General features: G+C 31.8%; 58 protein-coding genes (2 of these 58 cut by a window edge). 4 read left to right on the top strand and 54 right to left on the bottom strand.

Annotated elements, in window-relative coordinates; all coding sequences use genetic code 11:
- The 9 genes in view from alaS to sufC are tightly spaced (at most 47 nt apart) and all read right to left on the bottom strand, a layout consistent with a single transcriptional unit that may run on beyond the window.
- A protein-coding gene (alaS, locus tag B8869_RS02600; RefSeq protein ID WP_084230185.1) for an alanine--tRNA ligase crosses the window boundary here: on the bottom strand, positions 1-1,633 show its 5' portion. 989 nt of this gene lie to the left of the window's left edge; 1,633 of the gene's 2,622 nt are visible here — the first part of the coding sequence; the start codon lies at positions 1,631-1,633; the stop codon falls past the left edge of the window.
- A gap of 47 nt (positions 1,634-1,680) precedes the next feature.
- Positions 1,681-2,919 carry an AI-2E family transporter gene (locus tag B8869_RS02595; RefSeq protein ID WP_084231043.1) on the bottom strand — a complete coding sequence of 413 codons (1,239 nt, stop codon included), beginning with the start codon at positions 2,917-2,919 and terminating at the stop codon, positions 1,681-1,683.
- Between the two features lie 20 nt (positions 2,920-2,939).
- Positions 2,940-4,058 (bottom strand): cysteine desulfurase family protein, encoded by a 1,119-nt coding sequence (locus tag B8869_RS02590; protein ID WP_084230184.1) that lies wholly within the window; start codon positions 4,056-4,058, stop codon positions 2,940-2,942.
- 2 nt (positions 4,059-4,060) lie between these two features.
- Entirely contained in the window at positions 4,061-4,471 is a 411-nt protein-coding gene (locus B8869_RS02585) for an RrF2 family transcriptional regulator (RefSeq protein WP_084230183.1), read from the bottom strand.
- An 8-nt stretch (positions 4,472-4,479) separates the two neighbouring features.
- Complete coding sequence (sufU, locus tag B8869_RS02580) at positions 4,480-4,932, bottom strand: Fe-S cluster assembly sulfur transfer protein SufU (RefSeq protein WP_084230182.1); 453 nt, start codon at positions 4,930-4,932, stop codon at positions 4,480-4,482.
- Complete coding sequence (locus B8869_RS02575; RefSeq protein WP_084230181.1) at positions 4,922-6,154, bottom strand: aminotransferase class V-fold PLP-dependent enzyme; 1,233 nt, start codon at positions 6,152-6,154, stop codon at positions 4,922-4,924. The genes sufU and B8869_RS02575 overlap by 11 nt, the downstream gene beginning before the upstream one ends.
- Before the next feature lies 1 nt (position 6,155).
- Positions 6,156-7,163, bottom strand: coding sequence for a SufB/SufD family protein (locus B8869_RS02570; protein ID WP_084230180.1), 1,008 nt, complete (start codon positions 7,161-7,163; stop codon positions 6,156-6,158).
- 9 nt (positions 7,164-7,172) lie between these two features.
- On the bottom strand, positions 7,173-8,552 hold the full coding sequence (gene sufB, locus B8869_RS02565; protein ID WP_084231042.1) for a Fe-S cluster assembly protein SufB: 1,380 nt from the start codon (positions 8,550-8,552) through the stop codon (positions 7,173-7,175).
- A 30-nt stretch (positions 8,553-8,582) separates the two neighbouring features.
- Positions 8,583-9,332 (bottom strand): Fe-S cluster assembly ATPase SufC, encoded by a 750-nt coding sequence (gene sufC, locus B8869_RS02560; RefSeq protein ID WP_084230179.1) that lies wholly within the window; start codon positions 9,330-9,332, stop codon positions 8,583-8,585.
- A gap of 184 nt (positions 9,333-9,516) precedes the next feature.
- Between sufC and B8869_RS02555 the strand changes: the two genes are divergently transcribed.
- A complete protein-coding gene (locus tag B8869_RS02555; protein ID WP_084230178.1) occupies positions 9,517-10,755 on the top strand; it encodes a hemolysin family protein in 1,239 nt (412 codons plus the stop codon).
- Positions 10,756-10,804: 49 nt separating this feature from the next.
- Here the strand turns inward: B8869_RS02555 and dprA are convergent, their stop codons facing one another.
- The 13 genes from dprA to B8869_RS02490 all read right to left on the bottom strand — a co-directional run bounded on the left by dprA (position 10,805) and on the right by B8869_RS02490 (position 25,525).
- The gene (gene dprA / locus B8869_RS02550) at positions 10,805-11,869 is read right to left on the bottom strand and encodes a DNA-processing protein DprA (RefSeq protein WP_234989726.1); all 1,065 of its coding nucleotides are present in this window, start codon (positions 11,867-11,869) and stop codon (positions 10,805-10,807) included.
- A 1-nt stretch (position 11,870) separates the two neighbouring features.
- Complete coding sequence (locus B8869_RS02545) at positions 11,871-13,388, bottom strand: YifB family Mg chelatase-like AAA ATPase (protein ID WP_084230176.1); 1,518 nt, start codon at positions 13,386-13,388, stop codon at positions 11,871-11,873.
- 9 nt (positions 13,389-13,397) lie between these two features.
- Positions 13,398-13,748, bottom strand: coding sequence for a YraN family protein (locus B8869_RS02540; protein WP_144017962.1), 351 nt, complete (start codon positions 13,746-13,748; stop codon positions 13,398-13,400).
- A gap of 2 nt (positions 13,749-13,750) precedes the next feature.
- Positions 13,751-14,356: a ribonuclease HII gene (locus B8869_RS02535; RefSeq protein ID WP_084230174.1), complete on the bottom strand. Its 606-nt coding sequence runs from the start codon at positions 14,354-14,356 to the stop codon at positions 13,751-13,753.
- A complete protein-coding gene (ylqF, locus tag B8869_RS02530; RefSeq protein ID WP_084231041.1) occupies positions 14,343-15,191 on the bottom strand; it encodes a ribosome biogenesis GTPase YlqF in 849 nt (282 codons plus the stop codon). Before ylqF ends, B8869_RS02535 begins: the two co-directional genes overlap by 14 nt.
- Before the next feature lie 99 nt (positions 15,192-15,290).
- Entirely contained in the window at positions 15,291-16,241 is a 951-nt protein-coding gene (locus B8869_RS02525) for an ABC transporter permease (RefSeq protein WP_084230173.1), read from the bottom strand.
- Positions 16,241-17,338: an ABC transporter permease gene (locus B8869_RS02520; RefSeq protein WP_084230172.1), complete on the bottom strand. Its 1,098-nt coding sequence runs from the start codon at positions 17,336-17,338 to the stop codon at positions 16,241-16,243. Before B8869_RS02520 ends, B8869_RS02525 begins: the two co-directional genes overlap by 1 nt.
- Positions 17,328-18,827 (bottom strand): ABC transporter ATP-binding protein, encoded by a 1,500-nt coding sequence (locus tag B8869_RS02515; RefSeq protein WP_084231040.1) that lies wholly within the window; start codon positions 18,825-18,827, stop codon positions 17,328-17,330. Before B8869_RS02515 ends, B8869_RS02520 begins: the two co-directional genes overlap by 11 nt.
- A 131-nt stretch (positions 18,828-18,958) precedes the next feature.
- On the bottom strand, positions 18,959-20,020 hold the full coding sequence (locus B8869_RS02510) for a BMP family lipoprotein (RefSeq protein WP_084230171.1): 1,062 nt from the start codon (positions 20,018-20,020) through the stop codon (positions 18,959-18,961).
- A 189-nt stretch (positions 20,021-20,209) separates the two neighbouring features.
- The gene (locus B8869_RS02505; protein WP_084230170.1) at positions 20,210-21,556 is read right to left on the bottom strand and encodes an oxaloacetate decarboxylase subunit alpha; all 1,347 of its coding nucleotides are present in this window, start codon (positions 21,554-21,556) and stop codon (positions 20,210-20,212) included.
- A 206-nt stretch (positions 21,557-21,762) separates the two neighbouring features.
- Positions 21,763-23,148, bottom strand: coding sequence for an argininosuccinate lyase (argH, locus tag B8869_RS02500; protein WP_084230169.1), 1,386 nt, complete (start codon positions 23,146-23,148; stop codon positions 21,763-21,765).
- Complete coding sequence (locus B8869_RS02495) at positions 23,148-24,383, bottom strand: argininosuccinate synthase (RefSeq protein WP_234989725.1); 1,236 nt, start codon at positions 24,381-24,383, stop codon at positions 23,148-23,150. The genes argH and B8869_RS02495 overlap by 1 nt, the downstream gene beginning before the upstream one ends.
- A 374-nt stretch (positions 24,384-24,757) precedes the next feature.
- Positions 24,758-25,525 (bottom strand): hypothetical protein, encoded by a 768-nt coding sequence (locus B8869_RS02490; protein ID WP_084230168.1) that lies wholly within the window; start codon positions 25,523-25,525, stop codon positions 24,758-24,760.
- A gap of 268 nt (positions 25,526-25,793) precedes the next feature.
- Between B8869_RS02490 and B8869_RS02485 the strand changes: the two genes are divergently transcribed.
- From B8869_RS02485 to B8869_RS02475, 3 genes are all read left to right on the top strand, one after another.
- Entirely contained in the window at positions 25,794-25,976 is a 183-nt protein-coding gene (locus tag B8869_RS02485) for a branched-chain amino acid transport system II carrier protein (RefSeq protein ID WP_084230167.1), read from the top strand.
- A 97-nt stretch (positions 25,977-26,073) separates the two neighbouring features.
- Positions 26,074-27,060 (top strand): IS30 family transposase, encoded by a 987-nt coding sequence (locus tag B8869_RS02480; RefSeq protein ID WP_084229742.1) that lies wholly within the window; start codon positions 26,074-26,076, stop codon positions 27,058-27,060.
- A 30-nt stretch (positions 27,061-27,090) separates the two neighbouring features.
- A complete protein-coding gene (locus tag B8869_RS02475) occupies positions 27,091-28,179 on the top strand; it encodes a branched-chain amino acid transport system II carrier protein (protein WP_084230166.1) in 1,089 nt (362 codons plus the stop codon).
- Positions 28,180-28,291: 112 nt separating this feature from the next.
- Here the strand turns inward: B8869_RS02475 and B8869_RS02470 are convergent, their stop codons facing one another.
- From B8869_RS02470 to B8869_RS02315, 32 genes are all read right to left on the bottom strand, one after another.
- Positions 28,292-28,693 carry a hypothetical protein gene (locus tag B8869_RS02470; RefSeq protein ID WP_084230165.1) on the bottom strand — a complete coding sequence of 134 codons (402 nt, stop codon included), beginning with the start codon at positions 28,691-28,693 and terminating at the stop codon, positions 28,292-28,294.
- Positions 28,690-30,108, bottom strand: a complete 1,419-nt coding sequence (gene gatB / locus B8869_RS02465) for an Asp-tRNA(Asn)/Glu-tRNA(Gln) amidotransferase subunit GatB (RefSeq protein WP_084230164.1) — start codon at positions 30,106-30,108, stop codon at positions 28,690-28,692. Before gatB ends, B8869_RS02470 begins: the two co-directional genes overlap by 4 nt.
- A complete protein-coding gene (gene gatA, locus B8869_RS02460; RefSeq protein WP_084230163.1) occupies positions 30,108-31,541 on the bottom strand; it encodes an Asp-tRNA(Asn)/Glu-tRNA(Gln) amidotransferase subunit GatA in 1,434 nt (477 codons plus the stop codon). Before gatA ends, gatB begins: the two co-directional genes overlap by 1 nt.
- Positions 31,542-31,549: 8 nt before the next feature.
- On the bottom strand, positions 31,550-31,831 hold the full coding sequence (gene gatC, locus B8869_RS02455) for an Asp-tRNA(Asn)/Glu-tRNA(Gln) amidotransferase subunit GatC (protein WP_084230162.1): 282 nt from the start codon (positions 31,829-31,831) through the stop codon (positions 31,550-31,552).
- A complete protein-coding gene (gene ligA / locus B8869_RS02450) occupies positions 31,821-33,788 on the bottom strand; it encodes an NAD-dependent DNA ligase LigA (protein WP_084230161.1) in 1,968 nt (655 codons plus the stop codon). The genes gatC and ligA overlap by 11 nt, the downstream gene beginning before the upstream one ends.
- On the bottom strand, positions 33,789-35,969 hold the full coding sequence (locus B8869_RS02445) for an ATP-dependent helicase (protein WP_084230160.1): 2,181 nt from the start codon (positions 35,967-35,969) through the stop codon (positions 33,789-33,791). It abuts the gene before it with no gap.
- Position 35,970: 1 nt separating this feature from the next.
- Positions 35,971-36,642 carry a tRNA threonylcarbamoyladenosine dehydratase gene (locus B8869_RS02440; RefSeq protein ID WP_234989724.1) on the bottom strand — a complete coding sequence of 224 codons (672 nt, stop codon included), beginning with the start codon at positions 36,640-36,642 and terminating at the stop codon, positions 35,971-35,973.
- A gap of 49 nt (positions 36,643-36,691) precedes the next feature.
- Positions 36,692-37,864 carry an S-layer homology domain-containing protein gene (locus tag B8869_RS02435; protein WP_234989800.1) on the bottom strand — a complete coding sequence of 391 codons (1,173 nt, stop codon included), beginning with the start codon at positions 37,862-37,864 and terminating at the stop codon, positions 36,692-36,694.
- Positions 37,865-37,990: 126 nt separating this feature from the next.
- Complete coding sequence (locus tag B8869_RS02430) at positions 37,991-40,081, bottom strand: bifunctional 4-hydroxy-3-methylbut-2-enyl diphosphate reductase/30S ribosomal protein S1 (protein ID WP_084230157.1); 2,091 nt, start codon at positions 40,079-40,081, stop codon at positions 37,991-37,993.
- The gene (locus tag B8869_RS02425; protein ID WP_084230156.1) at positions 40,044-40,640 is read right to left on the bottom strand and encodes a lysophospholipid acyltransferase family protein; all 597 of its coding nucleotides are present in this window, start codon (positions 40,638-40,640) and stop codon (positions 40,044-40,046) included. Before B8869_RS02425 ends, B8869_RS02430 begins: the two co-directional genes overlap by 38 nt.
- A gap of 1 nt (position 40,641) precedes the next feature.
- On the bottom strand, positions 40,642-41,268 hold the full coding sequence (gene cmk, locus B8869_RS02420) for a (d)CMP kinase (RefSeq protein ID WP_084230155.1): 627 nt from the start codon (positions 41,266-41,268) through the stop codon (positions 40,642-40,644).
- Between the two features lie 37 nt (positions 41,269-41,305).
- Positions 41,306-42,292: an IS30 family transposase gene (locus B8869_RS02415; RefSeq protein ID WP_084229742.1), complete on the bottom strand. Its 987-nt coding sequence runs from the start codon at positions 42,290-42,292 to the stop codon at positions 41,306-41,308.
- Between the two features lie 230 nt (positions 42,293-42,522).
- Entirely contained in the window at positions 42,523-43,725 is a 1,203-nt protein-coding gene (locus B8869_RS02410; protein WP_084230154.1) for a BaiN/RdsA family NAD(P)/FAD-dependent oxidoreductase, read from the bottom strand.
- Entirely contained in the window at positions 43,725-44,285 is a 561-nt protein-coding gene (locus B8869_RS02405; RefSeq protein WP_084230153.1) for a tRNA (mnm(5)s(2)U34)-methyltransferase, read from the bottom strand. Before B8869_RS02405 ends, B8869_RS02410 begins: the two co-directional genes overlap by 1 nt.
- On the bottom strand, positions 44,279-44,992 hold the full coding sequence (locus B8869_RS02400; RefSeq protein WP_084230152.1) for a pseudouridine synthase: 714 nt from the start codon (positions 44,990-44,992) through the stop codon (positions 44,279-44,281). The genes B8869_RS02405 and B8869_RS02400 overlap by 7 nt, the downstream gene beginning before the upstream one ends.
- Positions 44,992-45,534, bottom strand: coding sequence for an SMC-Scp complex subunit ScpB (gene scpB / locus B8869_RS02395; RefSeq protein WP_084230151.1), 543 nt, complete (start codon positions 45,532-45,534; stop codon positions 44,992-44,994). The genes B8869_RS02400 and scpB overlap by 1 nt, the downstream gene beginning before the upstream one ends.
- A complete protein-coding gene (locus tag B8869_RS02390; protein ID WP_084230150.1) occupies positions 45,524-46,264 on the bottom strand; it encodes a segregation and condensation protein A in 741 nt (246 codons plus the stop codon). Before B8869_RS02390 ends, scpB begins: the two co-directional genes overlap by 11 nt.
- A complete protein-coding gene (locus B8869_RS02385) occupies positions 46,261-46,872 on the bottom strand; it encodes a site-2 protease family protein (protein WP_084230149.1) in 612 nt (203 codons plus the stop codon). The genes B8869_RS02390 and B8869_RS02385 overlap by 4 nt, the downstream gene beginning before the upstream one ends.
- Positions 46,862-48,169: a pyrimidine-nucleoside phosphorylase gene (locus B8869_RS02380; protein WP_084230148.1), complete on the bottom strand. Its 1,308-nt coding sequence runs from the start codon at positions 48,167-48,169 to the stop codon at positions 46,862-46,864. Before B8869_RS02380 ends, B8869_RS02385 begins: the two co-directional genes overlap by 11 nt.
- Complete coding sequence (locus B8869_RS02375) at positions 48,169-48,966, bottom strand: purine-nucleoside phosphorylase (protein ID WP_084230147.1); 798 nt, start codon at positions 48,964-48,966, stop codon at positions 48,169-48,171. Before B8869_RS02375 ends, B8869_RS02380 begins: the two co-directional genes overlap by 1 nt.
- Positions 48,959-49,504, bottom strand: a complete 546-nt coding sequence (locus tag B8869_RS02370) for an NUDIX hydrolase (protein WP_084230146.1) — start codon at positions 49,502-49,504, stop codon at positions 48,959-48,961. The genes B8869_RS02375 and B8869_RS02370 overlap by 8 nt, the downstream gene beginning before the upstream one ends.
- Positions 49,497-51,164 carry a DNA repair protein RecN gene (recN, locus tag B8869_RS02365; protein WP_084230145.1) on the bottom strand — a complete coding sequence of 556 codons (1,668 nt, stop codon included), beginning with the start codon at positions 51,162-51,164 and terminating at the stop codon, positions 49,497-49,499. The genes B8869_RS02370 and recN overlap by 8 nt, the downstream gene beginning before the upstream one ends.
- A gap of 3 nt (positions 51,165-51,167) precedes the next feature.
- Positions 51,168-51,947, bottom strand: a complete 780-nt coding sequence (locus B8869_RS02360; protein WP_084230144.1) for a TlyA family RNA methyltransferase — start codon at positions 51,945-51,947, stop codon at positions 51,168-51,170.
- Positions 51,947-52,807 (bottom strand): polyprenyl synthetase family protein, encoded by an 861-nt coding sequence (locus B8869_RS02355; RefSeq protein ID WP_084230143.1) that lies wholly within the window; start codon positions 52,805-52,807, stop codon positions 51,947-51,949. The genes B8869_RS02360 and B8869_RS02355 overlap by 1 nt, the downstream gene beginning before the upstream one ends.
- The gene (gene xseB / locus B8869_RS02350; RefSeq protein WP_084230142.1) at positions 52,807-53,025 is read right to left on the bottom strand and encodes an exodeoxyribonuclease VII small subunit; all 219 of its coding nucleotides are present in this window, start codon (positions 53,023-53,025) and stop codon (positions 52,807-52,809) included. Before xseB ends, B8869_RS02355 begins: the two co-directional genes overlap by 1 nt.
- A gap of 1 nt (position 53,026) precedes the next feature.
- Complete coding sequence (gene xseA, locus B8869_RS02345) at positions 53,027-54,589, bottom strand: exodeoxyribonuclease VII large subunit (protein ID WP_159445226.1); 1,563 nt, start codon at positions 54,587-54,589, stop codon at positions 53,027-53,029.
- A gap of 73 nt (positions 54,590-54,662) precedes the next feature.
- Positions 54,663-55,064, bottom strand: a complete 402-nt coding sequence (gene nusB, locus B8869_RS02340) for a transcription antitermination factor NusB (RefSeq protein ID WP_084230140.1) — start codon at positions 55,062-55,064, stop codon at positions 54,663-54,665.
- Positions 55,064-55,444 (bottom strand): Asp23/Gls24 family envelope stress response protein, encoded by a 381-nt coding sequence (locus B8869_RS02335; RefSeq protein ID WP_084230139.1) that lies wholly within the window; start codon positions 55,442-55,444, stop codon positions 55,064-55,066. Before B8869_RS02335 ends, nusB begins: the two co-directional genes overlap by 1 nt.
- Before the next feature lie 129 nt (positions 55,445-55,573).
- The gene (locus tag B8869_RS02330) at positions 55,574-55,897 is read right to left on the bottom strand and encodes a CD1247 N-terminal domain-containing protein (protein ID WP_084230138.1); all 324 of its coding nucleotides are present in this window, start codon (positions 55,895-55,897) and stop codon (positions 55,574-55,576) included.
- A 22-nt stretch (positions 55,898-55,919) separates the two neighbouring features.
- Positions 55,920-56,477 carry an elongation factor P gene (gene efp / locus B8869_RS02325; protein WP_084230137.1) on the bottom strand — a complete coding sequence of 186 codons (558 nt, stop codon included), beginning with the start codon at positions 56,475-56,477 and terminating at the stop codon, positions 55,920-55,922.
- 66 nt (positions 56,478-56,543) lie between these two features.
- A complete protein-coding gene (locus B8869_RS02320; protein WP_084230136.1) occupies positions 56,544-57,452 on the bottom strand; it encodes a hypothetical protein in 909 nt (302 codons plus the stop codon).
- A 4-nt stretch (positions 57,453-57,456) separates the two neighbouring features.
- Positions 57,457-57,671: the final stretch of a type II secretion system protein gene (locus B8869_RS02315; protein ID WP_084230135.1), read on the bottom strand. 253 nt of this gene lie beyond the right edge of the window; 215 of the gene's 468 nt are visible here — the last part of the coding sequence; its start codon lies beyond the right edge, outside the window — the gene reads right to left on this strand; it ends in the stop codon at positions 57,457-57,459.

Here is a 57,671-nt window from a genome sequence, read left to right as displayed (position 1 = left end):
GGCAAAGTCCTTCTTCAACTTCTACAAGGTGGATGTGAACTCCATTTTTAGCTTTTTTAGTATCTATAACTTTAAGGATGAATTTATCTGAAACTATTGAACCAGTATCACCTATTTGTCCACCAGATTGTGCGTAGAATGGTGTCTTAGATAAGATTACAGCACCTTTTTCTCCTTCTTGTAATTCAGAAACTTCTTTTCCAGCAAGTAATATATGAGTTATTTCTGTGTCTACTTCATTCAATTCGTATCCTACAAATTCGTTTTCAAATCCATCATAAACACCTTCAGATTCATTACTTGACCAACCCATTTCATCTGAGTCATCTCTTGCGGCTCTAGCTCTGTTTCTTTGTTCTTCCATTAGCGCAAAGAATCCATCTCTATCAAGTTTCAATCCGTTGTCATTGATAATTTCTTCAGTTAAATCTATAGGGAATCCATAAGTATCATATAGTTTGAATGCTGTTTCTCCACTTAAAACATCAGAACCTTTTTCTTTTAGTGATTTTATTTCATCATCTAACATTAAAGTTCCCTTATCTATTGTTTGAGCAAACTTTTCTTCTTCAAGTTTAATTACTTGTTTTATCTTATCTTTATTAGTTTCAAGGTCTGTATAGTGCTTGCCCCATGATGAAATAACTTCATCTGTCAATTGATATAAGAAACTTCCATCTATTCCAAGGTTTTTACCGTGTTTTGCAGCTCTTCTTATAAGTCTTCTAAGAACATATCCTCTTCCTTCGTTTGAAGGTCTTATAGAGTCTGAAATCATAAAAGTCATAGCTCTTATATGGTCTGTAATAACTCTCATAGACTCATCTTTTTTAGCATCTTCTCCGTAAGTGATTCCAGATATTTTTGATATAGCCTTTATAATATTTTGTAGAGCGTCTATTTCAAATATATTATTTGTTCCTTGAAGTACAGTTGAGATTCTTTCTAATCCCATACCTGTATCTATGTTTGGATGAGATAGTGGATGGTATACCCCTTGTTCATCTTTATCAAATTGAGTGAACACAAGATTCCAAACTTCTATAAATCTATCACAGTCACATCCCGGTTTACAGTTTGGATCATCACAACCATATTTCTCTCCTCTATCTACATAGATTTCAGAGCAAGGACCTGATGGACCAACTTCAAGTTCCCAGAAGTTATCTTCTTTACCTAATCTTACGATTTTTTCTTCTGGTATACCTATTTGATCTCTCCAAATGGCAAAAGCTTCATCGTCATCTTGATAAACTGTAACCCAAAGCTTTTCTTTTTCAATTTCAAGTCTTTCAGTTAAAAATTCCCATGCCCAATTGATTGCTTCAGTCTTGAAGTAATCTCCAAAAGAAAAATTACCAAGCATTTCAAAGAAAGTGGCATGTCTATCAGTTTTTCCTACATTATCTATGTCGCCTGTTCTTATACATTTTTGACAAGTAGTTACTCTACTATGTGGTGGGGTCAATTCTTTAGTAAAATATTTTTTCATTGGCGCCATACCCGCCCCAATTAATAAAAGTGACTTATCTCCCTTTGGTATCAAAGAAAAGCTGTCCAACACAAGATGTTCTTTTCCCTTAAAAAATTCTAAATATTCACTTCTAATTTCTTGGAGTTTTAAATTCTTCATCCTCTTTTACACCTCAATTATAAAAATCCTCCCTAATAGGGAGGTTATTAAACTATGTCTCTATTTATTTCATTGTACTTTATTTTGAAGTAGTCAACAAGTATTAAGATTATAGAAAATACTGGAACTGATAAAATCATACCTAATACTCCGAAAACACCTCCACCTATTAATATTGATATCAAAACCAAAATTGGATTTAGCCCTGTTTTATCACCTATTAACTTAGGTGCTAAAATATTATTTTCAGCCCATTGCAACAGTACAAACAATATCGCAACCCAAAGAGCTTTAAATGGAGATACTATAAACGCAAATAGCACCGCTGGTACAAACCCCATAAAAGGTCCTACAAAAGGAATTATATCCGCTATCATGGTTATTATTCCTATTACAATTGCAAAGTCAACTCTCAATATCAATAGATATATCATTGTGAAGAAACCAACAAAAAATGCTAATAATAATCTTCCCTTAACAAAGTTTAAAAGCGCTTGGTTAATTCTCATTGATAAATATAGTATGTCTTCCTTATATTTTCTTGGCAAATTCTTTACGATACTATTCTTAAATTTATCTTTATCCACAGTAAAGTAAAAAGCAAAAATAAACATTAAGACTATTCTAAGTAGTTTTGAAAATACAACTCCAACACCACTACCTACATTCTTTAGATTGTCTACAACAGAATTTTGTAAATTGTTTAGTAATTTCATTACAGAATCTCTAAATCCATCTGCTATTTTCATTAAATCAAAAGATTGGTAAATTGTAGAAGAATTATCTTTGCTTAGGTTTTCTAATATTTTCCCAAAGTCAGTTCCCAACTTTTCAAATACCACAGGTATCCTCAACAAAAGATTCGTAATTTCTTGAACAGTCTTAGGAATTACAATAACCATCAATATCCCGAATATAAGAATTATACTTACATATACAATTAATACGCCGAATTTTCTCTTTATATTTTTAGTTTCTAAAAAAGTTACAATCGGATTTATAACAAATGCTATTACAGCACCAAAGAATATAGCCCATAAGGTATCTGCTACAACTCCAAATTTCCGCAAAATAATTCTAAATATATAAAGAACTATTATTCCAAGCAAAACATTTATAATAACTTTTAAATCTACTCTGATTCTCTTATCAGATTCAATATATACATTGCCTATGTTTATCAAGTAGTATATAGTCAAAAATAAGAGCAAAAGAATTAAAGTAGCCGTGCCTATTACTAAAAATTCAGGAGTTAAATTTACAACTCCCATATCTTGTAATTTCATAGTTTGCATATTCCACCTCTCTATCTTAGAGAATTTATACTCTCTATTATTATAGCAGAAGCTTGGCTTATTTGCTCTTGCGAATTTTCCTCGTTTAATGTAAGTCTTAAACTATTTTTAGATAGGGTATCATCTCTACCTATTACCTTTAATACATAAGATGGATTTATAGAGCCAGAATTACAAGCACTCCCTATTGATGCCATAACACCCTCCATATCCAAATTCATAAGTAAAATGTTTGAGTCAATCCCATCTATAGATACATTTATATTCCCAGGTAGCCTCTTCTCAATACTTCCGTTTAAATACACGCCATCTATTTTTAAAAGTTCTCTTAATAGATTGTCTCTTAAGTTTCTGATTTCTTTGTTTCTTTCAGCTACATTTTCTTGAGCTATTTCAACTGCCTTTGCAAACCCAACTATTCCAGCAACATTTTCAGTACCGGCTCTTTTATTTCGCTCTTGTGAACCACCATTTATAAGAGAATTTATCTTTGTGCCATCTTTGATGTAAAGAGCCCCAACTCCCTTAGGCCCATGTATCTTATGAGCTGAAAAACTCATCATATCAACATTTAATTTCTTTAAATCTATCTTTATAGCTCCTAGAGCTTGTACTGCATCTACATGGAATAAAGTATCCGTATTCTTAAGAATTTCTCCAATTTCTTCAATGGGTTGTATAGTTCCTATTTCATTGTTGGCATACATTACAGATACTAATGCTGTATCATCTCTTAGTTTTTCTTTTAAAGAGCCTATTTTTACTATTCCATCTTTATCTACGTCTAAAAATTCAATTTCGTAACCTTGACTTTTCATATAATCTAAGGTTTCTAAAACTGCTTCATGTTCAATCGGCGTCGAAATTATGTGTTTTGACTTTAATTTGCTGCCTTTTATAGCCCAATTATCAGCTTCAGAACCTCCAGATGTGAAAAATATTTCCTTACTTTTACAATTTAATTTTTTTGCAATTAAATCTCTCGATAAGGTTATGGCTTCTTTCGATTTTTTACCAATTGAATAAACGCTTGAAGCGTTGCCATAAAATTCTTTCAAATATGGCAACATCTCTTCAAGCACTTCATCACTAATTTTTGTAGTTGCAGCATTGTCTAAATAAATTTCCATAACTACTCCATATCCGCTAAAGTAAGCGAGTCTAAAACATTATCAAGTTTTTCTTGTAAAGTATCTAGTATGTTTTTAGTTGCACAAGAGTTTCCCTCGCAAGCTTTAATACCTCTACAATCTGAACTGCTCAAATTTTTACAAGAGATAGCTATATTCCCCTCAAGTGCATTCAAAATTTCACCAATCTTAGTTTCTTCAGGAGCCTTTTTTAGCTGATAGCCTCCTTTAGCACCTCTTGAACTCTTTACAAGATCATTTTTCTTTAATAATGTAAAAAGCTGTTCTAAATAAGCTTCTGACAAATTTTCTTCTCTGGCTATTTCACTTATAGATATAGGCCCCTTCCCATAGTTTATAGAAAGTCTGTGCATTGCCATAAGTCCATATCTACCCTTTGTAGAAAGCTTCATTTTATCACCTAGACCCTAAAACTCTTCTTTTCGATGTCTTTTTCAATCATTTCTTTTAAAGTATACCAAGGCAAAACAGCACACTTAACACGTGCAGGTAAATTTTGAATGCTTTCAAATGCTATTGCATCTTCCAAATCCTCCAAATCAGCTTCATCGGAAATTTCACCTTTTACCATAGCTATAAACTTATTGCTAAGCTCTAAAGCTTTTGGAGTGTCTAATCCCTTGATAGTATCTATCATTATTGAAGTAGATGCTTGAGATATAGCGCATCCGATTCCTGTGTAAGATGCATCTTCTATATTTTCATCTTTAACTCTAAGTTCAAGTGTTATTTCATCTCCACATGAAGGATTATGTCCTAATTCCACATGTGTAGGATTTTCAAGATGTCTTCTATTTCTTTTATTTCTGCTCTGTTCTAAAATAAGTTCGGTATATATATCATTAAGATTCAATTTGCAACATCCTCCTAACATCTTCTAAATGTTCAATAAAGTAGTCAATTTCTTCAAAAGTATTATAAAAAGCAAAAGATGCTCTACAAGAAAAATTATTCCCCAATTTTCTGTGTAATGGTTGAGCACAGTGGTGTCCACTTCTTATTGCTATTCCATAATTGTCTAATATAGATGCCACATCGTGTGGATGCGCTCCTATAAAATTGAAACTTATCAATGGACTTCTATCTTTTACAGGAGTTGTATAAACTTCTATAAAAGGTAGTGCTTTCATCTTTTCATAGCAATATGTTGTGAGTTCAGATTCGTACTCATAAATATTTTCTATGCCTATGTTCTCTATATACTCTATTGCAGTTTTTAGAGATTTAGCCCCGTCAACATTTACTGTGCCAGCTTCAAACCTTTGAGGCGATGGCATGTATGAACTTTTATCTTCATATACGTACTCTATCATCTCTCCACCATACATATATGGTGTCATAGAGTTTAGAAGTTCTTTTCTTCCGTATAAAACGCCTATTCCCATAGCCGAAACCATCTTATGCCCTGAAAATACTAAGAAATCACATCCAAGTTCTTGAACATCAACTTTATGGTGTGGTGCATATTGAGCCGCATCAACTACACAAGTGGCATTTGACTTAGCTTTGGCTTTTTTTATGAATTCTTTAACGCTGGGCATAGTTCCAACCACATTAGAAGCAGCAGTTATACTCAATAATTTAGTGTTTTCATTTAATTTACTTTCAAATTCCTCGTCTGTTATTTGCATTTCTTCATCAAGGTATAAATAGACAAGTTTAGCGCCTGTTTTCTTGGCTACATATTGCCAAGTTACTAAATTTGAATGGTGCTCCATAATTGAAATTAAAATTTCATCGCCGGCTTTTAAATTTTCCAAAGCCCAGCTATATGCTATTAAGTTAAGTCCTTCTGTAGCATTTCTAACAAACACTATCTCATTAGAAGACTTGGCATTTATGAACTCTCTTACCTTATCTCTAGCACCTTCATACACATCTGTAGATGCCATAGCAAAATGGTGTGCTCCTCTGTGTGGATTACCATTTTCATAATTATAATATTCTCCTAGAGAATCTATAACTTGTATTGGTTTTTGAGTTGTAGCTCCATTGTCAAAGTATACATACTTCTTATCCATCTTTAGATAGCCGAAGTCTTCTCTAATTTTTTCAACCTGTTCTCTAGTAAGCATATTATCTCCTAACTATTTCTTGAACTCTATCATTTATTAGATTTCTCAATTCATAATCTTCAATAGAGTCTATAGCTTTTGCAAATCTTGATAATACTATAAGAGACTCTGCTTGTTGTTGGTCAAGTCCTCTTGACATTAGATAAAATAATAAGTCAGTGTCTATTTTTCCAGCACTTGCTGCATGGTTTCCTTGAACATCATCTTCATGAGCCAATAGAACCGGTACAGACAAAGCTACAACATCATCAGATAATAAAGTTGCATATTCTTCTTCTGAACCTATAGCTCCGCTAGAACCTTCTTTGAAATCTAATGTTGATTTAAAGTTCTTATAACTTTCATCTCTAAGAGCCCCATTTACCATAATATCTGAATTTGATTTTTTAGCATGGTGATAGATATCATAGAATAGGTTCAATTCATTTTTATCATATCCAAAATAAATACTGTTTATATTTATATTTGAATCCTCACCAATTAAATTACTCTTTAAATTAGTGTATAGTTCAACGCTTCCTATTTCATATTGGAACAAGTTTAAAGTTGCGCTTTCATCAATATCTGTGATTATTGACTCGATAACTTTTTTATTTTCTTCTATTTGAACTATAAATAAATTCACCACTGAATTTTTTTCAAGCTTTAATCTTATAAGTGAACTTCTAAAATCAGATTTTGTCTTTTCATCATATCTTAAAACTAAGTTAAGCTTTGCTCCAGATTCAGCATAAATGTCTGTCAACTCAACTAGAGTTTCATTTGAATCGTAAGCGATGGTTTCATTTAAACTTTCACCACTTCCAACTCTTATTTCTTTATAGTAATTATAGTTATTTATATTTAGTTCTTTTATTTCTTTAGAAAAACCATAGTCAGATTTGAATTCTCTTTCCTTTGGTTCTCTCTTATCAGTTAAATTAACTGGTAATTCTAACTCAACTTGATTTACATTTGAAGAGTCAAATGTTCTAAAAGACAAGTTATTACCATATATCTTATTTCCCATTTTCTCCTCCTAGCCTATAGAGCCTTCAAGTTCTAAGTTTATCAAGTTATTCATTTCCACAGCATATTCCATAGGAAGTTCCTTTGCTATAGGTTCAGCAAATCCTCTTACTACCATAGCTTTAGCTTCAGATTCTGGAATACCTCTACTCATCAAATAGAATATAACTTGATCTGATATTCTTCCTATCTTTGCTTCGTGTCCTAAATCTACATGCTTATTTTTAATATCTATTACAGGTATTGTATCTGATCTAGACTCGCTATCAAGCATCAATGATTCACAAGATACAGAACTTTTAACATCATGAGCCTTTGGAGAAACACTTACCAATCCTCTATATACTGCAACTCCTCCAGACTTAGAAATTGATTTTGAGTTTACAGTTGATTTTGTGTGAGAAGCTGTATGGATTGCCTTAGCTCCTGTGTCTATATTTTGTCCCGCTCCCGCAAATGAGATACCTGTGTATTCACTGCTTGCATATTCTCCTCTTAAAACAGAAGTTGGGTACAACATAGATACTTTAGAACCGAAAGAACCTGAAACCCATTCAATTTTTCCATGAGCTTCTACCACAGCTCTCTTTGTGTTCAAGTTATACATATTTCTTGACCAGTTCTCTATTGTAGAATATCTAAGAGTTGCGTTTTTGCCGACAAACAACTCTACTCCACCGGCATGTAAGTTCAATACATTGTACTTAGGAGCTGAACATCCTTCTATAAAATGACAATATGCGTTGTCTTCGATAATTATAAGAGTGTGTTCAAATTGTCCCGCCCCTGGAGCATTAAGTCTGAAATAAGACTGTAATGGCACATCTACCTTTACACCTTCTGGCACGTAAACAAAACTACCACCAGACCATACAGCATAGTGAAGAGCTGCATACTTATGCAAAGTTGGAGTTATACATTTTTGGAAGTATTTTTTTACTATTTCAGGATATTCTCTAAGACCAGTTTCAAAATCAGTGTAGACTACACCTTGATCTAAAAGATATTTTTGAATGTTGTGATAAACAACCTCACTGTCATATTGTGCACCTACACCTGAAAGCAGAGCTTCTTTTTCAGCTTCAGGAATACCTAATTTGTCAAATGTATCTCTGATTTCATCCGGTACATTTTTCCAATCGTCAGTTAAATCAGCGTCCGGTCTGATGTAAGTTGTTACCTTTTGTATATCAACTTCGGATAAGTCAGGTCCCCAAGTAGGATTTTCTTGTGAGTTGAATATTTCCAAAGCCTTTAATCTATACTCAAGCATCCATTCTGGTTCATTTTTTTCGCTTGATATTTGTCTTATAATTTCTTCAGATAAACCTTGTTCAGTTTTTGATCTATATGAAAAAGAGTTTTTGATGTCATAGATTCCTCTATCCATTTCATCAATTTGAGTTTTCTTAGTAACCACTTACTTCACCTCTTCTCTTATCCAATTAAATCCTTTTTCTTCTATCTCATCTATTAAGCTTGCATCTGATTCCTTAACAATTTCACCATTTATAATTACATGCACATAATCAGGAACTACACTCTTAATAAGTTCTCTATGGTGAGTTATTATAATTACAGCATTATCTTCAGAAGCAAATCTTGCTATTCCTTCAGACACAACTCTTGTAGCATCTACGTCAAGTCCTGAGTCAGTTTCGTCCAAAATAGCTAGTTTAGGATTCAATATTAACATTTGAAGAATTTCATTCTTCTTCATCTCTCCGCCTGAGAATCCTTGGTTTAGATATCTTGAAGCATAAGACTCATCAAAGTCCAATTTGTCCATTTCATTTTTTAGTTCTTTTTTAAATTTTAAAATAGATATGTTTTCATCTTGAATAGTTGATTTAGCAGTTCTTATAAAGTTTTCAACAGTTATCCCGCTCACTTCCATTGGTGTTTGGAATGACATGAACATACCTTTTTTTGCTCTCTTATCAGTTGTTTGTTCAGTAACATCTTCACCATCTAAAAATATTTTTCCAGATGTAACTTGGTATTGAGGATTATTCATCAATACATTTGCAAGTGTTGACTTACCGGAACCATTTGGCCCCATAATTACATGGACTTCGCCATAGTTAACAGTTAAATTTATATTTTTAAGGATTTCCTTATCCTCTACGCCTGCGCTTAAATTTTCAATTCTTAAGAGTTCACGACTCATAATTTCCTCCTACAATATTTATTACAAACCCAATTCATAGTAAAACACTACGATTAATACTTTAAGATTATAACACATTTTTAAAAAAACTCATATAGAATTACTAGGATTTTAATATAAAACTGTATTTCTTCTGCTTTTGACAAAATAATAAGCTAAACGTATAATTAATTTGAGGTGTTATATGACTCGGTATTATTTCGAAGCAATGTCTGTAATTTTTTTATTTTTATCATTTGAATATACATTAATAGAAAATGCATACCTTAGCTTATCAAGTTTAAAACTAAAGCGATTGGAAGAAGATACTTCTGCAGATTTTGAACTTATAAAAAAATTGTATAATCATCCAAAACTATATTCTTCAATAATGTTTTGTGATTATTTTTCAAACATAATTGCAGCAGTATGTTTTGCAGTATTCTTATATGATTTTTACGGTTACATAGGTATTGTAATTTCTATTGTGATATCTCCAATATTGATAATAGTCATTGGAGAAACATGGCCTAAATCCATGGGTATACAAAAATATGATTTAGTTATAATTAAGAAATCTTCTTTTTTAAATATTTCTATCTCAATAGCAAAACCATTTCTATTTATAATAGAAAAGCTTTCAAATATCTTTATTAAAATAACTGGTGGCGATAAAGATTATAAAGAACCTTTAATAACTGAAGATGAACTTTTCGATGCAGTATCTTTGGGATATGAAGAAGGTATTTTAGATAAGAGTGAATCTTTAATTATAGAAAATGTTATGGATTTTAGAGGTAGTATTGCAAAAGATACTATGACTCCAAGAACTGACATAGTTGGAATTAGCATAAATTCCACTTACGATGAAATAGTCAATATAGTACAAAAAGAATCATTTTCTAGAATGCCTGTTTTTGGGGATGACTTAGACGATATATACGGCATACTTCATGTAAAGGACTTGCTAAAATTTGATTCCAGTTTTGTTTTGAAAGATAACTTAGATATATTAAAGCAACCATTCTATACATTTGAGTACAAACCTATCGGCCCTCTATTCAATGAAATGAGAGCAAAGAGAATTTCCGTTGCGATAGTAACTGATGAATATGGTGGTACAGAAGGTATGCTAACTATCGAAGACTTAATAGAAAAAATAGTCGGTTCTATTTCAGATGAGTTCGATGAAGACGAAGATGAAGAGCTAATTAAAATCGCTCCTAAGGAATATCTAATAGATGGCTCTATGAACTTAGAAGAATTAGATAGACTTTTAGATCTTACATTAAAAAGCGATGAAAATGATTCTATTGCCGGATTTTTAATTGAAAAGTTGGATAGATTCCCAACTAAAGGCGAAGTAATCTCCATTGACAATTTAAAATTTATAATCCATGAATGTTCTAAAAACAGAATAGAAAAATTGATACTCAAGATATAGACAAATCCCCTAAGCCAAATTGGTAGGGGATTTTTTAATTTATCTAATTTTATATATTTAATTGAATTCGTCTTCCATTTACGACTATTATTTCCTTTAATTCTAATATAGTCAAAAATCCATTAAGACTCGCAACGTCCATGCCCAAGTGTCTAACCAACTCATCTATTTCATTAGCACCTTGTTGTATACAATTCACAACTTCAAGTTCTTCTTTAGATAAATCAATTTCAATTTCTTTTTTCTTTTCTTTCTTAGGAAGCACAGCCAACAATTCATCTATGGAGCTAAAAATATTTGCACCATCTCTTATCAAAGCATTAGTTCCTTCTGAATAAATGCTGTTTATATTGCCCGGAACAGAAAATACTTCTTTTCCTTGTTCTGCTGCAACCCTTGCTGTTATAAGGCTTCCACTTTTAAGTCTAGCCTCAACCACCACTATAGCTAAACTCAGTCCTGAAATTATTCTATTTCTAAGTGGAAATCTATATGGTTTTGGAGGTGTACCTGGTGGATATTCAGAACACACCACACCATTTCCCATTATCTCAAAATATAAATTTGAATTAGCTTTTGGATATATTATGTCGATTCCACAACCAAGCACCGCTATTGTCCGCATATTATTTTTCAGAGCTCTTTTATGAGATAACGCATCTATTCCATAAGCCATTCCCGATACTATACTTGCTCCAACAGGCTTTAAATTATCTACCACATAGTCAACTACTACTTTCCCATAATCAGAATGGTTTCTTGAACCAACTATCCCAACACTTAAAAAGTCTTCCTCACAAAAATTGCCCTTTGTATAAAGTACTCTAGGGAAATTTTCTATATATCTAAGCCTATCAGGATAATCATCGTCTAAATAAGTTGAGATATTAATTTTTTCTTTTATGCAATATTCATTTAAAACTTTCAATCTGTCTCCATCAAAATTTGAAAGTTTATTTCTAACTGATTTAGGCAAATTTTTTTGAATACTTTTAGATGAAAATATTTCTGAAATATGTACATCATTTAAAGACAAATATTCTTCTATTTTTTCTATCTCAATATTTTCGATTCCAACTGAATTTAAATACAATATATAGTCTCTATATTCCATATTAACTCCAATATTTAACATCCATAGTTCTGTACCTTATAGCTTCTAAAATATCTGTGTCCTCTATATCTTTATGCCCTTCTAAATCCGCTATAGTCCTTGAAACTTTTAGTATCTTATTATATGTCCTAGCTGAAAAAACATATTTTTTAAAAGCCAAGTCCATAATTGCTTTAGACTTTTCATTTAAATGGCAAAATTTAGAAATCATGTTTTCTTTAATTTCTGAATTGCATTGAAAATCTAGTTTCCTATATCTCTCTTTTTGAATTTCTCTTGCTCGTTCAACTCTTTCTTTTATAGCAGCCGAACTCTCTGCTTTTATACTGTCGTTTGAAAGCTTATCATATTTTACTGCCGAAACTTCCACGTGGATATCTATTCTATCCAATAATGGATGTGAAATCTTTGATAGGTATCTATTTATTTCAGCTGCACTACAACTGCACGCATGGTCTTTTGAATTGTGAAATCCACAAGGACACGGATTCATAGCAGCTATCAAAATAATATTTGATGGATATGTCAAACTTGCATTTGCTCTAGCTATGGTGATTGTCTTGTCTTCTAACGGCTGTCTCAAAACTTCTATTACAGTCTTTTGGAACTCCGGTAGTTCATCTAAAAACAAAACTCCATTGTGAGATAAAGAAATTTCTCCCGGCTTTGGAATTCTTCCTCCACCTATTAAAGAAACCGCTGAAGCAGTATGGTGTGGCGCTCTAAAAGGAGGATTTGTTATGAGCTTAGAATCTTTAAGCATCCCAGCTATAGAATATATCTTAGTTACCTCAATAGATTCATCGAAATTCAAACTAGGCAAAATAGTTGGATACCTTTTAGCAGCCATACTCTTCCCACTACCAGGGTCTCCTACCATAAGCAGATTATGTTTCCCGGCAGCCGAAACTTCTAATGCTCTTTTAAGAAACTCTTGACCCTTCATATCCGAAAAATCTATATCATAAGTTTTTTCTTCTGTATGATACTCTTCGGTGTACCTTTCTATTTCTTCATCGCCATTTAAAAAATTTACTACTTCTCTTAAATTCTTTACAGGATAAATTTCAACATCTAAAACAACTGCACATTCTTCTCTATTTTCATAGGGTATTATAAATTTTTTAAATCCCTTTTCCCTCATGGAAATAATCATAGCCAGACAACCGTTTACCCTACTTATAGAACCGTCTAGTGACAGTTCTCCTATATATATATATTCTTCCGACAACTCAACAGATTGGTTGGCAGCTAATATAGACATAGCTATAGCTAAATCCATTTGCGAACCATCTTTTCTAAGGCTTGCTGGTTGTAAATTTATAGTGATCTTATTTAAAGGAAATTCCAAACCCTCATTTTTTATACCTGACCTAACTCGCTCTATAGATTCTTTTATGGACGCATCAGGTAAGCCCACTATTACAAACTTCGGCAAACTCCTCATCAAATCCGCTTCAACAGTCACTAAATTCCCTTCCAAACCCTGTAGTGAACAAGTCAATACCTTAGAATACATATTATCACCTCAGATTACTTCAAATGCATTTTCTATATGATTTATCTCACCAAATGAATAATATTCAATTACATCAAACCTAACTTGAAGATGCGTATAATTAAATCTCATTAGATAGTTCATCGCAGTCTGTATTATGTTGTGAATTTTTCTTTCGTCGACAGCTTCGAAAGCATTTCCAAAAGTCTTAGTTCTTCTGCTCTTAACTTCTACAAAGACTATTATATCTTCATACAAACATACAATATCTATCTCTGTTCCTATGGCTCTATAATTCCTATCTAATACTTTATAACCTTTTTTTAAAAGATAGTCCGTAGCCACTTGCTCGCCATAATCACCAAACTCTTTGTTATTCATTGTCATCCTATTAAATTTTTCAAAAATGTAACTCTGTGCATTGGAGTGTATCCAATTTCTTTTATAGCACTCCTATGTGCTGTTGTGCCATATCCTTTATTCTTCTTAATATTGTATCCTGGATATATTTCATCCCATGTATTACACAAGCTATCTCTATATACTTTTGCAACAATTGACGCACAAGCTATAGAATAGCACCTATCATCACCCTTGATTATTGAAACTTGTGCTATTTGAGTATCAATTTTTTCAGCATCTATTAAGAGTAAATCAGCATACACTTTTCTACTGGATTGGTCTCTCATGTTTTCAACTGCTTTTTCCATAGCTAAATGAGTGGCATTTTTTATATTTATCTCATCAATCTTCTTAGAGTCAACTCTACCTATTCCAACAGCTATACACTCTTCTAATATCTTTTCATAGAGACTTTCTCTCTTTTTGATAGATAATTTTTTAGAATCTGCCACACCTTCAATTCTGCTATCAGGCATTATAATTGCACATGCAAGTACATCTCCAAACAGGGAACCTCTCCCTACCTCATCTATTCCAACTATATTGGTATATCCTATTTTTTTATAGTCTTTTTCAAATTCTTCCATCGATTGTCTCCAATGTAATATTTCCTAATACTCCTTTTCTAAATTCATCAAGGATGATATTTGCAACTTTAGTGTAATCTATCTCTCCACCTCTTATAATTGCACCTCTCTTTTTACCTATTCTCTCCATTATTTCAATAGGTTCTCCATCCATGTCGATATTGTATCTATTTTGCAAAATATTTACATCAATAGTTATAAGTCTTTCAATCAATCTAAGAGCCAAGGTCTCTACGTCCATTATTTCGTCTTTAATAGCTCCTGTAAAAGCCAAATTTAAACCAACTGTTTGGTCTTCAAACTTAGGCCATAAAACTCCCGGAGTATCTAAAAGATGTAGTTTTGGATTTAATTTTATCCATTGATTTGTCTTTGTAACTCCTGGTCTATTTCCAACCTTAGCAGATTTTGTCTTTGAAATACCATTTATAAATGTAGATTTACCTGAATTCGGAATTCCAACTATCATAGCTCTTAGAGGACCCATGTTTACTCCTCTTTCTTCTTTCTTAGCTATTTCTTCTTGCATAAAGTTTAAAGACTCTCTCACTATTATTGATGAATTGGGTTTTGCCGCACTGTATAATATGGCTCTATTATTTTCATCAGATAATTTTTTCTTCCAAAGCTCATTTTGTTCCGCATTGGAAAGGTCTGTTTTATTTAATATAAGTAATCCTTTTCTGTTTTGTAAAACTTTACTAATTAAAGGATTCCTACTTGATATAGGGATCCTCGCATCTATTATTTCTATATAAAAGTCCACCAATTTAGACTTAGCTTGTATATCCTCTATAGTTTTCTTCATATGTCCTGGATACCAGTTTATGTTCAAAATATCACCTTCTCTTTTAAAATATAATATCATAATTACAAATATATTCATACATAATAAAGCCCCAAGTTTAAAACTAGAGGCTTTATTAGTTTAAATTTAATTGTGTCTTTGGTAAGGTATACCATCTGCACTTGGAGCATTAGAACTCTTTACAAATAGAATTAATGCAAGAAGTGTTATTACATATGGTAGCATTGACAATAAATTTGTATCTAATTTAATTCCAAGGTTACCAAGTATAACTGAAAGACCTTGAGCTGCTCCAAAAACTAAACAAGCTACAAATGCTCCTTGTGGTTTCCAATTACCAAATATAACTGCTGCTAAAGCTATAAATCCTTGACCGGATATTAAAGTTTGTCTGTAGTTAGAAACTATTGCCAAACTCATACTTGCTCCACCAAGTCCTGCTAAAAAACCAGAAGCTAGTACGCAGAAATATTTTATTCTATATGCATTTATACCTAAAGTTTCTGCTGCACGAGGGTGTTCACCAACAGCTCTTATTCTAAGTCCAAGCTTTGTTCTATAAAGTAAATACCACATGATAGCTACAAAGGCAAAAGCTATATATACTATTACGTATTGTTGGAATAATACTTTTAAGTATCTCATCCAAGGATAATTAGCAATCATTTCTTTTGTGAATACTCCCGCAAAAAGTTGTGGAAGTTTGTTTTGAAATGGTATTGATTTACTCATTGCAGCACCATCAAAGAATATTCTACATAAGAATAAAGATAGACCAGGTCCTATTAAATTTATTGCAATACCACTTACCACGTGGTCAGCTTGGAAATTTATAGTAACTACAGCGTGGAATAATGAAAGAGCCATTCCCCCAAGTCCGCCACATAAAAATGCAAGCCATGGATTTCCTGTATAAAATCCAATAGTCGCTCCAACTATAGCTCCTATTGTCATCATACCTTCAAGACCGATGTTTACAACTCCACCATTTTCACTTATAACTCCGCCAAGAGCTGTAAAGATAAGAGGAGCAGAATATAAAAGTGTAATACTTATAATACCTAAAATTGTACTCATTATTTTGCCTCCTTCTTTTTAAATAGCGAACTTATTAATTCTAAAAGTCTTGGCATAGCTATAAAGAATATTATTATACCTATTACAATATCAACTACTTCAGAATATGTGTTAAGTGAAGAATTTAATTTTCCTCCACCATATTTCAATCCAGCAAATAATAATCCAGATGGTATACAAGCAAGAGGATTGTTGCCAGCAATTAAAGCTACTGCCATACCATCGAATCCATAACCTTGTTGTGATGCCATAAGTCCTATGTTACCAGCTACTCCAAGCACCATTATAGCCCCAGCAAGACCTGAGATAGCTCCTGAAATAGACATTGATGTAACTTGATTTCTTTTGATGTCTATACCGCCGTATTCAGCAGCATCTAAATTATATCCAACAGCTTTTAATTGATAACCTAAAGTTGTATTTTTTATAATGTACCAAACTAAAATGGCAACTACTATAGCAATTATAATCCCCCAGTTTAGCGGTGGTCTTAAAACTTGTTTTAAAATACTGTGGTTCATAAGGAAGTTTATTCCTGCATCTGTTCTCTTCCAATTACCTAAAAACTCGATATTTGCAGTTGCATGTATTGGATAAGTTGTATCTGTTCCAACTTTTCTCAAAGTCTTTAAACTCAACATATAATTACTTAGATAAAACGCAATCCAGTTGAACATTATGGAAGAAATTACTTCATTAATCTTAAATTTACTCTTTAAAAGTCCTACAATTCCACCCCATATAGCACCAAATAAAGTACCTACTAAAATGGCAAAGATTGGATGGATAACAGGAGGTAATTTCAAAAGGTAACCTATTAAAAACGCTCCTATAGAACCTACTATATATTGGCCTTCACTTCCGATATTGAATAGGCCTGTCTTAAATGCAAAGGCTACTGAAATACCAGTTAAGATTATCGGAATTGCCTTTACCACTACCCAAGATATATAAGAAGGCTTACCTAAAGCCCCAACTATTATTACCTTGAAAGCTTGTAGAGGATTTATATCGTTTATTATCAAGATAATTGAACCGAATAAAAATCCTAGTAGTACAGATACTACAGTATAAAATAATCTATTTTTATTTTTCATCTGCAGCACCCCCTGCCATTAATAATCCTATTTCTGTTTCATTAGTATCTTCTTTTTTCATTACTTTTGCTATTTTCCCATCGTATATTACTGCAATTCTATCTGATAAAGCTAAAATTTCATCAAGTTCAAAAGATATTAATAGTACTGCTTTGAAATTATTTCTTTGTTCAACTAAAAACTTATGAACGTATTCTATAGCCCCTACATCAAGACCTCTTGTTGGTTGAGCCGCTATTAAAACTTCCGGATTATTTGTTATTTCTCTTGCGATAATAACTTTTTGTTGGTTTCCTCCAGATAAAGCACTTGTCTTTTGATGTATTTCTCTAGGACGTATGTCAAATTTTTCAACCAATTCTTTAGCAAAATTTTCTATTTCTTTATTCTTTAAAATTCCCTTACTTGAAAATTTTTCTTTGTCATAATTTTCTAAAATTAAATTTTCAGAAATATCAAAATCTAATACTAAACCTCTTTTTTGTCTATCTTCCGGTATATTGTATAGACCAGATTCATGAATATCTTTAGGCGATTTATTAGTTATATCTTCACCATTAATTTTTACAATTCCTGAATCTATTTTTTTAAGCCCTGTTATAGCTTCTAAAAGTTCGGATTGACCATTTCCATCCACACCTGCAAGACCTAAAATTTCTCCTTTATAAAGAGTTAAATCAAGGCCTTTTACCATATCTATATTTCTTTGGTCTTTTACTACTAAGTTGCTTATTTCAAGAACTGCTTCACCGTGCTCTTGATTTTTTTTATCTACTTTTAACCCTACACTTCTTCCTACCATCATGTCAGCTAAATCTGACTCAGAAACTTCACTTACATCAACTGTATCTATCTTTTCTCCACGTCTTATTATAGTACATCTATCTGCCATGGCTTTAATTTCTTTTAACTTGTGTGTTATTAAAATAATAGTCTTACCTTGTGTTGAAAGGTTATTGATTATTTTAATAAAGTCATCTATTTCTTGAGGAGTAAGTACTGCTGTTGGTTCGTCAAATATCAATATATTCGCACCTCTGTAAAGTGCCTTAAGAATTTCAACTCTTTGTTGCATACCTACAGATATATTTTCAATTTTTTTATCTGGATCAATATCTAATCCATATCTTTTAGATAGTTCAATTACACTTTCTCTTGCCTTTTTAATATCCAATGATAATCCTGTGGTAGGTTCCATACCAATGATTATATTTTCAACTACTGTAAACGGCTTTATAAGCATAAAATGTTGATGTACCATTCCCAAACCAACTTTTATAGCTTCATTAGGGTCTTTGATATCTACCAAATTCCCATTTATATATATGCTTCCGCTAGTTGGAGAGTAAAGTCCGTAAAGGACATTCATCAAAGTACTTTTACCCGCTCCGTTTTCACCCAAAAGTGCATGTATTTCACCTTTTCTAACATCAAAATTAATATTATTATTAGCTGTAAAATCTCCAAATTTCTTTACAATATTTCTCATATCTACAGCTAATGTATGATTATCCTGATTTTGCACTTCTTCACCATCCTTTTTGTTAATTATACTATAAAAAATTAATTTTAGTAATTAAAAAAAGAGTTTGGAGAAACCCAAACTCTTTAAAACTTAATTTATTTTGCTGCTTCGTAAGTTTCTTTATCAGCAGGGACAGTTATTTCACCACTTATGATTTTTTCTTCAACTTCTTTAACAGCCTTAAGAACTTCTGGTTTAACATTCTTGTCTGAAGTTGGAGCAATACCTACTGCACCTTCATCTTTAAGTCCAAGCTCAATTGTAGTTCCACCTTCAAACTTATTGTTTTCAACAAGTTCTTTAATTACTTGATATACAGCTACGTTAGCATTCTTCATTGCTGAAGTTAATACATTTTCAGGAGCTGCTTCTGATTGGTCTCTATCTACACCGATAACCCATTTGTCAGCTTCTTTAGCTGCTTCAATAACTCCGTCTCCAGCTCCACCAGCTGCATGGAATATAACGTCTGCGCCTTGTTGATACATTTGAGTAGCTATTGCTTTACCCTTTTGAGCATCAGTAAATCCACCAACGTATTGAACTGTAGTTTCGATTTCTTTTCCAAGTTCTTTTGCTGCGTAATCAACACCAGCTCTGAAACCATATTCAAAGTTACCGATAAGTGTACCTTCTTGTCCGCCAACGAATCCAACTTTGTTAGTTTCGGTAGTTCTACCAGCTATATAACCAACTAAGAAAGATGGTTCTTGAGCTCTAAACATAATACCTAATAGGTTGTCAATTGGTTCAGATGGGCTGTGGTCAACTATTGCATATTTAACATCTGGGTTTTGTTTAGCAACTTGTTCTACAACATCTCCCATTTTAAATCCAGCACCTATAACTAAGTTAGCATTTTCATCTAACATACTTTCAAAGTTTGGTAGATAGTCATTTGCATCAGCTGATTCTTTGTAAACTCTCTTGATTCCAAGTTCAGTTTCAGCTTGTCCTATACCTTCATAAACACCTTGGTTAAATGAAGCGTCATTGATTCCACCTTCATCAGTTACAAATCCTACAATTAAATCGCTAGCTTCAGTTGCTGTTTTTCCTGTGTTCGCAGCATCATTCTTTGGTTTATTGCCACCACAAGCAACTAATAACATTGTTGTAGCTATTGCTAGTACAACAAGTAAATTTCTTTTTTTCATACTTACCTCCTAATTAATTTCTTGAACTCATTATATAATATTTAGAGAACCTTTTCAAATAAATTGAAAATGTTTTCTAAAATATATTTTTAGATTTTAAAATTTAATTAAAATATTTAAAATATATTCCTTAAAATGTCTACTTATTAATAAAAACATCCCGACTTTATAATCAGGATGTTCTAGGTTTTATAAATTATATTTTCTCTCTAAAAAACTCTTTCCCACTTCTGGGAATAGCGCATAAGTCAAAACATCTTCTTGTGATTGTGCAACATCAGCTATTTCTTCAATTATCTTAGGAAGACCATCTGATAGATGATTTGCAGGTCTATCAGTTATTACTTCTGCATCTTGAATTATGCTCTTTCTAAAAGCTTCATCAACTGGCACTGGTGTTTGTCCATAAAGCCCTTTTAGATAATCTTTAACTTCATTAGGAACCATTTTATATCTTTGTCCTGTTATAATATTAAACGTAGCTTGTGTACCAACCATTTGACTCATAGGTGTTACAAGTGGTGGAAATCCTAAATCAGCTCTAACTCTTGGAACTTCTTGTAAAACTTCTTCGTATTTATCAAGTTTTTTAAGTCCTGAAAGTTGAGTGTAAAGATTTGAAAGCATTCCACCAGGCACTTGATATATAAGTCCTTTAGGGTCTATAGATAACATCTTAGTAGGAAGAGTCCCTTCAGCTATATACTTTTCTTTTACCTTTTGGAAAAAGCTTGCTAATTCTTCTAAAACTTTCATATTAAGTCTTGTATTATTTCCACTTTCCCTAATCAAAACATCCAATGTTTCAGTTGAAGGTTGAGATGTTCCTCCAGAGAATGGAGATATTGCAGTGTCTATTATATCAATTCCAGCTTCAATACCTTTTAGATAAGTCATTGAACCCATCCCTGTTGTCTCATGAGTGTGTAGTTCAAGAGGTAGATTAGTATTTTTCTTTAGTTCAGTTACTAATTCAAATGCCTTGTACGGAGTTAATATACCCGCCATATCTTTAATAGCAATAGAATCTGCTCCCATCTCTGTAATCTTTGAAACAAGATTTGCAAAGTATTCAACAGTGTGCACTTCAGATGTAGTGTAACTAATTGCAACTTGAGCTTCTGCTCCGTATTTCTTAGTTGCTTGGATTGATGTTTGTAGATTTCTCAAATCATTTAATGCATCAAATATTCTTACAATATCTATACCATTACTAATAGATAACTCTATAAATTTTTCCACTACATCATCTGGATAGTTTTTATATCCAAGTAAATTTTGACCTCTTAATAACATTTGAGTCTTTGTGTTTTTTAAGTTTGACTTTATAAATCTAAGCCTTTCCCATGGATCTTCATCTAAAAATCTTATGCATGAGTCGAAAGTTGCTCCTCCCCAACACTCTAAAGCTCTATAACCGGCATTATCTAAAAGATTTAGAGCATCTTTAAAATCTGATGTTCTCATTCTTGTTGCCATTAAACTTTGATGAGCATCTCTCAATACTGTTTCAGTAAATTCTATAGTTCTTACCATTTTTCCTCCCCAAAATATAACTTATTCGATAAATTAACAATTATAAATTTTTTATACTTTCAAACTATTTCATTATTAATGATATTATAATGTATACCCTTTAACAACATGCTGAAAAGTTTTTAATATTCAACTTATCTATTCACAGTATAGATAAATTAATATAAAAAGCCTTCTTCTATAGAAAAAGGCTTAACATTGTATTTTTATTGTTTTTTTAAGCTTTCAAGTTGTATTTTGGTCAAAGAAATTTGTTCTTCCACTGATTTGGCAGATGGTCCTCCAAACACTTTTCTTTCATTTAAAATATAATCTAAGTCTATATACTTATAGTAATCTTCTTCAAATACATCTGAAAATTCTTTATATTTTTCAAGTGGAATTTCATTTAAACTTAAATTTTCAGAAATTCCATACTTAACAATACTTCCTGTTATATAGTAAGCATCTCTAAACGCCAGCCCTTTTTTCACAAGGTAGTCTGCTGTATCTGTAGCATTTATATATCCCTTATGAGCCATTTCTCTCATTCTTTCAGAATTCACCTTCATAGTTGCCAGCATTCCATTTAATACTTCTATTGATATCTCAAAAGTTTCAACGCTATCAAATAAATATTCCTTGTCTTCCTGCATGTCTTTGTTATAGGCAAGTGGTATTCCCTTTAGCATTGTCATTATTCCCATAAGATTTGAATAAAGACGTGCTGACTTCGCTCTTAAAAGTTCTGCCATATCAGGATTTTTCTTCTGTGGCATTATAGATGAACCACTAGAATATTCATCAGCTATAGTTATAAATTTAAATTCTTGTGAAGAATATATTATAAGTTCTTCGGCAAGTCTTGAAAAATGCATCCCAACATTTGAATAACAGTATAACAATTCTACAACATGGTCTCTATCAGATACTGAGTCCATTGAATTTAAAGTAGGAGATTCGAATTCAAGTTCCTTAGCTGTGAAACTTCTATCTATATTATATGTGGTAGTAGCTAATGCACCTGCGCCAAGAGGACTTGTCATCATTCTCTTCTTAGCATCCTTTATTCTTGAAATGTCTCTTAGAAACATTTGAGCATATGCCATTATATGATGTGCAAATGTAACCGGTTGAGCAATTTGTAAATGTGTATAGCCTGGCATAATAGAATTTAAGTTATCTTTTGCAATTTCAAATATAGTTTCTTCCAATTCTACCAAAGCATCAATTGCCCTTTGAGCGACTTCGATTGTAAATAATTTCACATCTAAAGCAACTTGGTCATTTCTAGATCTTGCAGTGTGTAGTTTTTTACCAGCATCTCCAATTCTATTTGTCAGTTCAGACTCTATAAACATGTGAATATCTTCTGCTTCTTTTGAAAATTCTAATTTGCCAGATTCTATATCTTCAAGGACTGAATCTAGTCCTGAAACTATCTTTTTAAGCTCTTCTTGATTTATTATTCCACATTTCTCTAACATCTTCGCATGAGCTTTAGAACCCTTTATATCAACCTTGTATAATTTATAGTCTGTTCCTATTGAACTATTAAATTCATGTGCTATAGAGGCTGTCTTGCCACTAAATCTTCCTTTATATAAATCCATTACCACTCATTCTTTCTACTTTGTATTGCCTCTATTTTAAGAGGTAGTGCAAATAAGTTTACAAATCCTTGAGAATCATATTGGTCATATACTCCATCTTCTCCAAAAGTAGCAAATTCTTCTGAGAATAGAGAATATTTTGATTCAACTCCATTAGGGATTATATTTCCCTTATATAATTTAAGTTTAACTACACCGCTAACTCTCTTTTGAGTTTCATCCACAAAAGCTTGTAGAGATTCTCTTAGCTTAGAATACCAAAGTCCTTTATATACCTCAGCAGCATATTTAAGAGCCAACATTTGTTTGAATTTTAAAGTATCTCCATCAAGTGTTAAAGATTCTAAAATTTCATGAGCTCTGTATAAAATAGAACCTGCTGGATTTTCATAAATCCCTCTTACCTTTATGCCTGTGATTCTGTTTTCGATTATATCATCAATTCCTATTGCGTGTTCTCCACCAATTTTATTTAATTTCTTTATCAATGAAACTCCGTCCAATTTTTCTCCGTTTATTGAAACTGGCACACCTTCAACAAATTCAATTTCTATTTCTTCAGCTTCGTCTTTTGCATCTTCAAATTTCTTAGATAGAGTTAAGAAATTATCATAGTTTGGTGCATTTGCCGGATCTTCAATTTCTAATCCCTCGTGTGAAATATGCCACAAATTTCTATCTTCTGAATATGCAGAGCCATTATTTTTGTTTATAGGTATATTTCTTTCTGCCGCATAAGCTTCTTCTTCTTCACGAGATTTTATTTCCCAAAATCTCCAAGGAGCAACAATTTTTATATCTGGATCAAAATGTCTTATTGTAGTTTCAAATCTAACTTGGTCATTCCCTTTTCCTGTGCAACCGTGAACTATAGCATCTGCTCCTTCTTTATGAGCTATTTCTATCATACGTCTTCCTATAATAGGTCTTGCAAAGGCTGTTCCTAGCAAATATTGATTTTCATACTTTGCCCCAGCTTTCAATGTATTGAATACAAAATCTTCCACAAATTCTTTTTGGATATCTTCTATATACAATTTTGAAGCACCTGAGCTCAAAGCTTTTTCTTCAAGACCATCAAGTTCTGACTCTTGTCCTACATTACCTGAAACAGCTATTACTTCGCAACCAAAATTTTCTTTTAGCCATGCTATCATAACTGATGTATCTAAGCCCCCAGAATAAGCTAAGACAACTTTCTTTAATTCTAAATTTTTCATAGTATTGTATTCCATAATTTTCCTCCCATAATAAAAAAATCTCTTCCTATTTTTACAAATAGAAAGAGACGATTATCCGCGGTACCACTCCAATTGAGTTAAAATAAATTTAACCCCACTTATAGTTTAACGAAAACTGTACGTGCAATGCTCGAATTCTCACACTGCCATCTCCATGGTCCTACTGCTTTTTCTCATTCTCCATTTCTGACTCACACTCTACTCAGATCGCTTTAACTTCCTTTGAGAAGCACCCACTTCATTGACTTTTTTTATATTTTATATATATTAAACTCCAAATCTATTTGTGTCAAGTATATAATTTTAAAATTTTTTGTCTATATTTTAAATAAATATCAAAAATATACAAGAATACACTCCTACTTTCGTTAAATTGTTGAAAAACTTTTTTCTATTATCATATTATCTGAATAGTAATCTCTTATCGTTCCACTACTTATTGATGCATTAAACCCATGAATGTTAAATTCTATACCCTTTATAAAATTTTTAGGAATTTTAAAATATCCTGTTGCAACAATTGTTATCTTCGTAGTAGGCAAACTTTGAGGTGTATATCCTACTGTTCCCTCTACCCATTGATACTTATTCGTTTCTGTAACAGCTTCACTAAAAATTTCACCTAAAACTTCTGTTATTTCTGCAAAATCTCCATTTCTATAAATCCTTAACGTCGCTTTAACTGAAGCTGAAAACTCAGAATTTTTAGGATATTCTCTTGTTTCGCTTAAATTATAATTTGTAAAGTATCCTCCATTTTTCAATTCAGCTTTAAGATCTTCCTTCTCAATAGAATCTCCATAATATCTTTCACTAATCCTTTTTAGCATTATTGTATCGGGATCATTTGAATAAAAAACTTTTTCTTTATTCTCTTTGTATTCAATAATTCTATCCGCTAAATTATCGATATATTTTTCATCTAAATTATCGATATATTTTTTATCTAAATTTTCTGCACTTACTTTTGAAATTGATTTTTCTTCAGAACTCTTGTCTATGATGTCTTTTGAAACTTCCTGTGCACTATTTTCTTTTTGTTGTTTTAAATTGTTAGTATCTGTTTTCATATACGCTACAATACACACCAAAACAAATATAAAAAATATTATTAGCTTTACAACTTTTTTAAACATACTGTCCCTTCTTTCCTTATCAATTTAAAATAATTTTATGAAATCAATATACATGAGATTCAATTTTCTGATTGAAAATTCAAATAAACATAGTTTAATTGTATCACTTTACTTTAATTATTTGTTATATTGTCTTCAAATTCCATTAATTAGTAACATATATTTGAAATATTTCACTGTAAAACTTTAAATTTACAAGAAATATCTTTACTTTAAAGCAAAAAATTGATATGATAGTGAGAAATTAATAAATAGAAAGGAAGAAAATATGAAACGTAACATTATCTTAATTTCCGCAATGGCACTTTTCTCTATGCTATTTGGGGCAGGAAATTTAATATTTCCTCCAACTCTTGGTAAATTAGCCGGAGACCAATACTTAACTGCCTTTTTAGGCTTTGTAATCACAGGCGTAGGTTTAGTACTGCTGGGAATAGTTTCTACTAGATAATTTATCATAACAAGTGCAACATAAATAAACTCATAGCTAATCAGCTGTGTTAATATGTAAGTGACCAAACAAAACATATTAAAAGGAGTGATTAACTATGAGCTATAACCATCTTACCATAGAAGAAAGATCTTGTATTTACCAATTTTTAAATTTAGGAATGAGTATAAGGAAAATTGCACAAGCACTTAAAAGGTCACCTAGTACAATATCTAGAGAAATTAAAAGAAATTCATCTAAGATAAAAGTTAGTAGGGGAAGTTACACTAAGTACTTTCCGATAAAGGCAAATGATAAATATATTGATAGAAGAAAAGACTGCCATAGAAAAAGTAAATTTTCTAAAGATGTTATTGATTATTTAACTGTAAAGATTAACGAACATTGGTCCCCTGAACAAATATCAAATAGAAACACAAATGAGATTCATGAATTACCATCTACATCAACGATATATAGAATGATACACGCCAAAAAGCTGCCAAAAACTAGTATGAAAAATTTGAGAAGAAAAGCTAAATTTAAAAGGCCAGCAGAAAAAAGAGGAAAATTCAATGATAAAGGTAGAACAATTAAGAAAAGACCTAAAGAGATATACAGAAGGCAAGAATTAGGCCACTGGGAAGCAGATACAGTGGAATCAGGCAGATTAGATCATAAAAGGAAAAGTAGATGTTGTTTCGTAACTTTAGCAGAAAGAAAATCTAGATATTATATAGCAATCCTAGTTGAAAATAGAAAGTCGGAAAGCGTAACACCAGCAATAATAAATGCATTAAAAGATTATCCAAAAGAATTAGTAAAAACAATAACCTTTGATAGAGGTAAAGAATTTTCAGAATTTGAGAAAATAGAAAAAGAATTAGGATGCAAAACTTATTTTTGTGATCCCTATTGTGCATGGCAAAAAGGTACAAATGAAAATAGTAACGGACTTTTGAGGGAGTTTTATCCTAAGGGTATGGATTTATCAGAAGTGAATATTGATGAATTAAATTATAACTTAAGTTTAATGAATAATAGACCTAGAAAATGTATAAAATATAAAACACCTAAAGAAGAACTTTTTGGTCTCTTACCATAGGTGTTGCATTTGATTTGACAATTCGTCACTATAAAAGCAGGTGGTACAATAGAATCATCGGCTAAAAAATTAGGGGCTCCAGCTGCCAAGCTATTCGGAACTCTAATTCTCCTATCAATAGGACCTGGAATCGCAATTCCTAGAACTGCAGCAACTACATTTGAGGTAATAAAAGGTTCTTTATTCCCAAATCTAAATCCAATATTAGTATCTGTTATATTCTTCGGACTTACACTTTTCTTTACATTTAGTCCAAATGGAATCATAGACTCAATCGGAAAATTTTTGACACCTGCTCTTCTTGTAACACTTGCAATTATTATAATCAAAGGAATAACAACTCCAATTGGAGAAATTGTTCCAACAGGTTTTGAAAATGCTTTTAGCTATGGTTTCCAAGAAGGATACCAAACTATGGACATGATAGCTACTTTGGCTTTTACAGTTCTACTTATAGATGGATTTAAAAAGCATGACATATCAGATAGAGATGAAATAGCTTCTCTAACAATGAAATCAGGTATACTTGCCACTCTTGCTCTTGCAGTTGTTTATTTTGGATTAGCTAGAGTTGGAGCTACTGTATCGGGTCTAAACTTACAAGAATATTCAAGAGTTGACTTGCTTTTATATATAGCTGATAGTCTACTTGGATTTGCTGGTAAAGTATTTATCTCATTAGCTATGTCTTTAGCTTGTTTAACTACTTCTATCGGACTTACTTCAACTGTTGCTGATTTCTTTGAGAGATCAACTAACTATAAAGTTAAGTTCGCAGTATGGGCAATTATAAGTACAGTTATAAGCGGTTACTTCTCTATCATGGGAGTTGATAAAATAGTAAGCATTGCAGCTCCAGTACTAATAGGGCTTTATCCTATAGCTATAGTACTTATCTTCTTAAATCTGTTCCCAAATGTATTTACAAAATCAAGTACACATATAGGAGCAGTATTAGGAGCTTGTCTTCCTGCTATAAATTCAATCTTCTCTGCTATAACAGGAAATAGCTTAGTAGATGGAGTAGTGGCTTATCTACCATCATCTCTTCAAACTTTCTACTGGATTATACCAGCAGTAGTTTTAGGAGTTGTGTTTACACTATTTGACAGAAAATAAAACTTTAAAGAATTCTATATTTAAAAATATAGGATTCTTTTTTTCGTTTCATATTAAATTTAACCATAAAAGAGACGGCCTAATAAACTTAGTACCGTCTCTAAAAACTTAATTATTTTCTTTTATTTTTCTTTTTTGACTTTTTATTCATCATTGAACTTATAATTTTATCTCTTTTATTACTTCCCACTAAAGCTGCAAATGCCGTAGCACCTAAATATAATTTTATAAATCCTGATATAGTAGTTGGTAAAGTTACCACCATACCAAACAATACAACAGACAAATATATAAGATATTTATTATTAAATATTATTTGCAACTTATATACTGTAATCGCAGAAAGCCCTATCACCAAGCCTTGTATAAGTGGTATTGCAAACATCAAAAACATAATTAGCTTATTTGCTGCTTGAGATTGTTGAGTTGCCCAGCTTAGCAAAAAATTCAAAATTAAGATAATTGCCAAGCCAGCAAAGTAGATTATAAATGATGTGTACTTATTTTCTTTCATTGTACTCTACTCTTTAAAATTTCGTTTACTACTCCCGGGTTAGCTTTTCCCTTAGATTTTTTCATTACTTGTCCAACTAAGAAGCCAAAAGCTCTGTCTTTTCCATTTTTAATATCTTCAATTGATTGAGGATTTTCGCTTAAAACTTCGTCAACCCATGTTTCAATTTGAGAATCATCTGAAACTTGGATAAGTCCTTTTTCTTCTATGATTTCCATAGGTTTTTTAGAAGTTTCAAACATCTCTCTCAATACTTTTTTACCAGCATTGTTATTTATCTTTCCAGATTTTATAACACTTAATAGCTCAATGAAATCTTTTGTTTCAAATGATAATTTAAAGCCTTCTTCTAAATCATCTACACGTCTTAGAACTTCTGTCATTATCCAATTGCTTATCATGTTATAGTCATTAAAACTATTTGCTATTTCTTCAAAGTAATTTGACAATTGCTTAGTTGCTGTAAGAATTTTTGAATCGTATTCTGAAAGACCATATTGTTTCATGAATCTTTCCTTCTTAGCTTCTGGAAGCTCTGGAAGTTGCTTTCTAACGCTTTCTATATACTCGTCATCAATCACTACAGGAACTAAATCTCCTTCTGGAGCAAATCTATAGTCCGCAGCTGTATACTTAACTCTCATAAGCACAGTTTCGTTGTTCACATCATCCCAACGTCTTGTAGTCTTTGGCTCATCTTCGTTGTTTTCAAGCAACTTTATATGTCTTTCAACTTCATAATCTATAGCTTTTTCAACCGCTCTAAATGAGTTCAAGTTTTTAACTTCTGTAACATTTGTCTTTCTGCCAGTTTCTTCGTCTTTGACATTTACGTTTACGTCACATCTTAAAGAACCTTCTTCCATCTTAACGTCTGAAACGCCAATATATTTTAAAGTATTCTTTAATTTTTCAAGGAATTCTCTTCCTTCTCTACCTGAATTCATATCTGGTTTAGAAACTATTTCTATAAGAGGAACTCCACATCTGTTGTAATCAAGTAGAGTCTCATCATCTGAATGTAAAGACTTTCCAGTATCTTCTTCCATTTGAATTTGGAAAATACCTACTTTTTTAAATCCTTCATCTCCATCAATTTCCAAATATCCTTCAGTACAGATTGGCATATCATTTTGTGTTATTTGGAATCCTTTAGTTAAATCAGGATAGAAATAATTTTTTCTGTCAAATTTAGATCTGTGGTTTATAGTACAATTTAATGCTAAACCAGACATTACTGTATAGTTCACAACTTGTTCATTTAAAACAGGTGTAGCTCCTGGAAGCGCTAAACATACAGGACATACTCTTGAGTTTGGTTCTCCCCCAAAAGCATTTTCACAACTACAAAAAGCTTTAGTCTTAGTTGAAAGTTCAACGTGAATTTCAAGACCAACAATTGTTTTATAACCCATTATTTAACACCCCTTTCTAATCCTGCTCCAGCTTTAATACACTTAATGTCATTAAATCTGCTTGCTGTTAAAATTATTCCTGTAGGGAAATTACCACTATTAAAAGGTACACTTATAGATGGACACCCTGACATATTAGCTGGAATAGTAAATAAATCTGCTTGATACATTTCAACAGGTGTCATATCTGACTCTATTTCAAAAGGTAGTACAGGTGCTGTTGGACTCACCAATAAATCGAAGTTTTTAAATATTTCTTCGTATTCATTCTTGATAAGAGTTCTGACCTTCATAGCTTTATAGTAGTATTCATTTGCCAAGTCTAAACTCAATATGTGAGTACCTACCATAATTCTCTTCTTAACTTCGTCTCCAAATCCTTCTGCTCTACTCTTCTTGAACATTTCATCGTATGAAGCATAGTTTTGTTCTGTTCTATGTCCATATCTTAGAGAATCAAGTCTAGCCATATTAGAAGAAATTTCTCCATTTACTAAGATGTGGTAAGTTTGTATTGTGTATTCAAGAGATTTTAATGATACCTCTTCAATTTTAGCTCCAGAATTTTTTAAAATTTCAATTGTCTCTCTGTAGTTTTTCATTATAGTTGAGTCCAATTCCATATTTAAGTACTCTTTTGGAACTGCTATTTTCATATCTTTTAGATAGTTTTTTTCATAGTCTATATTTTCTAAAATAGATTTGTTTTCAACTGAAGTTGCATCTCTATTATCTCTGCCTGCTATAGCTTTCATCAATAGATGAGCATCTTCAACATCTCTACCCATAGTTCCAACAGTATCAAAAGTATTTGCCATACTTGCTACACCATATCTAGATACTGTTCCATAAGTAGGTTTAAAGCCTACAATCCCACAGAAACTAGCTGGTTGTCTTGTAGACCCACCAGTATCTGTTCCTATAGCTATAGCTGCCTCTTCTGCTGCTACAGCGGCCGCAGAACCACCACTTGATCCCCCTGGTACAAGCTTTGTATCCAATGGATTTTTAGTGTTTCCAAAATATGATGTTTTAGTTGCTGCACCCATTGCAAATTCATCCATGTTAACTTTACCTAACACAACTCCATCAGCTTCTAGAATCTTTTCAGAAACATTTGAATTATATGGTGAGATGAAATTTTCCAACATTTTGGATGCACAAGTCATTCTTACGTCCTTAACTGCAACATTATCTTTTATAGCAGTTGGAATACCTGCAAGAATTCCCAATTCTTCTCTATTTTCATATTTTCTATCAACTTTTTTGGCGTGCTCCATAGCTAAGTCTTCAGTTACTGTAATATAGGCATTAATTTCTTGATCTTTTTCTATTATATTTTTTAAATAAGCCTCTGTAACTTCTCTACAGCTGAAGTCTCTATTTTCGTATCCTTTTATAAGCTCATGGCCCTTTAATTTTGTTAAATCCATTTTGCCTCCTACTCTACAAACTTAATTATTTTAAAATAACCGTATTTTTCTTCAGCTGTGTTCTTAGTAGCTTCTTCAACTTCCAAACTATTCTTAATTTCATCAGCTCTTAGATTGTTTACAGTGTCATTTACATGAAAAGTCATATCTAACTCTTCTAAATTTAAATTCTTTATCTCATCTATTAAGCCAAATGTTTCATTAAAATTTTCTTGAAAACCATTTAATTCTTCTTCTGTGAATTCTATCATGGCTATATCCGCAATATGCTTAATTTCTTCAAGATTCATAGCTTCCCCCTAACATTTTGTTTAATTCTTCTTCATCTATCACTTTTATATTTAAATCAATTGCCTTTTGATATTTTGAACCAGCGCTTTCCCCAGCAATCACATAATCTGTATTTTTGCTAACTGCTGAAACTATTTTTGCGCCTTTTGACTCCAGTATACTTTCCAATTCTTTCCTTGGCATAGATAGAGTTCCAGTTATTACAACTTTCTTATCTGTGAATGCTGAGCTCTCCATAACAACCTCTTCATAAATAGGTGTTACTCCAAGTTCTATTAACTCATCTATTGAAGCTGAAATCTTCTCATCATTTAAAAACTCTACTATATCCTTCGCAGTAATTGGCCCCATATCTTCAATTTGTACTAAATCATCATATTCTGCCTGTCTAAAATTGTCAAAAGTTTTGTAATAGTTTGCCAAATCTGTGGCGCTCTTTATTCCAACATTTCTTATTCCAATGGCATATATAAAGTTATTCAGATTTACTTTCTTTGAGTTTTCAATTGCGCTAAGTAAATTATTTACCTTTTTATCCTTAAATCCTCTTAACTTAAGTAAATCTTCACTATTTAGTCTGTATAAATCTGGAATTTCTCTTATATTTAATTCACTTAAAAGTTGAGATATGGTCTTCTCACTAAGTCCCTCTATGTTCATAGCATCTCTTGAAGCAAAGTGAGTCAGTCTTGATACTAACTGCGGTACACAACTCATAGTGTTCGGGCAGAATATATGCACCCCGTCCTGATAGAGTTCGCTTCCACAATAAGGACAATTTAAAGGTTTATCAATTTTTTGAGTTTCTTCATCTGTCGGTACAGATCCCAATATCTCTGGTATGACATCATTTGAACGTCTTAAAATAACATTTCCACCTATTTCAACTTTTTTTCTTAAAATATCGTCATAGTTATTAAGTGTTGCTCTTTGAATGGTCACCCCACCTATTTCTACCGGTTCAAGAATTGCAGACGGTGTAACTTTAGAAGTTCTTCCTACATTCCAGACAACATCTAATAGTTTTGTCACAACTTCTTCAGCTTCAAATTTATAAGCTATTGCCCATCTTGGAAACTTATTGGTATAACCTAACTTTTCCCTAAGTTCAAAGTTATTTACCTTTACAGTGACTCCATCAATTAATATGTCTAAGCTATTTCTAATTTCTCCAATCATATTAATCTTCTGTATGACTTCATCCATAGTTTTACAATAGTAATAGTGAGAGTCAACCTTAAATCTATTTTCTCTCAAAAATGCCTTCATATCAAGGTCAGATTTGAATTCCACACCTTCGATATAACCTATATTATAAAAATTCGCAGTTAAATTTCTCTGAGCTGTTACCTTTGGGTCCAGATTTCTAAGAGCCCCTGCTGCTGCATTCCTAGCATTTTTTAGTTTTTCATCATGCGTTTCATTATATCTATCCAGTTCTTTAAGAGGCATTAACCCCTCTCCTTGAACTTCCATAGTGCCTTTATAATCTATAGTTAGTGGAATTGAATATATTGTCTTGATTTGTTCTAAAATCTTCTCTCCAACACTTCCATTTCCTCTTGTAGCTGCAGTAAATAGTTTTCCATCTCTATAGGTTAAATTTATAGTAAGCCCATCAAATTTCAACTCCACTACATAATCCAGTTCAATTTCCATAAGTTGAGCAGTTCTATAGTTTCTCTCGTGCCAAGAAACTACTTCCTCTATGCTTTGAGCTTTATTCATTGAATAAAGTTGGTGTATATGCTCATGTTTTTCGAACTTATCAAGTATCTCTGCACCAATTCTATTAGTTGGAGAGTCTTCTAAAACTATCCCTGTTGAAATCTCCAGAGCTTTTAATTCGTCATACAATTTATCATACTCTTTATCTGACACAGAAGGGTCATCCAAAGTATAGTATCTATAATTGTGTTCGTTTAATAATTTAACTAACTCTTTTATTCTATCCATTTAATCCACCAATGTCAGAGGTGCCATTGAAAGCATAAGTCTCTTTAGTCCCTTGCCCTCAAATGAAACCACTATTTCATAGTCATCGCCCTTTTCTGTCTTCGATACTATCATACCCGTTTTCCACTTTTTATGGAATACCTTATCTCCAACTGAAAGCTCTAATACGGCTTTGTCTACTGGTTTCTTTTCTTCTTTTTTAGGTTGGTACTGTGTAAAATCTTTTACTTCCACTAAGTGGGCTCTTGATCTATATTCAACTTCTGGCTTTACTTTATCTAAATCTTCTCCCATTTCATTTATAAATCTTGATTCTAAACTAGGAGTAGTTCTTCCATACATTGTTCTAGTTTCAGCTGAACTTATATATAGCTCTTCTTCAGCTCTAGTCACTGCAACATAGCACAATCTTCTTTCCTCTTCTACTTCTTCATCTTCTTCAATCGATCTAGCAGATGGGAATAGTTTTTCTTCTAAGCCCACAAGAAAGACAACTTTAAACTCCAAACCTTTTGAAGCGTGTATAGTCATTAAATTTACGCCTTTATCTTCACTAGATTTATCAACATCTGATAGCAGAGAAACTCCTGCCAAGAAATCTTCTAAAGTAACTAAGGGATCTCTTCTTTCGCTTTCTACGGCAGTGGACAATAATTCTTTTATATTTTCTATTCTAGTTCTAGACTCTACAGTATTTTCAGCCTCTAACTCTCTTACATATCCAGATTCATATATTACTCTTTCTATAAATTCCGAAAGGCACAAATCTTCTATGTGATTTCTAAGTAGCTCTATTAAATCTCTAAACTCTTTAAGCTTTTTCTGAGCTCTTAATTGTAATTCTTCAACGCATTCTTTATCTGCTATAACATCGTATAGACTCATTCCCCTTTGAGATGCGTATTCAGCAATTTTAGCAGTCGTACTATCCCCTATACCACGCTTAGGGACGTTTATTATTCTCAGTAAGGCTACATCATCACTTGTGTTTTGTATAAGCTTTAAATAGGCCATAATGTCCTTAACTTCTTTTCTATCGTAGAACTTAAGTCCACCTATCATTCTGTAAGGTATTGTCTCTCTTACTAAAGCCTCTTCAAAACCTCTTGATTGAGCATTGGTTCTATATAGTATAGCCATGTCCGAATAGCTATATCCTTTATAATTCAGTTGTTGGATTCTCTGTACTACGCCATGTTCTTCTTCTGATGAATGTCTAAACTGTCTGTACTTTACTTTCTCTCCAGCACCTTTTGAGCTCCAAAGATTTTTATCTCTTCTGTTAGGGTTATAGCTTATAACATTATTAGCTATATTTAGTATATTTGTAGTTGATCTATAGTTCTGCTCTAGTAAAATAACTTTTGCATCTTTAAAATCTCTTTCAAAGTTTAAAATATTTGATATATCGGCCCCTCTCCATGCATAAATGGATTGGTCATTATCTCCTACAACTGTGATATTAGGATTTTCTCCACTTATCAATCTTACAAATCTATATTGCATATTATTTGTATCTTGGTACTCATCTACAAAAACATATTTAAATTTCAAGTTATAGAATTTTCTAATATCTTCATTTTCTTCTAACAACTCAACTGTCTTTATAATCAAGTCGTCAAAATCAAGTGCATTATTACTCTTTAATTTAGATTGATATAGAGAATAAATTTCTCCTACATTTCTAGCGAAATAATCAGCATAGTGTTCTTTTATATACTTATCCGGATCTATATCTTCATTTTTTAATTGAGAAATAGTTGAAAGTATACCCCTACTCTTGTATACATCCTTGCTCAAATTAAGTTCTTTTATACAATCTGACACAAGAGTGTTTTGATCCCCCGAATCGTAAATTGTAAAATTAGATGAATATCCTATTCTCTCTATATTTTTTCTCAGTATTCTCATACAAATTGAGTGGAATGTTCCTATCCACATAGAGCTAGCTTCTTCATCTATCAATTTATCCACTCTTTCCAACATCTCTTTAGCAGCCTTATTTGTAAAAGTGATTGCTAAAATTGAACTAGGAAATATGTTCTTTTCTTCTATTAGGTAAGCTATTTTATTTGTAACTACTTTTGTCTTTCCTGAACCCGCTCCGGCTAATATTAAAACAGCACCTTCCGTTTGATAAAGCGCTTCGCTTTGACTATCGTTTAAATCTTTATAATTCATCTTATTCACCTATAATCTCTCTAACAATTTGCGACGCCATAATCATTCCACACACTGGCGGAACAAATGAAATCGAACCTGGAGTAGAACTTTTTTCTAAATTATATAATGGCTTTCTTGGTAGCTCTGTAGAAAAAACACATTTGAGCTTCTTAACTCTCGCCTCTTTAAGTTTTTTTCTCATAACCTTAGCTAACGGATCACTGTGTGTCTTAGATATGTCCGCTACTAAAAATTTTGTAGGATCTAGTCTATTCCCAGCACCCATTGATGAAATCAACTTCACTTTTTTATCTTCACATATTTTTGCAAGCATTACCTTTGAATTCACAGAATCAATAGCATCTGCAACATAAGTATATTCTTCTAAGTTAAATTCCTCTATTGTTGACTCGTTTAATTCCTTAAAAAAAGCATTACACTTCAAATTTGGATTGATACTGATAAGTCTCTTCTTAGTCTCTTCAACTTTAGATTTTCCAACAGACTCCATCGTGGCCATAACTTGTCTATTTAAGTTTGTTATATCAAATACATCTCTATCCACAATGTCTATCTGTCCAATTCCAGCTCTTGTAAGACTCTCCACAAGGCCTCCACCTACTCCACCTACTCCAAAAACTAAAACTTTAGCATTATTTAATTTTTTTATATTATCATTACCTATTATCATCTCTGATCTTTGTAAAAAATCCATAACCTATAAAGGTGAAGGTCTCCCTTCACCTCTGTATATTCACCTCAACAATATATCCATTTTCTACTTTTGCATCAAAAGTTACTATATCGCCTACATTATAATTATTTATTGTCTTAATTTCGACATCACTTCCTGAAACTATCTCAAGATTATTTGACACCAAAATATTTATATTCAATTTATTAATATTATTTTCTAATGACTTGCCAGTAACTCTACCGACAAATTTAGCATTGTATTTTTCATAATTTAAGTATGAATGAACTTGTATCTCTTTGACAACTCCATGACTATGCTTTAAAGTTACCCTTTCTCCATTTAATCTATTCGCTTCAGAGAATACGTATCCGTTCAATCCTCTCACTTTAGTAGAAGAAGATATAGTATATCCCTTAGATAAAACTTTAATCATATTTTTATTAGTGTCTACAGATTCAACTACTCCTGAAATTTCTTCTAAATTACTTTCTATGCGTAACTCTCCAACGCCATCTTTATTCTTATCATCATCTATTAACTCTTCAGGCTTAATAGAATTTTTTTCTAAATATTTCAATGACTTAGCAGTAATAGAAACAACTTCAGCTCTTCTTATATAACTTGAGCCATTAAACTTACCTTCACTACCTGTTGCAGAAAAAATTCCATTTTCAACTAAATTAGATAAATATCCAAGAGTTACTTGTGGTACGTTTTCTAAATCTGAATGTTTTAAAAATGAGCTACTTCCATTTCCATTAAATCCAAAGGCTCTTCCGAAATAAACTGTTACAGAATTTCTGTTTGGATAAATAGGATTCTTATCCTTTAAAAATCCTCTGCTGTCAGCTTCTCTTAGCGTATTTTCAGTTATTATATTATTTTTCAATGCATACACTACAGAATCATGAGCCCAAGTTGGCACATTATATTTTTTTACCACTTCTAAATAACTTGCCTTAGCTTCTTCCAATTCTGATGCAGAAGGTTGCTTAATATTTTTTATAACCTGCATAATTTCTAAAAAAGAAACTGGATTATTTGGTCTAAAATCACCTTCCGGATAACCGCCAAATATTCCTCTATTGGAAAGTGTATTCAACTCTGAATATATCCATTTGAATTGACCATTCTTAGTTACATCTTTAAAAGACTTAGCATATACTGAAGTGCTAAACAAAGTAACAGCACTCAAAACTATAGCCGTAAATTTCATCTTCTTCAATTTCATACCCCCATAATCCTTTTTATTATATCATAACTAATTGCATACTGAACACTCGTTTTACTTAGGACACAAAAAAAGACAGTAGTTAAACTACTGCCTAATTTATAAATTTAATTAATCTTCAAATTTAAGTCCACCTAGAAGATCTCCTAATGCTGTGTTGATGTTTGATTCATTAGATTGTTCTTCATATTCTTTAACTTCTTTAGGTGCCTTAGGTTGTTTTGGAGCTCTAGCCTTAGGTTTTTCTTTAACTACTTCTTCCTTAGGTTCAGCTTCAACTTTTTCTTTAACTTCTTCAACAACTTCTGGCTCTTCATCTTCGATTAGAGCTTTCATTGATAGAGAAATTTTCTTGTTTTCTTCATCGATATCTGTAATCTTTGCAGTTACTACTTCACCGATAGTTAATTTATCAGATGGTTTTTCGATGTGTTCTTTAGAAATTTGAGAAACGTGAAGAAGTCCGTCTACTCCTGATTCAAGTCTTACAAAAGCTCCGAATTCAAGAATGTTAACTACTTTACCTTCTACTACATCTCCTACTTTTACAGATTCAGTGAATACATCCCATGGTTTTTTAGTTGTTTGTTTTAATCCAAGAGCGATTCTGTTTTTGTCTTCGTCTAAGTTAAGAACTTCAACTTCAACTTTTTGTCCTGGTTCAACAACATCTGATGGGTGTTTAACTCTGTTCCAAGAAAGTTCAGAAATGTGGATAAGTCCATCTACTCCTCCAACATCTACAAATGCTCCGAAGTTAGTTAATCTTTGAACAGTACCTTCTACTACATCTCCTACTTTAAGAGCTGAGTAAACTTCTTGTTTGTTCTTTTCAAGTTCTTCAGTTTCTACATTCTTTCTTGAAAGAACGATTTTTCTCTTTAACTTATCAAAATCTATAATTTCACAAGTCATTTCTTTTCCAACATATTTAGAAAGATCTCTTTGGAATCTAACTGATGCATGTGAAGCTGGAATAAAAGCATTTAGTCCATTAAGGTCAGCTGTTAGTCCACCTTTAACTACAGATTTAACTGTTACTGTAACTCTTTGGTGATTGTTGAATAATTCTTCAATCTCATCCCAAATTTTTAGGCTTTCTACTCTCTTATAAGAAAGTACTACATTGCCATCTCCATCATCCATTTTCATGATGAATACATTGATCATATCGCCAGGTTTGAATAAATCTGATGGTTTTACATCAGTGTTATTTGAAAGTTCTTCTCTTGAAATAATTCCGTCTGATCTGTATCCAATGTTTACCATTACTTCAGTATCATTAACGAAAAGAACTTCACCTTCTACAACTTCTCCTCTTTTAATTCTTTTAAAAGAGTTTTCAATTGCCTCCATCATTTCATTGTTGTCAAAATTTTCCATACTACTAACAGCCTCCTCGATTACCGAACGAGGTGTGGATGCACCCGCGGTAATACCTATTTTTACAAAATTTTTTATATTATATTTTAGGTCCTTAATCGACTCTAATAAATATACATTTTCACAATGCTTTTTCGCAACTTCATACAATTTTTTAGTGTTAGAACTATTTTTTCCCCCCAACACTATCATAGCTTCTACCTTTTTCGCTAATTCAATTGTACTTTCTTGTCTTAATCGCGTAGCATTACATATAGTATTATAAACTATAATTTCATTATTTAAAATATTTTTTAGTGAATTTACTAATATTTCAAACTTTTCAGGTATATTTGTTGTCTGAGAAACCAAAATAGTTTTTTTATCTTCTATTTTGTTTAGAGATAAATCCTGTCCTATTATTATTCCCTTGTCATCAGCATAAGAATTTATTCCAATTACCTCAGGATGATTCTCGTCTCCAAATATAACTACTTGGTATCCTTGTTCATAGTGTTCTCTAACTATAGAATATATCTTAGTTACTTTAGGACACACACAATCTATAATTTCATTGCCATTTTGCCTTAGCTCATCTAAAATTTGCTTTTTCACACCATGGCTTCTTATAATCACTTTTGAATTTTTTACATCGGTGTTGTCTATGCTCATAACACTTTTGTCACTAAGTTCTTTAGTTACCACTTGATTATGTACAAGCTCTCCGTAACTATAGACACCTTCATCTGCATTTTTAAAAGCTAAATCTACAGCTCTTTTTACTCCTCCACAGAAACCAGCATTATTTGCTACTATTATTTCTATAAATATCAACTCCATAATAGATAGACTTTAGTAAGTCCACCGTATGTTCTTTATACTCCAACTGTGTCGGTTTATTCAAATAAGATAAATCAATTGGTTTTCTAACGTGTAATTTCATTTTTGTAAACGGAATATATGAACCCTCAATAAAAACCGGCACAATCAAAGCTTTAGCCTTATGTGCTATAACAGTCACCCCAGATTTACCCATGTTTACATCTATATTTTTTACCCTAGTTCCCTCCGGAAACACACCTAAGACATCCTCTGTTTTAAGCACCCTTAAAGAAGTCTTTACAGCAGCTATATCAGATGCTCCTCTATCAACCGGGAAAGCATAAAAACTTGAAATTATCTTACCTAACAATGGATTTTTAAAAAGTTCTTTCTTAGCCATCCAATGTATTGGCGTCTTTATTGCTCCTGATACAAATATGGGGTCTAAATTAGATTTATGGTTAGGACATATCATGTACGGCCCTTTTTCCGGTAAGTTTTCTATATTTACAATTTCAAACCTGTGAATTAGTTTAAAATAAATCCAGAGTATTACTCTGATAATTCTATATCCCATTTTATCCTCTTATAGTATTTAACATCTTATCAAGTGTTTCTTCCAATGTTATGTCGGCGCTATCTATAAATATAGCTCCTTCAGCTTTTACAAGAGGTGAGTTTTCTCTGTTCATATCATTAAAATCTCTGTCTTTTAAATCAATTAACACTTGTCCAAACTCAGCTTTTTCGCCTTTTTCTATAAGTTGGTTGTATCTTCTTTTGGCTCTAACTTCAACCCCTGCATCCAAATAGAATTTGTAGTCCGCTTCAGGCAAAACTACTGTTCCTATATCTCGTCCTTCCATTACAACAGAACGTTTTTTAGATATTTCTCTTTGTTTTTGAACTAAAAACTCTCTAACTTTTAAATTTTTAGAAATTTTTGATGCAAGCTTTGAAATTTCTTCTGTACGAATTTTATCTGAAACGTCTTCACCATTTAAAAAGACTTTATCGTCATGATAGTCTATTTCTACCTCATTTATAAAATCAACCGGTTCAATCCCTGTTTCTTTTGAGTGTAAAGCTATCGCTCTATACATAGCTCCTGTGTCTACATAAGTTATATTGAGTTTATCAGCCAATAGTTTTGCTATTGTACTTTTACCACTACCACTAGGTCCATCTATTGCAACTGAATACATATTTCCTCCAGACGAATTGTCAAATCAAATGCAACACCTATGGTAAGAGACCAAAAAGTTCTTCTTTAGGTGTTTTATATTTTATACATTTTCTAGGTCTATTATTCATTAAACTTAAGTTATAATTTAATTCATCAATATTCACTTCTGATAAATCCATACCCTTAGGATAAAACTCCCTCAAAAGTCCGTTACTATTTTCATTTGTACCTTTTTGCCATGCACAATAGGGATCACAAAAATAAGTTTTGCATCCTAATTCTTTTTCTATTTTCTCAAATTCTGAAAATTCTTTACCTCTATCAAAGGTTATTGTTTTTACTAATTCTTTTGGATAATCTTTTAATGCATTTATTATTGCTGGTGTTACGCTTTCCGACTTTCTATTTTCAACTAGGATTGCTATATAATATCTAGATTTTCTTTCTGCTAAAGTTACGAAACAACATCTACTTTTCCTTTTATGATCTAATCTGCCTGATTCCACTGTATCTGCTTCCCAGTGGCCTAATTCTTGCCTTCTGTATATCTCTTTAGGTCTTTTCTTAATTGTTCTACCTTTATCATTGAATTTTCCTCTTTTTTCTGCTGGCCTTTTAAATTTAGCTTTTCTTCTCAAATTTTTCATACTAGTTTTTGGCAGCTTTTTGGCGTGTATCATTCTATATATCGTTGATGTAGATGGTAATTCATGAATCTCATTTGTGTTTCTATTTGATATTTGTTCAGGGGACCAATGTTCGTTAATCTTTACAGTTAAATAATCAATAACATCTTTAGAAAATTTACTTTTTCTATGGCAGTCTTTTCTTCTATCAATATATTTATCATTTGCCTTTATCGGAAAGTACTTAGTGTAACTTCCCCTACTAACTTTTATCTTAGATGAATTTCTTTTAATTTCTCTAGATATTGTACTAGGTGACCTTTTAAGTGCTTGTGCAATTTTCCTTATACTCATTCCTAAATTTAAAAATTGGTAAATACAAGATCTTTCTTCTATGGTAAGATGGTTATAGCTCATAGTTAATCACTCCTTTTAATATGTTTTGTTTGGTCACTTACATATTAACACAGCTGATTAGCTATGAGTTTATTTATGTTGCACTTGTTATGATAAATTATCTCCACAAAAAAATCACTGCTTACACAGTGATCTAAAAACTTATTCTTTTCAACACAGTTATAGCTCTCCAGATACACTTCGTATTATTTCATTATAACTTAAAAGTTACAATTAAACAATAGATTTTATCAATCATTTTCTATTTTTGAAGAATTTATTCCCGCTAAATAGCCTGTTGAATTTGCAAGTTGTAAATTATATCCACCTGTCATTGCATCTATATCTATAGTTTCACCAGCAAAGTACAATCCCTTTACCAATTTTGACTCCATAGTTGATGAATCAATCTCAGATGTATCAACTCCTCCGCTAGTTACTATCGAAGTGTTTATATCCATTATGGATTTATATTTTAAATTCAAATTCTTTATAGATTCTACAAGATTAGCTCTATCCTCTTTTGAAATCTCATTTACTTTTTTATAAATTTTAATGTTTGCAGATTTTAAAACTATATCTATCATTTTTTTAGGCAAGAGATTTTTTAGAGCATTTGAAATATCCTTATTTTTAAATTCTTCAAAATCTCTTAGTATTCTTTTATCCAAAGTTTGTCTATCCAATGCCGGTTTCAAATCTAAAAATAGTTTTATATTTTCTTTTCTATTTATTAAACTTGAAGTTCTTAAAACTATAGGACCTGAAACTCCATTGTGCGTAAATAACATCTCTCCAAACTCCGAGCTAATTTTTTTCTTTCCAGAAAAAGCATTTAACTCAACATTCTTTAAGCTAAGTCCAGCTAAATCTGTACAATCCATATTAAGTAAAATCGGAGAAAGAGCTGGCTTTAGTTCAACTATCTTATGTCCAAACTTTTGAGCAAACTTATACCCATCCCCAGTTGAACCAGTAGATTTATATGAGATTCCTCCGCAAGCTATAATAACTCTATCAAATAACTCTCCATCTATATCAAACTGATCATCTACCTTAGTTATCTTTCTAACTTCCGTATTAAGTCTGATCTCTACATTATTGTCTCTCAACATTTTCTCATAAGTTTTTATTACATCAGATGACTTATCAGAACTTGGAAAAACTCTATCTCCTCTTTCAATTTTTAATTTGAGACCATAGCTTTCAAATTTCTCCATTACATTTTCATTTGTAAATGTGTAGAGAGCTGAATATAAAAATTTTGGATTTCTATTTATAGAGTCAAAGTACTCAGAGATATCCCTTGCATTTGTTAAATTACATCTACCCTTGCCAGTTATAAATAACTTTTTCCCTAGCTTTTCATTTTTCTCAAACAGTATTACCTCTGCTTTACAAACAGCAGCAGCCATCATCCCTGCTGCTCCCGCTCCTATTACTGCCACTCTCATTAAACCACCCCTATTTTAAAAATAACCGGTGGATTGTTTACTTGATTAAAAAATTCTATTCTTTCCACTTTATATTTTTTCTGATCTAATTCTTTTAAAAATTCATTTAGTGAAGTTCTCTCTTCTAAAGAACCCTCATGTCCTAAATACGAAACAACCACAACTATCCCATCCTTGGAAATTTTTTCAATTGCGCATTCAATAGATTTAATGGTGCTAAGAGCTTTTGTAACAATCGTCTTATCTGACTTCGGCAAGTAACCTAAATTGTAAATTACAAAGTCCAATTCACCATCTATTTTTTCGAATACTCTGTCATGAGATATTTTATATAGCATGTAGTTGCTATATCCATTTTCTGTAAGTAATTTTTGAGTTGATTCTATGGCTTCTTCTTGAATATCACATACATATAAAAATCCTTTTTCACCCAATTTTTTAATAAGCTTTAAAGAGTCATTTCCTCTTCCGCAAGTAGCATCTAAAGCTATCCTACCTTCTAAATCCATTTCTCCTAATATCTCATCAATTACATCTGAAAATTTTGAATTCACTAACATTTTTTGGTCAACTCTTTTAAATATTCAACTTCTTCTTCGTCAAGTCTTCTGTAGTTTCCTATTCTCAAATCACCCAACTCTAAGTTTCCTATTTTTACTCTTTTCAACTTTTTAACCGGATGACCTATTCTTTCACACATTATCTTTACTTCATGATTTTTTCCTTCATGAATTTTAATTTCTAATATGCTATCACTGTCAAACTTTTTCAATACTTTGACTTTTGCGGGGGCAAATTTTTCTTTTCCAACTTTTATTCCAACTCTTAGCATATCTAATTCAGTTTTATTAGGCGTGCCATCTACAGTTGCAATATATGTCTTTTCTACAACGTTTGAAGGATGCATTAACTTGTTGGTCAATTCTCCATCATCAGTCAATATGATAAGACCAGTTGTATCAATATCAAGTCTTCCCACAGGATATAGTCTATCTTCAGACTCTATTAAATCCACAACTGTAACACGTTTTTTTTCATCTGAAACAGTAGATACAACTCCCATAGGTTTATTTAAAATATAATAAGAATGATTTTTTATAAGTCTTAATCTTTTAGAGTCTACATAAACCCTATCTTTACTAGTTACTATACGACCCATTTCAGTGACGATTTCGTCATTCACCTTAACTCTACCTTCGGCTATCAATTGCTCACATTTTCTTCTAGATGCAACGCCACTATGTGCCATAAACTTCTGTAATCTCATTATATTTCCTCCAAAAAATTCGTTTCATAACTTTCATCATCAATAGTTGGTAATTCCTCTAAACTCTTTAATCCAAATTTTAACAAAAAGTCATCTGTTGTTTCATAGATGTTCGGCTTTCCTATTTTTTGCAATTGCCCTGTTATGGCAATTAAGTTTAAGTCAACTAAATTTTTCAAACTTGTATCGCACTTTACTCCACGAATTTCTTCTATTTCAATTTTTGTAATAGGCTGTTTGTATGCCACTATTGAAAGTACTTCCAACGAAGCTCCCGACAGACTCTTAATATTCTTTTTAGTTACAAATTCATTTACATAGTCATAATTCTCTGGCTTTGTCGACAACGTATATGCTCCATTTATATCTGTAACTCTAAGTCCACTACATCTATCGGCATATTTTTCCTTTAAATAATTTATCGCTGCTAACACGCTAGAATCAGAAGTCTTAACTGCCTGAGATAATTCTTTAACAGTAACAGGCTCTGCCCATGCAAATAAAATACTCTCTATTATTCCACTTAAAGTTTCAATTTCCATAATTCAATTCACTTTCTTCTTGCTTTGGTATGACTAATATATCCGTAAGCTCTTCATTTTGTGTCAAAGTTAAAATTTGTAACTTACACATTTCTAATAATGCTAAAAAATAGGATACAATTTCTTCTCTCATAGCAAATTCACTTAAAAGTTCTGAAAAATAGAAATCTACATTTAACTTTAACTTTTTATTAATATTATCCATACATTTTTTAACTGAAAATTTTTCCATTGGTATGATTCTCAGCTCATCTTTCTTGCCATACCTCTTTAGAATATTATTAAAAGTCACTGCCAACTTACTGGCATCCACTTCTTTTAAAAAACTCAAGTCATCTAAATATGAAAAATCTTCTTTTAATTTAAAAAAAGATTTCATCTCATATTTTTCTTGCTCTCTTAAAATCTCTGTAGCTTTTTTAAACTTTTCATACTCTAAAAGTTTTTGAACTAATTCATCTCTCGGGTCTTCTGTCTCTTCTTCATCTTCTTTTTTAACAGGCTTTGGAAGAAGCATTTTCGATTTTATTTCAAGCAATGTACTAGCCATAACTATAAAATCACTTGTAAGTTCTAAATTTAATTCCTCAACTGCTTTCATATATTCCAAAAACTGTGAAGTTATTAAATTTATTTCTATATCATATATATCTAACTCATTCTTTTTAACTAAGTCCAAAATCAAATCATAAGGTCCGTTATAAATTTCAAGTTCTATATTGTAGCTCATATCATCAATCCAATAGTTATAAATTTTTCTAATACAAATTGTATTACCGGTGATATTAAAGTTGTTATAAATCCAGAAAAAATACCAATCACTAATAATATATAGATATATTTTTCATTTGTCAGTATAAAATCTTGAACGTCCTCTGAAAAAAATGATAGTAATATCTTAGACCCATCTAACGGTGGTAGTGGAACCAAGTTAAAAACTCCGAGCATGACATTGTACCACATTATTTCTCTAAAAAGCATAGAAAGAACTTCATTTGTATAAGCTACTTTGACAAATACTACAGCAGCTATTAAACCTATTATAAAATTAGTAAATACTCCAGCTATAGACACTACAAATAAACCCAGTCTTCTATTTTTAAATTCTCTCACATTTATTGGCACAGCTTTGGCCCAACCAACTCTAAACAAAACCATAAACAATAATCCCATAGGATCAATATGATTTATGGGATTAAAAGATAGTCTTCCATTTCTCTTTGCAGTATCATCTCCAAATGCATAAGCTGCAAGTCCATGTGCAAATTCATGAGGAATTATTGCAATAAGTAGCGCAATAATCCTCACTCCATATACTAATATAATATTACTGTTCATGCTTTATCACTTTCAAAATAAGTTTATCTGCTCCAACTTCTTGGTTACTAAATTCAAATGCTTTTAAAACTTCTGCTTTTATTTCTTCTGCATTTTCTTTTTTAGTATAAAGAGTAGCTAATAATTCTCCTTTTGAAACTTTGTCTCCTATTTTCTTATTTAGAAGTATTCCTGCTCCTAAATCTAATTCACTTTCCTTAGTTTCTCTTCCTGCTCCCAAGTTCTTAGATGCTTCTCCTATTCCAAGAGCGTCTATTCCCTTTACGTATCCATCAACTTCTGAAACCAATTCAAACTTTGGAGAAAGTTCAAACTTGCTGACATCTTCAATATAGCTAACATCTCCACCTTGAAGTTGTACAAGCTCTTTCAATTTATTAAATGCCTCTCCAGATGCTATCTTTTCTTCTAGAATAGCTCTGGCTTCTCCTTCTGTCTTTGAATGTCCTGAAACTAATAAAAGTTTTTCTGCTAATTCCATTGAAAGTTCATATAAATCTTCTGGACCTTCTCCTCTTAATGTGTTTATAGCTTCTATAACTTCTAAACTGTTACCAACAGCTCTACCTAAAGGTTGGTTCATGTTAGTGATTACAGCTTGAGTATTCTTACCGGCTTTTTCACCTAAATTTACCATCATTTCAGATAATTCTACAGCATCTTCAACAGTCTTCATAAATGCTCCAGAACCAACTTTTACATCAAGAACCAAACAATCAGCTCCAACAGCTATTTTTTTACTCATTATTGAACTTGAAATCAAACTGACATCATTTACAGTAGCAGTTGTATCTCTAAGAGCATACAATTTCTTATCCGCTGGAGTAACATCTGTAGTTTGTCCACAGATAGCTATTTTTATTTTGTTTGTATTTTCTATAAATTTGTCTATATCTAAATCTATACTTAATCCTGGAATAGATTCTAATTTATCTAGAGTTCCACCAGTATGTCCAAGTCCTCTACCACTCATCTTTGCAAACGGAATTCCACAGCTTGCAACCAATGGTCCTAAAACTAAAGTTGTAGTATCTCCTACTCCACCTGTAGAATGTTTATCAACTTTTTTACCTTCAATTTTGCTAAGGTCTATAGTGTTCCCAGACTCTATCATAGAATTAGTTAAGTTGAATGTTTCATCTACATCCATTCCCTTTAGACAAATTGCCATAAGAAGTGCTGAAACTTGATAATCAGGAATATTCCCATTTGTATATCCATCTACAATATACTTTATTTCTTCTGCTGAAAGTTTTTGTCCTTCTTTTTTCTTTTCGATAATTTCATAAGTATTCATTACATCACCTCTATAATTCCTTGCACTAAGTTTTTAAAATCTTCCTTGATTATATTTGAAACTTCTATAACTTCTTGATGGTTTAAAGGTTGATCTAAAATTCCTGCTGCCATATTTGTTATACAAGAGATTCCTAAAACTTCTATCCCTCTGTGTCTTGCAACAATAACTTCCGGAACAGTACTCATACCGGCTGCATCAGCTCCTATAGTTCTTGCAAATACTATTTCAGCAGGTGTTTCATAATTAGGGCCTGTGAAATACATATAGACACCTTCTTGTAAATTTATACCAAGTTTCTCACCAACATCCTTAGAAAGTTCTCTAAGCTTATTTGAATAAGTATATGTCATATCCGGGAATCTTGGACCTTTTTCATCGTTTGGACCTATTAATGGATTTTGTCCTGAGAAATTAATATGATCTTTTATAAGCATTAAATCTCCAGGTTTGAACTCTTTATTCACTCCACCACAAGCATTAGTAACTATCAATGTCTTTATTCCAAGATCAGCCATAACTTTGATAGGGTACACTACTTTATCAATTCCCTGACCTTCATAGAAGTGAATTCTACCTTGCATAGCAACAATATTCTTTCCTCTTACTTTTCCAAATATCAAGCTGCCTTCATGCCCTACTACTGTTGATGTTGGAAATTCAGGTATATTTTTGTATGGTATTACAATTTTATCTTCTATTGTCTCCCCAAAATCACCTAATCCAGATCCTAATACAATTCCTATTTCTGGTTGAACGTTAGTTAAACTCTTTATATACTCTATTGATTTATTCATTGTTCTTTCTCCTAAACTCTTTATAATATAATATTGATGCCATAGTTTTAGCATCATTTATTTCGCATCTATCTAACATCTTTAGAACATCTTCAAATTTTACTAATTCAAGTTCTATAAATTCATCTAAATCTAAATCTTGTTCGTCCAATTTCAAACCCGAAGCAAAGAATACGTGTATCTTTTCAGTGCAAAATCCTGGACTTGTATAAAATTCAGACAAATATTCAATGTTTGAAGCAATATATCCCGTTTCTTCTCTCAACTCACGCAGTGCTGCTTCTTTAGGTAATTCTCCTATTTCGATAAGACCAGCGGGAACTTCGTAAATTTCCTTTTCTATTGCCTTTCTATACTGCTTTACCATTAAAATTTCGTCATTATCTGTGATTGCAACTATACTTACAGCTGCGGAATGTTCAATAATTTCTCTTTTAGAATATTTTTTATTAGGCAATTCAACTGTATCTACTTTCAAACTCAATATTTTCCCGTCATAAATTTTGTCAGTTTTTATTGTAATTTCAGTATTATCCATTAATTTCTCCTTTTGAAATAAGTTCACGTGCCGCATCAATTGCTGTATCAGTTATCTCCATTCCACCTATAAGTCTAGCTAATTCATTAACTCTTTCTTCTCTGTTCAACTTTCTAACAGTTGAAATTGTATTTAATTCACTAGATGTCTTTTCAATTAAATAGTGGTGGTCTGCTAATGATACTATTTGTTGTAAGTGGGATATGGCTATTATCTGTCTATCTTTAGATAAATTCTTTATTTTTTTACCGACTAACATAGCCGTTTTACCACTTATACCCGTATCTATCTCATCAAATATCAAAGTTTGAATATTATCTCTTTGAGCTAGTATAGATTTAAACCCTAACATAATTCTGCTCATTTCTCCACCAGATGCAGTCTTAGCCAAAGGTTTGAAATCTTCTCCCAAGTTAGTTTTTATCATAAATTCCAATCTATCTATTCCGTCTTTAGACAATTCTTTTTCATTGAAATCCACTCTGAATTCTGCATTTTTTATAGATAGTTCAATTAATTCATCTCTAACTTTAGACTCCAATAACTTTGTAGCTTTTTTACGATTTGCAGAAATTAAAACAGCAAGTTCTCTAGCCTTCTTTTCAACTTTAGATATCTCTAATTCTAATTTTTGTAAATTCTTTTCAAAGTTCTCTAAAAATTCTAATCTATCATTTATTTCTACAAAAAATTTGTTTATATCATCTACTGTTCTGCCGTATTTCTTTTTTAAACTGTTTACTAAATTCAGTCTGCTTTCTAAATAAGAAAACCTCTCTGGATCAAGCTCTATCCTCTGTGTATAAGATTCTAAATTAGCTGCTAAATCTCTAAGTCTATACCTTAAGTCTTCACTTTCTCTATATTCTTCTTCAATAGCACTGTCGAATTTATATACATATGCTAGCGATGAAACAACTTCATCTATAAGTTGCTCTACAGACCCTTCATCATAATTTTTTAGGATTAATGTCGCTTTTGAAAGCTCTTTTATTATATCCGTAGAATTATCTAATTTTTTAAAATCTTCTTCTAACTCTTCATCATCATACTGTGTTAGATTTGCATCTTCTATTTCTTGAACTTGATATTTTAGTAAATCTATTTCTCTTTCTCTATCATTTTCTAAAGAAGATTTTTCTTTTAATTCACTCTGTAATTTTTTTAATTTTTCGAACTCTTCTGTATAGGCCTCTATTAGATTTCTTTGTTCTTTTCCAGCAAATATATCTAACATTTCCCTTTGATTTTCATTTGCCATTAAAGATACACTCTCGTGTTGGGCAAATATATCTATCAACTTAGAAGTCAATTTCATAACAGTGCTATTATTTACTGTTCTTCCATTTATTTTAGAAATCGCCGGACGATCTAATTTTATTTCCTTAGAAATAATTATTAACTCTCCAGCTTCAAAATCAAGCTCTTCAATTTCATCAAAGGAATCATAGCAAGTAAAGATAGCTTCGATATATGCATAATCTTTACCCTTTTTTATTACATCCTTATTGGTCCTCTGCCCTAAAACCATTGACAATGCATCTATTATAATAGACTTACCAGAGCCTGTTTCTCCGGTAAGTACATTAAGTCCTTTGCCAAATTCAACTCTGAGATCTTCTATTATCGCAAAATTTTTAATACTCAGTTCAAGTAGCATATACTAAACCTCTTTAACAATTTCATCAACATCCACTAGAATACTTTCTTCACAAGATTTTTCTAAGTAAATTAAGAATTCTCTATTCCCTGTAGTTCCTCTAATCGGAGAAGTCGTTAAGCCTTTTATTCTAAAGTTAAGCTCGTTAGTTGTAGAAACAACTTTCTCTATTACTTCTTTATGTACTTTTATATCTTTTACTATCCCTTTTTTTCCAACTTTTTCTTTTCCAGCTTCAAATTGAGGTTTTATAAGAGCTACTACCTCTCCACCGTCTTTTAAAATCTCGTATACATTTGGAAGTATTAAATCAAGAGATATAAAACTTACATCAATGCTTATAAAATCAACTTTTTCAATTGAATTTACATCGAAAGTTCTAAAGTTTGTCTTTTCCATGCTAACAACACGTTCATCAACTCTTAATTTATAATCTAGTTGATTCGTTCCAACATCTATTGCATAGACTTTTTTAGCACCATTCAATAACATACAGTGAGTAAACCCACCTGTAGACGCACCTATATCTGCACAAACCAAGTCTTTCAGATTTATGTCATATAACTCTATTGCCTTTTCTAATTTAAACCCGCCTCTACTCACATACTTAATGCCCTTTGATTTAACATATATTTCGGCATCTTCATCAACTAATTGACCGGGTTTTTCTACTCTCTGAGTTTTGATAAATACTTCTCCACTCATTATTAATCTTTTAGCTTTTTCTCTTGATTCAGCTCCTCCAGTTTCGTGGAGTAACATATCCGCTCTTACTTTAGCCATTAATAATTCCTTTTCACTAAACTCTTAGTTAGTTCTTCCAATTCTTCTGTATCATACTTTAGTTTTCCAAGTGCAACCATAGCTCTTTCGCTATACTCATCAACTCTAGTCTTAAGTTCTTCAACATTTATATAATTCAAGATGGTATTGTTGTCTTTTTCAATATCATCTTTAGCATCAAGTATATCATCTCTCATCTGGTATGCCATTCCCAAACTATTTGCAAACTCTTCAAACTCAGTTATCTCTTCATCATTAGCCCCGGCTATTATGGCAGCAGAAACAACAGCTGCACGTATAAGCGCTGCTGTCTTAAGTTTATACATAGTTTCACAAACTTCTAAATTGCGAACTTCTGAGAAGCCAAGGTCAATAACCTGACCTCCAACCATTCCATGAACTCCCGAAGCTGTGAACATATACCTCATAGCTTTCAAAGCTCTCTTTAATTCTTCTATATCTTCAATACTCTCTAATTCTCTTGCCAAGACTTCAGTAGCCATATTGAGTAGTCCATCTCCAGCTAAAATTGCTATAGCTTCTGAGAAGACCTTATGATTTGTTGGTTTTCCTCTTCTTATATCATCATCGTCCATTGCCGGCAAATCATCGTGTATTAGTGAATATGTGTGAATCATCTCAATAGCTGTTGCAAAAGGCAACACTTTTGTATAATCCTCACCCGCAATTGACCTATAAACCATCACCGCCATCAAAGGACGTACTCTCTTACCACCTGATGACAAAGAATACAACATAGATTCATAAACCTTTTTTTGATATTCGTCGATAGAAGTAAAATACTTAAATATATGATTTTCTATTATTTTTATGTCTTTGTTATAATCTCTCTGTATCATTATTGCCTCTCAAAATCTTTCTCAACTATAGTATCATTCTCTTGCATCAAGACTTTTATTCTACCTTCATATTCATCTAGTTTACTCAAACAAAATTTGTATAGTCTTAAACCTTCTTCATATTTATCAATAGAATCTTCTAAAGTTATTTCTCTTGATTCTAATTCTGAAATTATAGTTTGTAGCTTTTGAAATGCACTTTCATAAGTTTCATTCATACTATTTCTCCTCTATGTCAAATACCTTAGATTTAACTACTCCATCTTTAAAATTTATATGCAAAACTTGATTAGATTTTACTTGTTTTATGCTTGTTATTAGCTTCCCATTTCCATCAACAGTATACATATTAGAGAATTTTGTAGTCCTCAATTTTTCTCCAATCTTTAAAACCAAATTGCGTTTTCTATTTATCTTGGTTTCCACTTTTAAAGATAGCTGATCTTTAGATTTATCTAAAATTTTCACATCAGAATTTATCTTATCAATCAAGCTTTTACCCTTGTTAGATAAATCTAAACTGATTAACTTTTTTCTATCTGACTCAATACTTCTGTAAATTGTCTTATTCAACTTTAAATTTACGTCTCTTAAATTAAAATATTTATCTTGTGTGAGTTTATCTAATTTATACAATTCAAAATATCTTTTTAATATTCTTAACTCTTCTTTTTTACTTTCGAATAGCTCTAATTTTAAATTTCCTCTTAAATTAGATAATTCTCTTTTATTTTCAAATAAAAATCTATTAAATTCTCTATCAAATACATTTATAACTTTATTTAATTCAGTTTTCTTTGAATATACCGTTGGTAATTTTGAATTGAGAACTCTTTTTGAAAAATTGAGTTCTACCTTCTCTAAATTGATTTTATCTCTACTCTTTGTAGATAATTTTGATTTTTCTATATCCAAATTGAATCTATTGCTTTTAATCTTTTCAAACACATTGTTTTTTATAATATTAAAGCTCAAATCTAAATGTTGTCTTAATTCATCTTTGGACAGAGAAACTATCTCCGCGGCTGACGAAGGAGTTGGCGCCCTAAAATCTGCAACAAAATCACTTATTACATAGTCTATTTCATGTCCTACAGCCGATATAACCGTCTTTTCCATAGAATATATATATCTAGCTATACCTTCATCATTAAACGCCACTAAGTCCTCATAGGAGCCTCCACCTCGGCCTACTATAACTACATCCACATCAGAATCTTCAAAACATTTTAATCCCTCTAAAATACTTTGAACAGCCCCCTCGCCTTGGACAAGTGCCGGATATAACACTATGTCTATTGAAGAATTTCTTCTCTTTATAACATTTATTATATCTTGTATTGCAGCACCTGTTGGAGAAGTTACAACTCCAACTTTTTGTGGAAAAGCCTTTAATTTCTTTTTTGGCTTTGAAAACAAACCTTCTTCTTCTAACTTTTCTTTAAGTCTTTCATAGGCTTCTTTTATATTTCCATTTCCCTTAGATCGAAGTTTTCTAATAAAAAAAGTTACTGATGCATCTTTTTCAAATATTGCAATAGCTCCGCTTGCTATAACTGAATCTCCATCAAAGGGTTCATATTCTAAATTATCTACATCCGTATAATATATGACAGCTCTAATAAATGCTGTGTCGTCTTTTAAAGTCAAATAATAGTTGCCATTTGAGTGTTTCTTTAAGTTCGATATCTCTCCCTCAACATCAATATTTGAAAGCAGATAATCCATAGCCACATATTTTTTTATATATTTATTTAATTCTCTAACTTTTATAGCCTTCATATCCATCACAACAAATTCAACTTAATTTTTATTTTATTGCCATAAACAATAAAAACCGAGAGCTTCCCCTCGGTTAATTTATACTTCTATAAATACTACCTAAAATTCCATTAATAAACTTCTGAGATTCGCTACTTCCATAAACTTTAGCTATTTCTATAGCTTCATTTATAGATACTTCTTCAGGGATATCATTTCTATAAAGCATTTCAAAAACCGCAATTCTTAAAATAGCTCTATCTACCCTTGCAAGTCTCTTTAAAGACCATCTTTCAAGATTTTTTTCTATAACAGAATCTATTTCTTCTATATTGTCTATAAGTTGCGGAATAGCTGCATTTATATATTCAATTTCGTCATCACTAAAAGAAAAGTTTTCTAAAAATAATTCAAGCTCTTCTGCATCAAACTTTCCGACTAAATCCATTTGATACAATAGCTGCATTTGACCTATTCTTGCTTTTTTTCTGCTCATTAATTTCTTACTTTCTCTTTTTCCGGTACTGCAATTCCACTAACATGAACATTAATCTCAACCACTTCAAGTCCTGTCATGTTCTCGATAGCTTCTTTTACTTTTTCTTGTACCACTTTAGCAATTTCTACTATATTTCTGCCGTATTCAACAGTTATGTGAGTATCTATAACCGCTTCTTGTTCTCCAACTGATACTTTAACTCCACGACCAACATTCTTTACGCCCAATATATCTGTAACAGAAGATTTTAAACTAGCTTGCATTTTTACAACTCCGTCAACAGACTCTGCTGCAAGAACTGAAATTGTAGCAAGAACATCTTCTGATATCTTTACATCTCCAGCTGAAGCTGTATCTACTAAGTATTTTTCAGACATTTTGCACCTCCACACTTTAGTAAATTTAATTATATCAAATCTACACTATGTATTCAATTTTTTTAATAATCTGTTTATCTATAATTAATTTTAGACATTTAAAAAGGGCCCTTAGGCCCAAATTTAAATTTATTCTTCTATTTCTACTGAATCTTCTAATTCGTCATCATAGAAAAGATCATCATCGAAATCATAATCTTCATCGTATAGATCGAAGTCATCATCATAGTCTTCATCTTCATCATATACATAGTCTTCAAGATCTGATAAATCTTCATCTAGTAAGTCAAGATATTCATCCATATCTTCTTGTTGACTTTGAATTTCTTCAACTAATTCTCCAAGTACATCAATAAGTTCAACTAAAATACGTCCTTCTTTTGAAGTTTCATCAATCTCGCATCCGTCTGCTAGACCTTCTAGATAAGCAATTCTTGCTTTTAAGTTTTCCATAGTTTCCTCCTAATATTCTAGATTATACTCTAGACATGTACTCCCCTGTTCTTGTATCAATTCTGATAACATCGCCTGTATTTACAAAGAGTGGAACATTTAGGGTAAATCCTGTTTCAACTGTAGCAGGTTTAGTTCCACCTGAAGAAGTGTCTCCTTTAACTCCTGGCTCAGTTTGTGTTACCTCTAATTCAACAAAGTTTGCAGGTGCAACTCTAAATGGTTTCCCCTTATAAAAATTAATAACAGCTACATCATTTTCTCTCATAAAGTTAAGAGCTTCTTCTACTACACCTTGTTCCAATGGAATTTGTTCATAAGTTTCATTGTCCATGAAATAGTAAAGTTCTCCATCATTATAAAGATATTGCATTTCTTTAGTTTCTATAACTGCCTTTTCAAATTTTTCAGATGGGTTAAAAGTTGTTTCTCTAGCTCCTCCTGTAAGCACTGATTTAATTTTTACTCTAACAAAAGCAGCTCCCTTACCAGGCTTAACGTGTTGGAAATCTATAATTTCATAAACATCTCCATCCATTACGAACGTAACGCCCTTTCTTAAATCACCTGCTGATATCATAATTTACCTCCTAAATTTTCTCTCCATTTTATTATAACACATTACAAATATCTATTTAAATAGTTTTTACTTCTTTTCTTTAGACATATACTTAACTGTAGGTTCAATAAAGTCTTTTAAATTTTTATAGAACATATTTAAATTTCTGTAATTATACTTCGCAGTTATGTAATTCTCAGATACTTGATCATAATTAAGTGTTAATCCATCAACCTCTATATTATAATGCCCCAAGCTGTGAATGTCACTTTTTAAATTTAAAATCCCGCTAATTTTTACATTTCCATTTAGCACTATAGAATCCACATTAAAAAATGCCTTTGCAGTTATATCATTCAATATGTAAAGACGTCCTCCTCTTTGCTCGACATAAAATTTATCATGCTCATAACATCTATCTAATTCTTTGTTTAGCTCAATGTCTTCAAAAAACATTATATTCCCTCCAACTTTAGCCACATATACATCAGTAGATGGTAAAGTAATATTTTTGTCATCTGCTGGAACTATACTTCTCTTTAACTTATCTATCTTTCCCCTGCTACATGATTTTCCGTTTACACTACATGTTCTCGGGCTGATTACACTAATCCCAGAAGAATAAACTTCATTAACTATTGTCCCATAAGCATGACAATTGGATTTTATCTCTTTATTTGATGTAGTGGCACAAATATCAAACGTGGGCGGATCGTTTCCGACTAATTTGCCTTCAATATTTACTTTATTTTCAAATATATCAAACTCTTCTTTGCAAGCTTTCTTTTTATATAAATCTTCTATTTTTTCTTTAAAATTTTCAGAATAAATAAATTTAATTATTGCCGACTCTGCATTATAGTCAGCTTGTATGGCATCTGTTGAACTCTTTTGTACCATAGCACTTTCAGAAACTATATTCATTAAAAAAGTTATAGAAATAAGCCCTAAGCTCATTATTAAAACCGTCGTTATTAATGCATATCCCTTTTTCATTAAATCACTCTCTGTTTCTTATAGCTACCAATATCTCTTTACTCTTTCCATTTAACATTTTGACATTTATAAGCACGTAGTCTTCTGTGCACTTTATATCAAATTTTTCCACTCTGGATATAAGCGCATTACTCCCCCTATTTCTCCTTATTTCATTTTTCTCCAAGTCAAAATATACAGTATCTTGAACATATTCATTGCCTTTATTCTCAACTCTTT

Origin of the sequence: Peptoniphilus asaccharolyticus DSM 20463, from assembly GCF_900176115.1 — a bacterium.
Lineage (GTDB): Bacteria > Bacillota > Clostridia > Tissierellales > Peptoniphilaceae > Peptoniphilus > Peptoniphilus asaccharolyticus.
The sequence above is the reverse complement of the archived record's forward strand: the minus strand, read 5'-3'. Positions and strand labels throughout refer to the sequence as shown.

Bases quoted from the DNA above. Each gene is read 5' to 3' on its own strand.
- B8869_RS02595 (WP_084231043.1), bottom strand. From the start codon at position 2,919: ATGAAATTACAAGATATGGGAGTTGTAAATTTAACTCCTGAATTTTTA.
- B8869_RS02590 (WP_084230184.1), bottom strand. From the start codon at position 4,058: ATGGAAATTTATTTAGACAATGCTGCAACTACAAAAATTAGTGATGAA.
- B8869_RS02585 (WP_084230183.1), bottom strand. From the start codon at position 4,471: ATGAAGCTTTCTACAAAGGGTAGATATGGACTTATGGCAATGCACAGA.
- B8869_RS02575 (WP_084230181.1), bottom strand. From the start codon at position 6,154: ATGCTTACTAGAGAACAGGTTGAAAAAATTAGAGAAGACTTCGGCTAT.
- B8869_RS02570 (WP_084230180.1), bottom strand. From the start codon at position 7,163: ATGGGAAATAAGATATATGGTAATAACTTGTCTTTTAGAACATTTGAC.
- sufB (WP_084231042.1), bottom strand. From the start codon at position 8,552: ATGGATAGAGGAATCTATGACATCAAAAACTCTTTTTCATATAGATCA.
- sufC (WP_084230179.1), bottom strand. From the start codon at position 9,332: ATGAGTCGTGAACTCTTAAGAATTGAAAATTTAAGCGCAGGCGTAGAG.
- B8869_RS02555 (WP_084230178.1), top strand. From the start codon at position 9,517: ATGACTCGGTATTATTTCGAAGCAATGTCTGTAATTTTTTTATTTTTA.
- dprA (WP_234989726.1), bottom strand. From the start codon at position 11,869: ATGGAATATAGAGACTATATATTGTATTTAAATTCAGTTGGAATCGAA.
- B8869_RS02545 (WP_084230176.1), bottom strand. From the start codon at position 13,388: ATGTATTCTAAGGTATTGACTTGTTCACTACAGGGTTTGGAAGGGAAT.
- B8869_RS02540 (WP_144017962.1), bottom strand. From the start codon at position 13,748: ATGAATAACAAAGAGTTTGGTGATTATGGCGAGCAAGTGGCTACGGAC.
- B8869_RS02535 (WP_084230174.1), bottom strand. From the start codon at position 14,356: ATGGAAGAATTTGAAAAAGACTATAAAAAAATAGGATATACCAATATA.
- B8869_RS02525 (WP_084230173.1), bottom strand. From the start codon at position 16,241: ATGAGTACAATTTTAGGTATTATAAGTATTACACTTTTATATTCTGCT.
- B8869_RS02520 (WP_084230172.1), bottom strand. From the start codon at position 17,338: ATGAAAAATAAAAATAGATTATTTTATACTGTAGTATCTGTACTACTA.
- B8869_RS02515 (WP_084231040.1), bottom strand. From the start codon at position 18,827: ATGAGAAATATTGTAAAGAAATTTGGAGATTTTACAGCTAATAATAAT.
- B8869_RS02510 (WP_084230171.1), bottom strand. From the start codon at position 20,020: ATGAAAAAAAGAAATTTACTTGTTGTACTAGCAATAGCTACAACAATG.
- B8869_RS02505 (WP_084230170.1), bottom strand. From the start codon at position 21,556: ATGGTAAGAACTATAGAATTTACTGAAACAGTATTGAGAGATGCTCAT.
- argH (WP_084230169.1), bottom strand. From the start codon at position 23,148: ATGGATTTATATAAAGGAAGATTTAGTGGCAAGACAGCCTCTATAGCA.
- B8869_RS02495 (WP_234989725.1), bottom strand. From the start codon at position 24,383: ATGGAATACAATACTATGAAAAATTTAGAATTAAAGAAAGTTGTCTTA.
- B8869_RS02490 (WP_084230168.1), bottom strand. From the start codon at position 25,525: ATGTTTAAAAAAGTTGTAAAGCTAATAATATTTTTTATATTTGTTTTG.
- B8869_RS02485 (WP_084230167.1), top strand. From the start codon at position 25,794: ATGAAACGTAACATTATCTTAATTTCCGCAATGGCACTTTTCTCTATG.
- B8869_RS02480 (WP_084229742.1), top strand. From the start codon at position 26,074: ATGAGCTATAACCATCTTACCATAGAAGAAAGATCTTGTATTTACCAA.
- B8869_RS02470 (WP_084230165.1), bottom strand. From the start codon at position 28,693: ATGAAAGAAAATAAGTACACATCATTTATAATCTACTTTGCTGGCTTG.
- gatB (WP_084230164.1), bottom strand. From the start codon at position 30,108: ATGGGTTATAAAACAATTGTTGGTCTTGAAATTCACGTTGAACTTTCA.
- gatA (WP_084230163.1), bottom strand. From the start codon at position 31,541: ATGGATTTAACAAAATTAAAGGGCCATGAGCTTATAAAAGGATACGAA.
- gatC (WP_084230162.1), bottom strand. From the start codon at position 31,831: ATGAATCTTGAAGAAATTAAGCATATTGCGGATATAGCCATGATAGAA.
- ligA (WP_084230161.1), bottom strand. From the start codon at position 33,788: ATGGATAGAATAAAAGAGTTAGTTAAATTATTAAACGAACACAATTAT.
- B8869_RS02445 (WP_084230160.1), bottom strand. From the start codon at position 35,969: ATGAATTATAAAGATTTAAACGATAGTCAAAGCGAAGCGCTTTATCAA.
- B8869_RS02440 (WP_234989724.1), bottom strand. From the start codon at position 36,642: ATGATAATAGGTAATGATAATATAAAAAAATTAAATAATGCTAAAGTT.
- B8869_RS02435 (WP_234989800.1), bottom strand. From the start codon at position 37,864: ATGAAATTTACGGCTATAGTTTTGAGTGCTGTTACTTTGTTTAGCACT.
- B8869_RS02430 (WP_084230157.1), bottom strand. From the start codon at position 40,081: ATGGAGTTGATATTTATAGAAATAATAGTAGCAAATAATGCTGGTTTC.
- B8869_RS02425 (WP_084230156.1), bottom strand. From the start codon at position 40,640: ATGGGATATAGAATTATCAGAGTAATACTCTGGATTTATTTTAAACTA.
- cmk (WP_084230155.1), bottom strand. From the start codon at position 41,268: ATGTATTCAGTTGCAATAGATGGACCTAGTGGTAGTGGTAAAAGTACA.
- B8869_RS02415 (WP_084229742.1), bottom strand. From the start codon at position 42,292: ATGAGCTATAACCATCTTACCATAGAAGAAAGATCTTGTATTTACCAA.
- B8869_RS02410 (WP_084230154.1), bottom strand. From the start codon at position 43,725: ATGAGAGTGGCAGTAATAGGAGCGGGAGCAGCAGGGATGATGGCTGCT.
- B8869_RS02405 (WP_084230153.1), bottom strand. From the start codon at position 44,285: ATGTTAGTGAATTCAAAATTTTCAGATGTAATTGATGAGATATTAGGA.
- B8869_RS02400 (WP_084230152.1), bottom strand. From the start codon at position 44,992: ATGAGATTACAGAAGTTTATGGCACATAGTGGCGTTGCATCTAGAAGA.
- scpB (WP_084230151.1), bottom strand. From the start codon at position 45,534: ATGGAAATTGAAACTTTAAGTGGAATAATAGAGAGTATTTTATTTGCA.
- B8869_RS02390 (WP_084230150.1), bottom strand. From the start codon at position 46,264: ATGAGCTACAATATAGAACTTGAAATTTATAACGGACCTTATGATTTG.
- B8869_RS02385 (WP_084230149.1), bottom strand. From the start codon at position 46,872: ATGAACAGTAATATTATATTAGTATATGGAGTGAGGATTATTGCGCTA.
- B8869_RS02380 (WP_084230148.1), bottom strand. From the start codon at position 48,169: ATGAATACTTATGAAATTATCGAAAAGAAAAAAGAAGGACAAAAACTT.
- B8869_RS02375 (WP_084230147.1), bottom strand. From the start codon at position 48,966: ATGAATAAATCAATAGAGTATATAAAGAGTTTAACTAACGTTCAACCA.
- B8869_RS02370 (WP_084230146.1), bottom strand. From the start codon at position 49,504: ATGGATAATACTGAAATTACAATAAAAACTGACAAAATTTATGACGGG.
- recN (WP_084230145.1), bottom strand. From the start codon at position 51,164: ATGCTACTTGAACTGAGTATTAAAAATTTTGCGATAATAGAAGATCTC.
- B8869_RS02360 (WP_084230144.1), bottom strand. From the start codon at position 51,947: ATGGCTAAAGTAAGAGCGGATATGTTACTCCACGAAACTGGAGGAGCT.
- B8869_RS02355 (WP_084230143.1), bottom strand. From the start codon at position 52,807: ATGATACAGAGAGATTATAACAAAGACATAAAAATAATAGAAAATCAT.
- xseB (WP_084230142.1), bottom strand. From the start codon at position 53,025: ATGAATGAAACTTATGAAAGTGCATTTCAAAAGCTACAAACTATAATT.
- xseA (WP_159445226.1), bottom strand. From the start codon at position 54,589: ATGAAGGCTATAAAAGTTAGAGAATTAAATAAATATATAAAAAAATAT.
- nusB (WP_084230140.1), bottom strand. From the start codon at position 55,064: ATGAGCAGAAAAAAAGCAAGAATAGGTCAAATGCAGCTATTGTATCAA.
- B8869_RS02335 (WP_084230139.1), bottom strand. From the start codon at position 55,444: ATGTCTGAAAAATACTTAGTAGATACAGCTTCAGCTGGAGATGTAAAG.
- B8869_RS02330 (WP_084230138.1), bottom strand. From the start codon at position 55,897: ATGGAAAACTTAAAAGCAAGAATTGCTTATCTAGAAGGTCTAGCAGAC.
- efp (WP_084230137.1), bottom strand. From the start codon at position 56,477: ATGATATCAGCAGGTGATTTAAGAAAGGGCGTTACGTTCGTAATGGAT.
- B8869_RS02320 (WP_084230136.1), bottom strand. From the start codon at position 57,452: ATGAAAAAGGGATATGCATTAATAACGACGGTTTTAATAATGAGCTTA.